This is a genomic window from Luteibacter sp. RCC_6_2 (genome assembly GCF_041360655.1).
Lineage (GTDB): Bacteria > Pseudomonadota > Gammaproteobacteria > Xanthomonadales > Rhodanobacteraceae > Luteibacter.
In genome coordinates this window covers 1-54,711 of the sequence record NZ_JBFUPQ010000020.1, presented here as the reverse complement: position 1 = coordinate 54,711, position 54,711 = coordinate 1, and the positions used below count along the sequence as shown (strand labels likewise).

At 66.4% G+C, this 54,711-nt stretch carries 57 protein-coding genes; 21 read left to right on the top strand and 36 right to left on the bottom strand.

Annotation, left to right across the window (positions count from 1 at the left end; all coding sequences use genetic code 11):
• Positions 1 to 43: 43 nt before the first annotated feature.
• The 7 genes from AB6730_RS17935 to AB6730_RS17905 all read right to left on the bottom strand — a co-directional run bounded on the left by AB6730_RS17935 (position 44) and on the right by AB6730_RS17905 (position 8,095).
• Positions 44 to 1,339 (bottom strand): argininosuccinate lyase, encoded by a 1,296-nt coding sequence (locus AB6730_RS17935; RefSeq protein ID WP_371024958.1) that lies wholly within the window; start codon positions 1,337 to 1,339, stop codon positions 44 to 46.
• A gap of 16 nt (positions 1,340 to 1,355) precedes the next feature.
• A complete protein-coding gene (argC, locus tag AB6730_RS17930; RefSeq protein WP_371024957.1) occupies positions 1,356 to 2,303 on the bottom strand; it encodes an N-acetyl-gamma-glutamyl-phosphate reductase in 948 nt (315 codons plus the stop codon).
• 6 nt (positions 2,304 to 2,309) lie between these two features.
• Positions 2,310 to 3,626, bottom strand: a complete 1,317-nt coding sequence (locus AB6730_RS17925) for an acetylglutamate kinase (protein ID WP_371024956.1) — start codon at positions 3,624 to 3,626, stop codon at positions 2,310 to 2,312.
• Positions 3,616 to 4,713: an acetylornithine deacetylase gene (locus AB6730_RS17920; RefSeq protein ID WP_371024955.1), complete on the bottom strand. Its 1,098-nt coding sequence runs from the start codon at positions 4,711 to 4,713 to the stop codon at positions 3,616 to 3,618. Before AB6730_RS17920 ends, AB6730_RS17925 begins: the two co-directional genes overlap by 11 nt.
• 9 nt (positions 4,714 to 4,722) lie before the next feature.
• The gene (locus AB6730_RS17915; RefSeq protein ID WP_371024954.1) at positions 4,723 to 5,928 is read right to left on the bottom strand and encodes an argininosuccinate synthase; all 1,206 of its coding nucleotides are present in this window, start codon (positions 5,926 to 5,928) and stop codon (positions 4,723 to 4,725) included.
• A 42-nt stretch (positions 5,929 to 5,970) separates the two neighbouring features.
• Positions 5,971 to 7,005 carry an N-acetylornithine carbamoyltransferase gene (locus AB6730_RS17910; RefSeq protein ID WP_371024953.1) on the bottom strand — a complete coding sequence of 345 codons (1,035 nt, stop codon included), beginning with the start codon at positions 7,003 to 7,005 and terminating at the stop codon, positions 5,971 to 5,973.
• 526 nt (positions 7,006 to 7,531) lie between these two features.
• Positions 7,532 to 8,095: a glycine zipper 2TM domain-containing protein gene (locus AB6730_RS17905; protein WP_306851298.1), complete on the bottom strand. Its 564-nt coding sequence runs from the start codon at positions 8,093 to 8,095 to the stop codon at positions 7,532 to 7,534.
• A 204-nt stretch (positions 8,096 to 8,299) separates the two neighbouring features.
• Between AB6730_RS17905 and cysS the strand changes: the two genes are divergently transcribed.
• Complete coding sequence (gene cysS, locus AB6730_RS17900) at positions 8,300 to 9,679, top strand: cysteine--tRNA ligase (RefSeq protein WP_371024952.1); 1,380 nt, start codon at positions 8,300 to 8,302, stop codon at positions 9,677 to 9,679.
• Positions 9,676 to 10,113, top strand: a complete 438-nt coding sequence (locus AB6730_RS17895) for a SufE family protein (RefSeq protein ID WP_371024951.1) — start codon at positions 9,676 to 9,678, stop codon at positions 10,111 to 10,113. The genes cysS and AB6730_RS17895 overlap by 4 nt, the downstream gene beginning before the upstream one ends.
• Positions 10,114 to 10,188: 75 nt before the next feature.
• On the opposite strand, the gene dksA is transcribed toward AB6730_RS17895, so the two are convergent.
• Positions 10,189 to 11,319 carry an RNA polymerase-binding protein DksA gene (dksA, locus tag AB6730_RS17890; RefSeq protein WP_371024950.1) on the bottom strand — a complete coding sequence of 377 codons (1,131 nt, stop codon included), beginning with the start codon at positions 11,317 to 11,319 and terminating at the stop codon, positions 10,189 to 10,191.
• 170 nt (positions 11,320 to 11,489) lie between these two features.
• On the opposite strand from dksA, the gene yidD reads away from it, so the two are divergent.
• Genes yidD through AB6730_RS17875 form a run of 3 tightly spaced genes read left to right on the top strand, consistent with a single transcriptional unit; the run spans position 11,490 to position 13,814 of the window.
• On the top strand, positions 11,490 to 11,696 hold the full coding sequence (yidD, locus tag AB6730_RS17885; RefSeq protein ID WP_371024960.1) for a membrane protein insertion efficiency factor YidD: 207 nt from the start codon (positions 11,490 to 11,492) through the stop codon (positions 11,694 to 11,696).
• Positions 11,689 to 13,026: a dihydroorotase gene (locus AB6730_RS17880; protein WP_371024949.1), complete on the top strand. Its 1,338-nt coding sequence runs from the start codon at positions 11,689 to 11,691 to the stop codon at positions 13,024 to 13,026. The genes yidD and AB6730_RS17880 overlap by 8 nt, the downstream gene beginning before the upstream one ends.
• A complete protein-coding gene (locus AB6730_RS17875; protein ID WP_371024948.1) occupies positions 13,023 to 13,814 on the top strand; it encodes a M23 family metallopeptidase in 792 nt (263 codons plus the stop codon). The genes AB6730_RS17880 and AB6730_RS17875 overlap by 4 nt, the downstream gene beginning before the upstream one ends.
• Before the next feature lie 9 nt (positions 13,815 to 13,823).
• On the opposite strand, the gene folE2 is transcribed toward AB6730_RS17875, so the two are convergent.
• The 7 genes from folE2 to efp form a co-directional block, all read right to left on the bottom strand.
• Positions 13,824 to 14,762 carry a GTP cyclohydrolase FolE2 gene (gene folE2 / locus AB6730_RS17870; RefSeq protein WP_371024947.1) on the bottom strand — a complete coding sequence of 313 codons (939 nt, stop codon included), beginning with the start codon at positions 14,760 to 14,762 and terminating at the stop codon, positions 13,824 to 13,826.
• Between the two features lie 98 nt (positions 14,763 to 14,860).
• Entirely contained in the window at positions 14,861 to 15,697 is an 837-nt protein-coding gene (locus AB6730_RS17865; RefSeq protein WP_371024946.1) for a squalene/phytoene synthase family protein, read from the bottom strand.
• Positions 15,694 to 16,374 (bottom strand): HAD family hydrolase, encoded by a 681-nt coding sequence (locus tag AB6730_RS17860; RefSeq protein ID WP_371024945.1) that lies wholly within the window; start codon positions 16,372 to 16,374, stop codon positions 15,694 to 15,696. The genes AB6730_RS17865 and AB6730_RS17860 overlap by 4 nt, the downstream gene beginning before the upstream one ends.
• Complete coding sequence (gene ubiG / locus AB6730_RS17855; protein ID WP_371024944.1) at positions 16,371 to 17,078, bottom strand: bifunctional 2-polyprenyl-6-hydroxyphenol methylase/3-demethylubiquinol 3-O-methyltransferase UbiG; 708 nt, start codon at positions 17,076 to 17,078, stop codon at positions 16,371 to 16,373. The genes AB6730_RS17860 and ubiG overlap by 4 nt, the downstream gene beginning before the upstream one ends.
• Before the next feature lie 3 nt (positions 17,079 to 17,081).
• Complete coding sequence (locus AB6730_RS17850; protein WP_371024943.1) at positions 17,082 to 17,366, bottom strand: YciI family protein; 285 nt, start codon at positions 17,364 to 17,366, stop codon at positions 17,082 to 17,084.
• The gene (locus AB6730_RS17845) at positions 17,363 to 18,700 is read right to left on the bottom strand and encodes a TRZ/ATZ family hydrolase (protein ID WP_371024942.1); all 1,338 of its coding nucleotides are present in this window, start codon (positions 18,698 to 18,700) and stop codon (positions 17,363 to 17,365) included. The genes AB6730_RS17850 and AB6730_RS17845 overlap by 4 nt, the downstream gene beginning before the upstream one ends.
• Positions 18,701 to 18,795: 95 nt before the next feature.
• Entirely contained in the window at positions 18,796 to 19,374 is a 579-nt protein-coding gene (efp, locus tag AB6730_RS17840) for an elongation factor P (RefSeq protein WP_371024941.1), read from the bottom strand.
• 88 nt (positions 19,375 to 19,462) lie between these two features.
• Here efp and epmB point away from each other — a divergent pair, with 88 nt between their 5' ends.
• Positions 19,463 to 20,488: an EF-P beta-lysylation protein EpmB gene (gene epmB / locus AB6730_RS17835; protein ID WP_371024940.1), complete on the top strand. Its 1,026-nt coding sequence runs from the start codon at positions 19,463 to 19,465 to the stop codon at positions 20,486 to 20,488.
• A 99-nt stretch (positions 20,489 to 20,587) separates the two neighbouring features.
• Positions 20,588 to 22,651, top strand: coding sequence for an EAL domain-containing protein (locus AB6730_RS17830; protein ID WP_371024939.1), 2,064 nt, complete (start codon positions 20,588 to 20,590; stop codon positions 22,649 to 22,651).
• A gap of 220 nt (positions 22,652 to 22,871) precedes the next feature.
• Here AB6730_RS17830 and rplS read toward each other — a convergent pair whose 3' ends face one another.
• The 5 genes from rplS to ffh all read right to left on the bottom strand — a co-directional run bounded on the left by rplS (position 22,872) and on the right by ffh (position 26,355).
• Complete coding sequence (gene rplS, locus AB6730_RS17825; protein ID WP_371024938.1) at positions 22,872 to 23,267, bottom strand: 50S ribosomal protein L19; 396 nt, start codon at positions 23,265 to 23,267, stop codon at positions 22,872 to 22,874.
• A gap of 34 nt (positions 23,268 to 23,301) precedes the next feature.
• A complete protein-coding gene (gene trmD, locus AB6730_RS17820) occupies positions 23,302 to 24,063 on the bottom strand; it encodes a tRNA (guanosine(37)-N1)-methyltransferase TrmD (RefSeq protein WP_371024937.1) in 762 nt (253 codons plus the stop codon).
• 19 nt (positions 24,064 to 24,082) lie between these two features.
• A complete protein-coding gene (rimM, locus tag AB6730_RS17815; RefSeq protein WP_371024936.1) occupies positions 24,083 to 24,598 on the bottom strand; it encodes a ribosome maturation factor RimM in 516 nt (171 codons plus the stop codon).
• Complete coding sequence (gene rpsP / locus AB6730_RS17810; RefSeq protein ID WP_029213716.1) at positions 24,598 to 24,849, bottom strand: 30S ribosomal protein S16; 252 nt, start codon at positions 24,847 to 24,849, stop codon at positions 24,598 to 24,600. Before rpsP ends, rimM begins: the two co-directional genes overlap by 1 nt.
• A gap of 126 nt (positions 24,850 to 24,975) precedes the next feature.
• Positions 24,976 to 26,355, bottom strand: a complete 1,380-nt coding sequence (gene ffh, locus AB6730_RS17805) for a signal recognition particle protein (RefSeq protein WP_371024935.1) — start codon at positions 26,353 to 26,355, stop codon at positions 24,976 to 24,978.
• Positions 26,356 to 26,476: 121 nt separating this feature from the next.
• On the opposite strand from ffh, the gene AB6730_RS17800 reads away from it, so the two are divergent.
• Positions 26,477 to 27,274: an inner membrane protein YpjD gene (locus AB6730_RS17800; RefSeq protein WP_371024934.1), complete on the top strand. Its 798-nt coding sequence runs from the start codon at positions 26,477 to 26,479 to the stop codon at positions 27,272 to 27,274.
• Positions 27,275 to 27,417: 143 nt separating this feature from the next.
• Here AB6730_RS17800 and radA read toward each other — a convergent pair whose 3' ends face one another.
• From radA to AB6730_RS17755, 9 genes are all read right to left on the bottom strand, one after another.
• Positions 27,418 to 28,806, bottom strand: a complete 1,389-nt coding sequence (gene radA / locus AB6730_RS17795) for a DNA repair protein RadA (RefSeq protein ID WP_371024933.1) — start codon at positions 28,804 to 28,806, stop codon at positions 27,418 to 27,420.
• A gap of 82 nt (positions 28,807 to 28,888) precedes the next feature.
• On the bottom strand, positions 28,889 to 29,977 hold the full coding sequence (gene alr / locus AB6730_RS17790) for an alanine racemase (RefSeq protein WP_371024932.1): 1,089 nt from the start codon (positions 29,975 to 29,977) through the stop codon (positions 28,889 to 28,891).
• Between the two features lie 108 nt (positions 29,978 to 30,085).
• Positions 30,086 to 31,054, bottom strand: a complete 969-nt coding sequence (locus AB6730_RS17785; RefSeq protein WP_371024931.1) for a CsgG/HfaB family protein — start codon at positions 31,052 to 31,054, stop codon at positions 30,086 to 30,088.
• A 103-nt stretch (positions 31,055 to 31,157) separates the two neighbouring features.
• Complete coding sequence (locus AB6730_RS17780) at positions 31,158 to 31,913, bottom strand: SGNH/GDSL hydrolase family protein (RefSeq protein ID WP_371024930.1); 756 nt, start codon at positions 31,911 to 31,913, stop codon at positions 31,158 to 31,160.
• Between the two features lie 177 nt (positions 31,914 to 32,090).
• A complete protein-coding gene (locus AB6730_RS17775) occupies positions 32,091 to 33,506 on the bottom strand; it encodes a replicative DNA helicase (protein ID WP_306851344.1) in 1,416 nt (471 codons plus the stop codon).
• 170 nt (positions 33,507 to 33,676) lie between these two features.
• Positions 33,677 to 34,123, bottom strand: coding sequence for a 50S ribosomal protein L9 (rplI, locus tag AB6730_RS17770; RefSeq protein WP_306851345.1), 447 nt, complete (start codon positions 34,121 to 34,123; stop codon positions 33,677 to 33,679).
• Positions 34,124 to 34,195: 72 nt separating this feature from the next.
• Positions 34,196 to 34,426, bottom strand: a complete 231-nt coding sequence (gene rpsR / locus AB6730_RS17765) for a 30S ribosomal protein S18 (protein ID WP_029214018.1) — start codon at positions 34,424 to 34,426, stop codon at positions 34,196 to 34,198.
• A gap of 15 nt (positions 34,427 to 34,441) precedes the next feature.
• Positions 34,442 to 34,864, bottom strand: a complete 423-nt coding sequence (gene rpsF / locus AB6730_RS17760) for a 30S ribosomal protein S6 (protein ID WP_306851350.1) — start codon at positions 34,862 to 34,864, stop codon at positions 34,442 to 34,444.
• Positions 34,865 to 35,046: 182 nt separating this feature from the next.
• The gene (locus AB6730_RS17755; protein ID WP_371024929.1) at positions 35,047 to 35,373 is read right to left on the bottom strand and encodes a HesB/IscA family protein; all 327 of its coding nucleotides are present in this window, start codon (positions 35,371 to 35,373) and stop codon (positions 35,047 to 35,049) included.
• 121 nt (positions 35,374 to 35,494) lie between these two features.
• Here AB6730_RS17755 and asnS point away from each other — a divergent pair, with 121 nt between their 5' ends.
• From asnS to AB6730_RS17725, 6 genes are read left to right on the top strand one after another with little or no spacing between them, the layout of a single operon-like run.
• Positions 35,495 to 36,898, top strand: coding sequence for an asparagine--tRNA ligase (gene asnS, locus AB6730_RS17750; protein WP_371024928.1), 1,404 nt, complete (start codon positions 35,495 to 35,497; stop codon positions 36,896 to 36,898).
• A 15-nt stretch (positions 36,899 to 36,913) separates the two neighbouring features.
• The gene (locus tag AB6730_RS17745; RefSeq protein WP_371024927.1) at positions 36,914 to 37,723 is read left to right on the top strand and encodes a MalM family protein; all 810 of its coding nucleotides are present in this window, start codon (positions 36,914 to 36,916) and stop codon (positions 37,721 to 37,723) included.
• Between the two features lie 5 nt (positions 37,724 to 37,728).
• A complete protein-coding gene (locus tag AB6730_RS17740) occupies positions 37,729 to 38,061 on the top strand; it encodes a hypothetical protein (RefSeq protein ID WP_371024926.1) in 333 nt (110 codons plus the stop codon).
• 32 nt (positions 38,062 to 38,093) lie between these two features.
• Entirely contained in the window at positions 38,094 to 38,882 is a 789-nt protein-coding gene (locus tag AB6730_RS17735) for an SDR family oxidoreductase (RefSeq protein ID WP_371024925.1), read from the top strand.
• Between the two features lie 8 nt (positions 38,883 to 38,890).
• Complete coding sequence (locus tag AB6730_RS17730) at positions 38,891 to 40,342, top strand: aldehyde dehydrogenase (RefSeq protein WP_371024924.1); 1,452 nt, start codon at positions 38,891 to 38,893, stop codon at positions 40,340 to 40,342.
• On the top strand, positions 40,332 to 40,754 hold the full coding sequence (locus tag AB6730_RS17725; protein WP_371024923.1) for a RidA family protein: 423 nt from the start codon (positions 40,332 to 40,334) through the stop codon (positions 40,752 to 40,754). Before AB6730_RS17730 ends, AB6730_RS17725 begins: the two co-directional genes overlap by 11 nt.
• A gap of 27 nt (positions 40,755 to 40,781) precedes the next feature.
• On the opposite strand, the gene hutG is transcribed toward AB6730_RS17725, so the two are convergent.
• From hutG to AB6730_RS17710, 3 genes are all read right to left on the bottom strand, one after another.
• Positions 40,782 to 41,579: an N-formylglutamate deformylase gene (gene hutG / locus AB6730_RS17720; RefSeq protein WP_371024922.1), complete on the bottom strand. Its 798-nt coding sequence runs from the start codon at positions 41,577 to 41,579 to the stop codon at positions 40,782 to 40,784.
• Between the two features lie 16 nt (positions 41,580 to 41,595).
• The gene (gene gorA / locus AB6730_RS17715) at positions 41,596 to 42,957 is read right to left on the bottom strand and encodes a glutathione-disulfide reductase (RefSeq protein ID WP_371024921.1); all 1,362 of its coding nucleotides are present in this window, start codon (positions 42,955 to 42,957) and stop codon (positions 41,596 to 41,598) included.
• Positions 42,958 to 43,019: 62 nt separating this feature from the next.
• Positions 43,020 to 44,279 carry an NAD(P)/FAD-dependent oxidoreductase gene (locus AB6730_RS17710; RefSeq protein WP_371024920.1) on the bottom strand — a complete coding sequence of 420 codons (1,260 nt, stop codon included), beginning with the start codon at positions 44,277 to 44,279 and terminating at the stop codon, positions 43,020 to 43,022.
• A 447-nt stretch (positions 44,280 to 44,726) separates the two neighbouring features.
• Here AB6730_RS17710 and AB6730_RS17705 point away from each other — a divergent pair, with 447 nt between their 5' ends.
• Together AB6730_RS17705 and AB6730_RS17700 are read left to right on the top strand one after the other, a co-directional pair.
• Positions 44,727 to 45,299 carry a C40 family peptidase gene (locus AB6730_RS17705; protein WP_371024919.1) on the top strand — a complete coding sequence of 191 codons (573 nt, stop codon included), beginning with the start codon at positions 44,727 to 44,729 and terminating at the stop codon, positions 45,297 to 45,299.
• A 125-nt stretch (positions 45,300 to 45,424) separates the two neighbouring features.
• A complete protein-coding gene (locus AB6730_RS17700; RefSeq protein WP_371024918.1) occupies positions 45,425 to 45,880 on the top strand; it encodes an organic hydroperoxide resistance protein in 456 nt (151 codons plus the stop codon).
• A gap of 91 nt (positions 45,881 to 45,971) precedes the next feature.
• Here the strand turns inward: AB6730_RS17700 and AB6730_RS17695 are convergent, their stop codons facing one another.
• Positions 45,972 to 46,460, bottom strand: a complete 489-nt coding sequence (locus AB6730_RS17695) for a peptidylprolyl isomerase (RefSeq protein ID WP_371024917.1) — start codon at positions 46,458 to 46,460, stop codon at positions 45,972 to 45,974.
• A 53-nt stretch (positions 46,461 to 46,513) separates the two neighbouring features.
• Positions 46,514 to 47,749 carry an MFS transporter gene (locus tag AB6730_RS17690; protein WP_371024916.1) on the bottom strand — a complete coding sequence of 412 codons (1,236 nt, stop codon included), beginning with the start codon at positions 47,747 to 47,749 and terminating at the stop codon, positions 46,514 to 46,516.
• A 122-nt stretch (positions 47,750 to 47,871) separates the two neighbouring features.
• Between AB6730_RS17690 and AB6730_RS17685 the strand changes: the two genes are divergently transcribed.
• The 4 genes from AB6730_RS17685 (at position 47,872) to AB6730_RS17670 (ending at position 51,022) form a co-directional block, all read left to right on the top strand.
• Entirely contained in the window at positions 47,872 to 48,162 is a 291-nt protein-coding gene (locus AB6730_RS17685) for a hypothetical protein (protein ID WP_371024915.1), read from the top strand.
• Positions 48,163 to 48,220: 58 nt separating this feature from the next.
• On the top strand, positions 48,221 to 48,883 hold the full coding sequence (locus AB6730_RS17680) for a class I SAM-dependent methyltransferase (protein ID WP_371024914.1): 663 nt from the start codon (positions 48,221 to 48,223) through the stop codon (positions 48,881 to 48,883).
• A gap of 229 nt (positions 48,884 to 49,112) precedes the next feature.
• A complete protein-coding gene (locus AB6730_RS17675; RefSeq protein ID WP_371024913.1) occupies positions 49,113 to 50,495 on the top strand; it encodes a DEAD/DEAH box helicase in 1,383 nt (460 codons plus the stop codon).
• Between the two features lie 86 nt (positions 50,496 to 50,581).
• The gene (locus AB6730_RS17670) at positions 50,582 to 51,022 is read left to right on the top strand and encodes a hypothetical protein (RefSeq protein ID WP_371024912.1); all 441 of its coding nucleotides are present in this window, start codon (positions 50,582 to 50,584) and stop codon (positions 51,020 to 51,022) included.
• Here AB6730_RS17670 and rimJ read toward each other — a convergent pair.
• The gene (rimJ, locus tag AB6730_RS17665) at positions 51,006 to 51,560 is read right to left on the bottom strand and encodes a ribosomal protein S5-alanine N-acetyltransferase (RefSeq protein ID WP_371024911.1); all 555 of its coding nucleotides are present in this window, start codon (positions 51,558 to 51,560) and stop codon (positions 51,006 to 51,008) included. The genes AB6730_RS17670 and rimJ overlap by 17 nt on opposite strands.
• Entirely contained in the window at positions 51,557 to 52,405 is an 849-nt protein-coding gene (gene fghA, locus AB6730_RS17660) for an S-formylglutathione hydrolase (RefSeq protein WP_371024910.1), read from the bottom strand. The genes rimJ and fghA overlap by 4 nt, the downstream gene beginning before the upstream one ends.
• Before the next feature lie 146 nt (positions 52,406 to 52,551).
• Between fghA and AB6730_RS17655 the strand changes: the two genes are divergently transcribed.
• On the top strand, positions 52,552 to 54,396 hold the full coding sequence (locus AB6730_RS17655; protein WP_371024909.1) for a DEAD/DEAH box helicase: 1,845 nt from the start codon (positions 52,552 to 52,554) through the stop codon (positions 54,394 to 54,396).
• The last annotated feature ends 315 nt before the right edge of the window (positions 54,397 to 54,711 follow it).

Here is a 54,711-nt window from a genome sequence, read left to right as displayed (position 1 = left end):
ACCGCGACCTGGTGGGAGCCGACCTTGTCGGCGATGGCCGGCGTCAGCCGGCCAAGGCATCCAACCGAGCCCGCAACGTATCCAGCATCAAACCGCGACCCGCCCCTGGCGAAGTCCTCGCCGCGAGACTCGATTCCGGCGTGCGCCCCTCCCCCGCCGAAGCCGCGGTTTCCGCCGCCGCCCGGTACGCGTCGCGGAAGGGCACGCCAGCCGCCGCCTGCTCGATCGCCACGTCGGTGGCATACATCGCCGGTTCGATGGCGGCACGCATCCTGTCCGCCTTCCATTCGAAGCGGGCAAGCATGTCCGGCAGCAGTTCGAGCGCACCCAGCCCCATGGAAAAACCATGGAACAGCGAGCCCTTCGAAAGTTGCAGGTCGCGCTGGTAACCGGAAGGCAACGACAAAAGCTGCTCGATCTCGGTGCGCGCCGCGGCCACGCTGGCATAGCTGGCGCGCAACAATTCGACGACATCGGGATTGCGCTTGTTCGGCATGATCGACGAACCGGTGGTGTACTCCGCCGGCAGCTTCACGAAATCGAATTCCGCGGTGGTGAAGAGCGAGAGATCCCACGCGAGGCGACGCGTATCGAGCAGCGCGGTACCGACGGCGTCGAGCGCGGCCATCTCGAATTTCCCGCGAGACAGCTGCGCATAGATCGGCGAGACCTGCATCCGTCCGAAGCCGAGAGCCGCGGTCGTATGCGCGCGGTCGAGGGCGATATTCACCCCATAACCCGCCGCCGTGCCGAGTGGATTGGCATCGATCAGCTCCAGCGCCTGGCGGGCCCGCAGCGTATTGTCGATGAAAGCCTCCGCGAACGCGGCGAACCACATTCCGGTGGACGACACCACGGCGCGTTGGATGTGCGTGTAGCCGGGCATCGGCAACGATTCCCCGGCCGCGCGCTCGAGGCAGACGTCGGCGACGCGGCGGCAAAGCGCCTCCAGCGTCGCCAGCTTCTCCTTGAGCCACAGGCGCGTGGCGACCAGGACCTGGTCGTTGCGGCTGCGTCCGGTGTGCACGCGCCGCCCCGCGTCGCCGAGGCGTTCGGTCAGGCGTGCCTCGATCGCCGAGTGGCCATCCTCGAAACGCTCGTCGAGGACGAAGGTGCCCGCCGAGAAGTCGGCCGCGAGGACGTCGAGCTCGCGCAGCAACGCGTCGCGCTCCTGCGTGGAGACCACGCCGATGTTGGCGAGGCCTTCCACGTGCGCCTTGCTCGCCGTGATGTCGTGCAGGAAGAATTCGCGGTCGAGCACGACGTCGTTACCGGCGAGGAAGCGCATGATGCGCGCGTCCACCTGGGTGTCGGATTTCTGCCAGAGCGGCTGGGTCATGAGGGGTTCCTTTGGCTCAGAGCGGAATGGCGGTCAGTTCGTCGAAACCGAGCGCACGGTTGACGTTCTGCATCGCCTGGGTGGCGGCACCCTTCAACAGGTTGTCCAGCGTGGCGACCACGACGACACGGCGACCGTCGTTGGAGACGGCGAAGCCACCCACGTCGAGGTGATGCCTGTTGGCCACCTGGCTCACCCACGGGGCCTCGTCCACGACGTGGATCAGCTTTTCTTTCTCGAAGCGTCCCTCGAAGCGGCGGACGATCTCCTCGCGCTTCGCCGGTTTGGCGAGATAGAGGTTGGTGGTGACCGTCAGCCCGCGAAAATGCGGCGCGACATGCGGCATGAACTCCACCGGCAAACCGAGGTGACGGCTGGCTTCCTTCTCGTGCATATGCCCGGTGAGCGAGTACGGCATGAGGTTGTCGCGCAGCTTCTCCGGATCGTTGCGATCGGACGGCGTCGTGCCCGCACCGGAATAGCCGGACACGCCGAACGAGACCGGCGGAGCGGCCAGCAGGTCCTTGATCGGAGCGATGGAGACCTGGATGGCCGTGGCGTAGCAACCCGGGTTGCTGATGCGCTTTTCCCCGCGCCAGCGGTCGCGATACAACTCCGGTAAACCGTAATACCAGCGTTCGTCGAAGCGATAGTCGGCGGAGAGGTCGACGATCACCGTCGCCACCGCGGCCTTGTCGATCGCTTCCACGTAAGGAGCGGCCTTGCCGTTGGGCAAGGCCAGGATCACCACGTCGGCCGCCGCCGTGGCGACGGCGGCGGGATCGAGGTTGCCATAGGTGAGTTCGCCCTCGTAGGCATCGCTATGATCGGCCAGGCGCTGGCCATCCAGTTCGCGCGAGGACACGAAAGCCAGCTCCAGGCCCGGATGGCTGGCGATGAGCTTGATCAGTTCCGCACCCGTATGACCGCGTGCGCCGACGATGCCGATGGTCTTCTTGGCCATGAGCGTTCAGTCCTGCAGGGTGGGTTCGCGCGTGGCGCAATGCGCGACGCAACGTTCGATGTCGGCGAAGTTGTCCAGCCCGTACCAGAACACCTTCCAACGGGCTTGCTTGAAGCAGCCGTCCGACTCCGCGTAGTAAAAATGATTGATCACGTTGCCGTGTCGCGAGCGCCAGAAAAGCTTGGGATTCTCGTCGCGCATCACCTGCCATACGGCGCGTCCGAGACCTTCGCCCTGGGCTTCGTCGAGCACCGCGAACTTGTCCAGGTAGGCGAACCCTTCTTCGGCCGTCAACACCATCGCCGCCCGGTAGTTCTCCGAGACATAGAGTCGATAGAGGTCGGTGCGCTCGAAGTAGTCGTCCACGAGGGTGCGACCGAAGCTGGACTCGATCAGCTGGCGCATGCGGGCCAGGTCGACGCCCTCCCACGACTCGAAGCGGAGCACGCGCTCGCCACGGCGCACGAGGGTGCCGGAACCCTTGTGCGTGAACAGCTCCTTGGCCAGTTCCGCCGGCCGCGTGATCGAGACCGACGAGGTCAGCGGCAGGTCGTCGAGGAGATCCTTGATCTGCTCGATCTTCAGGCGCATGCCCGAGTGCAGCCACGGCTGCTGGAGCAGCTGATCGTACTCGGTCGAGAGGTTGATCGAATCGATGACGTTGCCGTCACCGTCGAGCAAGCCGCCCGTGCCGGTCAGGAACACGATCTTGTACGGCTGCAGCACGCGGACCAGTTCGTTCGCGGCGAAGTCGGCATTGATGTTGAGGATCTGCCCCGAATCGGTCTCGCCCAGGCTGGCGATCACCGGGATCGAACCCGCACGCAGGCTGGCCTCGATCGGCGCGAGGTTGATGGTGCGCACGCGGCCGACGAGGCCGAAGGTTTCCTGGTCCATGAAGTCCGCCGCGAACACGCCCGATGGCACGGAGGTGGCGCGTGTGTCGGCCTCTTGCAAGGCTTCCACCAGGCGCAGGTTCTGCGCCTGGAACACGCGGCGCACGATTGCCAGCGCCTCCGGCGAGGTCACCCGCAGGCCGTTCACGGTTTTCTTTTCGATTCCAGCCGCCGAGAGTTCCTCGTCCAGTTGCGGACCGGCACCATGCAGCACGATGGGCGTGAGGCCCACCTGTTGCAGGAAGGACAGCGAGGACGTGAGATCCGGCAAGTCGTCGCGCAGCACCGCGCCGCCGACCTTCACCACGGCGAAGCGGGCGGCGTCCAGCTGCGAGAAGCGCTTCAGGTATTGCTGGATCTCGCGTGCGCTGCCCATGGAGGACAGCAGGCGCACGATGGTTCTGCGGGTATGTTTATTAGAGTCCACTGTCCACGATCCGATGGATGGTCTGGGCGTAATGAGCCAGCTGGTCGAGTGCGACCCATTCGTCGGCGCTGTGCGCCTGCGCGATGTCGCCGGGGCCATAGACGAAGGAGGTGTAGCCGGCCTTCGAGAACAGCGCGGATTCGGTCCAGAAATCGACCGCGTTGCCCACGGGGATACCCAGTTCGTCGGCGAGGTCGCGGGCGGCCAGGCGGCGCGTCTCGGCCGTGGCGGTATCGCCCGCCGGTAACGAATCGCCGCGGAACGTCTCGCCGTACTCGACCGGATGCGGCTCGACCAGGGTTCGGAAGGTTTCAAGCAGGCGATCGGCATCCATCGATGGCAACGGGCGGAAGCCGAAGCGGACGTCCGCCGTCGGCGCGATCACATTGGCCTTGATGCCACCTTCGACCTTGCCGATGTTGAAGCGAAGGCCGGTGAGTCCACCGAAGCGTTCGTGCGATTGCGCCTGCACGTGGTCGAGCGCCGCGGCTCCCCAGCGGATCGCCTGGTGCAGCGCGCTGTCCGAAGGCTTCTGCTCTCCCGAGGCATGGCCTGCCCTGCCCTGGAATCGCATCTGCACGGAATGGATGCCACGATGCGCCAGCACCGCCTCACCCTTGGTCGGCTCGGCGACGATGATCGCCTCGTAGTCGCGCGGTGTCTTCAGGAAGCCGTCGATGCAACGCGCGTCGTTGGCTTCCTCGTCGGTCGACAGTAGCAACGCCATGTCGCCCTTCGAGGCGTTGGCGACCGCGACCAGCGCGGCCGCGGCACCCTTGATGTCGCATGCACCGAGGCCGATGGCACGGTCTTCCGTCACCCGCAGCTCGAACGGGCTGGCCGTCCAGTGCGGGGAATCGGGCACGGTATCCAGGTGCACGTTGAACAGGTACCTGGGCGTGCCGCGCACGGCGTAGAGATTCACGGCACCGGCACCGAAATCCGTCACCTGCACGTCGAAGCCCGGAAGGTTCGCGCGCAGGTAATCGAAGATCCCGTCGGTGCCGATGGTTCGTGGCGGGTTGCGCGTGTCGAATCCGACCAGCGCGCGCAGATGGGTGAGCGTTTCCTCGAGGAGCGTATCCATGGGTTAGGATCAGTTCCCGTTGGCGCGGTCGACTTCCGCCCAGAGCGTGGAGCTCATGCCGTAGAGCTTGATGAAGCCCTCGGCCTCGGCCACGCCCCAGTCGGCGGCCTGGGCATAGGTCGCCCTGGCCGACTGCAGGATGTTCTTCGATTCCACCTTCACCGCGTAGACCGTTCCACCGCGGGTCTCGATGATTACCTTGCCATCGACCTTGCGCTGGGTGGAGACGAGGAAGGCTTCGAGATCGGCCTTGACCGGATCGTTGAAGAAGCCTTCGTAGGCCACTTCGGTCCACTTGCGGCCGATCTCGGGCTTGAAGCGGTTCTGCTGCTTGGACAGCACCGTTTCCTCCAGGGCGCGATGCGCGGTCAGCAGCGCCGTGAGCGCGGGCGCCTCGAACACGATGCGGCCCTTCAGGCCGATGTTGGTATCGCCGGTATACATGCTGCGGCCGACGCCATACTTCGCCAGTTCACGATTGAGGAAACCGAGGATCTCCGGACCGGAGGCCGCCTTGCCATCGAGGGACACCGCCGTGCCCTTCTCGAAGCCCAGTTCGATGCGCAGCGGTTCGGACGGCCATTCGGAACGCGGCGCGCACCAGCCCACGGCACCTTCGCCCGGGATCTCCCATGCGTCGATCTCGCCGCCGGAGATGGTCACGCCGAGCACGTTCTCGTTGATGGTGTAGTGCTTGGTCTTCGCACGCACTTCGAAGCCCCTGTCCTCCAGGTACTTCTGCTCGTACGCGCGCACCTGGGTGTGCTCGCGCTGGATCTCGCGGATGGGAGCGATGATGGTGTAGTCGCCCAACGCCTTCACGGTCAGGTCGAAGCGGACCTGGTCGTTACCCATGCCGGTGCAACCATGCGCGAAGAATTTCGTGCCCAGTTCATCGCAGCGCTCCAGCGAGGCCTTCACGATGAGGTAGCGATCCGAGACCAGCAACGGGTACTGGCCCTGGTAGAACTCGCCAGCCCAGATCAGCGGGGTGACGAAGCTGTCCCAGATCGCCTGGGCGGCGTCCACGGTGCGATGCGAGGCCGCACCCAGTTCATGGGCGCGCTGCTCGATGTACTCGCGTTCCTCGGACGAGACGCCACCGGTGTCGACGAACACGGTATGCACCGCATAGCCGCGCTCGGTCAGGTAAGGAACGCAAAAGCTGGTGTCGAGGCCGCCCGAGAAGGCGAGGACGATATCTTTGCTGGACATGCTGGCTCCGAAGGAAAACGATGGGCGATCGGGAAAGACGAATCAGAAACCGAGGCCGGACTTCACGCCCGACGAATGTGAAATGAGCGAGGCCATGACCGCCTTCTGCACGTGCAGGCGATTCTCGGCTTCGTCGATGGCGATGCAGGCCGGCGAGTCCATCACCGCATCGGTCGCCTTGATGTTCCGGCGGAGCGGCAGGCAATGGCTGAAGAGGCCGTTGTTGGTCAGCGCCATCTTGGCCTCGTCGACGATGAAATGCTTGTTGGCGTCGCGGATCGCCTTCTCCTCGTCCCAGCGGCCGAAGTAGGGAATGGCGCCCCAGCTCTTCGCGTAGATCACGTCCGCGCCGCGATACGCGGCCTCGATGTCGTGCGATACCTGTAGCGAACCACCGTTCTCGTGGGCATTGCTCCTGGCGAACTCCATGTAGCGCTCGTCGAGTACATATTCCGGCGTGGGGCACAGCAGGGTCACGTCCATGCCCATCTTCGTCGCGATCAACAGGGCCGAATTCGCTACCGCCGTGTTCAGCGGCTTCGGGTGGTAGGTCCAGGTGAGGACATACTTCTTGTTCTGCAGGTCGCCGAGGTGTTCCCTGAGCGCCAATGCATGGGCCAGTTCCTGGCAGGGGTGGGTAATCGTCTCGAGGTTGATCACCGGCACCGTCGCGTACCGCGCGAAGGCCGCCAGCACCTTGTCCTGGCGGTCCACCGACCAGTCGACGAACTTGGGGAAGGCGCGCACGCCGATGAGGTCCACGTAGCGCGAGAGCACGCGGGCCACCTCGGCGATATGTTCCTCGGTATCGCCATCCATCACCGAACCGACCTCGAACTCGATCGGCCACGCGTCCTTGCCCGGCGAAAGCACCACCGCATGGCCACCCAGCTGGAAGGCACCCAGTTCGAAGCTCGTTCGCGTGCGCATGGACGAGTTGAAGAACATCAGGGCGATCGACTTGCCGGCGAGCTGCTGGCCCTGTGGCGAACGCTTGAACTCCGCGGCCTGCTCGAGCAGGGCGTCGAGTTCGGCGCGGCTGTAGTCCTGGGTGGAAAGGAAGTGGCGAACGGTCATGGCAATCCAGTTCGGTCGGTGGCCACGGGGCCGTGGAGGAAAGAGGAATCGAAAACAAAAAAACCCGGCGCATGGCCGGGTTTTTTAGTCGGTACGAATGAAACGCGTGCGACAGCCTACCCGGCCAGTGATCCGATGTACGGTCGACGAGCACGCGAGGTCATTCCTGCGGCCATACGGGCGCTGGTAAGGACGATCGCGGTGTAGACGGCGTGGGTCACGGCAAGATCTGGAAAGGTGGAACCGCGATCATGCCGGGATTTGGTGCGGCGCGCAACAAGCCCGGTGACGGAACTCCGGTGGCAGGGACTCGGTGGCAGGGACTCGGTGGGAGCCGCTCAACCTGTGGGAGCCGCTTCAGCGGCGATGGGTGCTGGCCCGCTGCCGCGGGATCGCCGCTGAAGCGGCTCCCACAGGTTGAGCGGCTCCCACAGTCACAGTCGATCTCCCACCAGAGTGCCGCCTCCAGCGGAACGAAAAAGGCCGCGATCGCTCGCGGCCTTTTCTGGTGGAGGCGGTACGCAGGTCAGTCCGCCGGCGCCACGCTGACGCGAACGCGCAGGCGCTCGCCCGGGTCGTAGTTCAGACGCGAGACGTAGACCTCCCCGCGATAGCGGTATTCGACGTCGTAACCCGCTATGCGGCGCTGCTCGGACACGGAGCTGACGTCACGGCAGCGCGTTTCGGTGCTTTCGTAGGTGCGGTCGCCATTACGGGCTATGCCGTTGCCGACCGCGCCGCCGGCGACGGCGCCGACCACCGTGGCGGCCTTGCGGCCGTCACCCTTGCCGACCGTGTTGCCGAGCACGCCACCCACGACGGCGCCGAGAATGGTACCGGCCGTGCTGTTGCCGCTGGATTCGCGCCGAACGACGGGTTGGTCGTAGCACTCCTGGCGAGGGGTCTCGATTCGGGCCACGCCGTACACCGGGTCGACGCGCAGGACGTCCGCCCAGCCGTAATGGGTGTTGTCGTCCGGACCCGCGGAGGGGCCAGGGCCCGGAGGACCGGGAACGTAGCGACCGTCCTGGGCACTGACGCCGGTGGCGAACAGGGCGAGAATGAGCGCGGGGATGAGCAGGCGAGACATTTAGGAAAACCTCCAGCCAGACGCACGAATGGCGCCTACTGGCGAGCATTTCAGCAAGTTCACGCTGAATCCACGCTTAGAACCGGCGGGCGAAATCGTCACACCCCGTGTCAACCGATTCCGGTCCCGCGCGTGCGTCCCGTTCGGATGGGCTTGCTATCATCTGCGGATGGCCCGCACGCCGCGCCCGTCCACGGATTCCCGATGCCGATTTCGCTCTACAACACCTTGTCACGCCGCACGGAGGCGTTCACCCCCCTCGATCCGCAGCGGGTGACGATGTACGTGTGCGGGCCCACGGTCTACAACTACATCCACATCGGCAATGCCCGGCCGCCGGTCGTCTTCGACGTGCTCGCCCGCCTGATCCGCCGGCATTACCCGAACCTGGTCTACGCCCGGAACATCACCGACGTGGACGACAAGATCAATGCCGCCGCGGCCGCCGCCGGCGTGCCGATCGCGCAGATCACCGATCGTTACACCCAGGCCTACCGCGACGACATGGCCCGCCTCGGCGTCGCCCCGCCCGACGTCGAGCCGCACGCCACCGCGCACATCCCGCAGATCGTGGCGATGATCGAGCGCCTGATCGCCGGCGGCCATGCGTACGAGGCCGAAGGCCACGTGCTGTTCCACGTCGAGTCGTTTCCGGCCTATGGCGCCCTGTCGGGGCGCGATCCGGAAGAACTGCTCGCCGGCGCACGCGTCGAGGTGGCGCCGTACAAGAAGAGCCCGGGCGACTTCGTGCTGTGGAAACCCTCGGACGCGAGCCTGCCCGGCTGGGACAGTCCCTGGGGCCGGGGCCGCCCGGGTTGGCATATCGAATGCTCCGCCATGAGCGAGGCCCATCTCGGCGAGACGATCGATATTCATGCCGGTGGCGTGGACCTCACCTTCCCGCACCACGAGAACGAGATCGCCCAGAGCGTCTGCGCGCATGGCGGCAAGACCTTCGCCCGGTACTGGCTGCACAACGGCATGCTCACGTTCGAGGGCCGGAAGATGTCCAAGTCGCTGGGTAACGTGCTCCAGTTGCACGAGTTGCTCGGCAAGCACCCCGCGGAGGCGCTGCGCCTCATGCTCCTGCGAGGCCATTACCGCCAGCCGCTGGACTGGTCGGAGGCCGCGATGACCCAATCCGTACGCACGCTCGACGGCTGGTACGGTGTCCTGCGCGACATGGGCGACGTGGACGCGGGCGAGGCGGTGGTGCCCGAGTCCGTCGAAAGCACGCTCTGTGACGACCTGAATACGCCCCAGGCGCTGGCCGAGATATCGCAGCTGGCCGACGCCGCCCGCCGGGCCACCGGCGCGGCACGCGGCCCGGCCAAGGCCGCGCTATTGGGCGGCGGCGCCCTGCTCGGCCTGCTCCAGCAGGAACCGGAAGCCTGGTTCCGCCAGGGCAATCCGGGCGAGGCCGTCGACGCGGCCGCCATCGAGGCGCTGCTGGAGGAGCGCCGCGCGGCACGCGCGGCGAAGGACTTCGCCCGCTCGGACGCCATCCGCGACCAGCTCAAGGCGTGGGGTGTCGCGATCGAGGACGGCGCGCAAGGCACGCGCTGGAGCGTGGTGAAGGCATGAACGAGCCGATGGAAGCCACGGCCATCGAGGCACAGGCCGCGATCGCGGAGGAGTTCGCCTTCTTCGGTGACTGGACCGAGCGTTACCAGTACCTGATCGACCTCGGCCGCCAGCTACCGCCCTTCCCCGACGAGCGGAAGACCGAGGAAAACCGCGTGCACGGCTGCCAGTCGATGGTCTGGCTGATCCCCTCGGGCGACGCATCGAAGATGCACTTCGACGCCGCCAGCGACTCGGCCATCGTTTCCGGCCTGATCGCCCTGGTGCTGCGGGTCTACTCCGGTCGTTCCGCGCGCGAGATCGTCGACACCGATCCCACGTTCATCCAGGAGATCGGCCTCGGCAAGCACCTGTCGCCTACCCGGTCGAACGGGCTCGCGGCCATGCTCGCGAAGTTGAAGGCCTACGCGGCGGCATCGCTGGCCCAGGGCTGAGCGGAGCGGACGTCGGAAAGCAAGACGGCCCCGCGATGCGGGGCCGTCTCGTGTCGCAACCACGACGGGATGGAATCAGTCGCCCATCTGCTTCTGCAGGTGTTCGCGGCGCTCCTGTGCATCGAGCGACAGCGTGGCGATGGGGCGGGCGTCGAGACGGTCCACGCCGATTTCCTCGTCGGTTTCCTCGCAGAAACCATAGCGGCCTTCCTCGATCCGGCGAAGGGCCTTGTCGATCTTGGAGATCAGCTTGCGGTAACGGTCGCGCGTACGCAGCTCGAGCGAGTTCTCGGTCTCGCGCGTGGCGCGTTCGGCTTCGTCACCCACGTCACGGACTTCCTCACGGAGGTTGTCCATCGTCTGGCGCGATTCCTCGACCAGCTGTTCGCGCCAGTCCTTCAGCTTGTTGCGGAAATAGGCTAGCTGACGAGGATTCATGTACTCCTCGTCGTCGTTCGGCTTGTAACCCTTGGGCAGGTCGATGACGGTGGAAGCCGGCAGCGCATAGCGGCCGTCTTCGCGCGTGATGCCGTTGTCGGCGGTATTGGAGGCAGTGCTATTCATGCTGGATTGAGCGGACTTCTCGTTTCTGGATGAGGTGGAGCTGCCCACCGCGGACGCCGTCCGGGGTGTCGCAGCGGCAACGGCCGATGCCGTGCGCCCCTTCTCGGGCGCGGCGGCGAGGGTGGCCGTTGCGGTCTTCTTGGCTGCCGGCGTGGACACCGGAGCGGGTGCGGCCTTTACAGGCGCCGCGGATGTCTTCTTCGCGGGGGTCGCGGGCGTCTTCTTCGCCGGCGTCTTCTTCGCCGGCGCCTTGGTCACGGCGGGCGCCGCTTTCTTCGCCGGGGCGGCGGGAGCGGGCTTCGCCGCCGCCTTGGTGGCCACCTTCGCAGCCGGCTTCGGTGTCGCCTTGGGCGCCTCCGTCTTGGCCGTCTTCGCCGGCGCCGCCTTCAGCGGGGCTTTCGCGGGGACTTTCTTCGCCACCGGTTTCGGTGTCGTCTTCTTGGCAGGCGCCGCGGCCTTCTTCGGGGCGGCCTTGGCGGCCGTCTTCGTCGCGGACTTGACCGCGGCCTGGACGGCCTTCTTCGCCGGCGCCTTGGCCGCCTTCACCGCGGCCACGGTCTTCCTGGTCGCCTTCACATCACCGGCCCCGCCCTTCTTGGCGGCACCTTTGGCAGCTGTGGAACTACGAGCGTTTTTCGCCATTTCCTTCACCTCGGTGGCCGTGGCGGCGGGGTGTTATAGCCCAGATGCGTTACCCCAGCAACCTATCTTCTGGGATACTGTCGATTGGCCCTACGCCGGTCGACACCGGACCCACAGTGACCCGCCTCCTCTTATCCCTGCTCTCTGCGTACAAACGGTGGTTGAGCCCGATGCTGGGGGCCCGATGCCGGTTCCATCCATCCTGTTCCGATTATGCACGGGTTGCCATAGCGCGCTTCGGCCCGATGCGTGGCTCCATCCTGGGCGCGTGGCGCATCCTGCGCTGCCAGCCGCTGTGCGAAGGCGGCCACGACCCCGTTCCGGAACATTTCATCCTGCGCCGCTGCGGCGCCCAAGGAGCACATACCCATGACTGACGCCTGGCTCATCAAGAACGCCGAACTGGTCAACGAAGGCCGGCGTTTCACCGCCGACGTCCGCCTCCGCGACGGAAAAATCGCGACCATCGCGCAGAGTCTGGAAAAAGATCGTGACGAGGAGGTTATCGACGCCTCCGGCCTGTGGCTTCTGCCGGGGATGATCGACGACCAGGTCCACTTCCGCGAGCCCGGCCTCACCCAGAAGGCCGATATCGCCAGCGAATCCCGCGCCTGCGCCGCCGGTGGCATCACCAGCTTCATGGAAATGCCCAACACCAAGCCGCCCGCGCTGGACCGCGACTCGCTGGAAGCGAAATACGCCCGCGCCGCGGAAACCTCCGTGGTCAACTACGCGTTCTACCTCGGCGCCAGTAACGACAACCTGGAAGCTATCCGCGCGCTCGACCCGAAGAGCGCCCCCGGCATCAAGGTCTTCATGGGTGCCTCGACGGGCAACATGCTGGTCGACAACCCGGAAACCCTCGACCACATCTTCCGCGACGCACCCACGCCGATCATCACGCATTGCGAAGACACGCCGATGATCGACGCCAACCTGGCGAAGGCGCATGCGGTGTACGGCGAGGACATCCCCGCCCGCGAACACCCCCTGATCCGTTCGCGCGAAGCCTGCATCAAGTCCACCCGGCTGGCCATATCCCTGGCGAAGAAGCACGGCACCCGCCTGCACGTGCTGCACATCTCCACCGCTGACGAACTCGCCCTGTTCGAACCGGGTCCGATCGAAGGCAAGAAGATCACCGCCGAGACCTGCGTGCACTTCCTGCACTTCGCGGCGCCGGACTACGAGCGCCTCGGTTTCCTGATCAAGTGCAATCCGGCGGTCAAGGACGAAGCCGACCGCGAGGCCATCACGAAGGCGCTGGCCGAGGGCCGGCTCGATGTGCTCGCGACGGACCACGCGCCGCACCTGCTCGAGGAAAAGGCACAGAAGTACGACAAGGCGCCGTCGGGCCTTCCGCTGGTGCAGTTCGCCCTTCAGGCGGCACTGGAGCGGGTGTTCGAAGGCAAGCTCACCCTGGAGCGCGTCGTCGAGGCGGTCAGCCACGCGCCGGCCAAGCTGTTCGACGTCGACAAGCGCGGCTTTCTCCGCGAAGGCTACGCGGCCGACCTCGTGCTGGTGGACCCGAAGCGCCGGCACACGGTGACGCGCGAGGAAGTCCTGTCCAAGTGTGGCTGGTCGCCGTTCGAAGGCACGACGTTCAGCAGCAGCATCGCCGCCACCTTCGTCAATGGCCTGCGCGTGTGGGACGGCGAGAACGTGGACGGCAAGGTCCGCGGGCAGCGTCTCGCGTTCGATCGATGAGACGATTCGCAAGCGCATTCGCCGCGCTCGTGCTTCCCGCGCTCGCGATCGCGGCGGTCCCCGACCTTCCTGCCAGCGTCTCGCAAGGCGGTCTCGTCATCGGCCACGTGACGCCCGGTACGCGTGTCACCGTGGCCGGCAAGCCGGTGCATGTGGGCGACGACGGCCTCTTCGTCTTTGGCGCCGGGCGCGATGAACGCGGGCCCATCGTCGTCACCCTCGGAAATATGCGACGAAGCCTCACGGTCTCGCCGCGTGACTGGCCTGTCGAGCGCGTGAACGGCGTCCCGCCGAAAACGGTGAACCCGCCGCCGGAGATCGCCGCGCGGATCGAGCGCGAGCAGGCCGAGGTGGTCGCCGCGCGCGATCGCGACGATGCCCGCGAGGACTTCGTCCATGGCTTCATCTGGCCGGTGAACGGACGCATCAGCGGACGCTTCGGCAACCAGCGGATCTACAACGGCGATCCCAAGGCGCCGCATTCGGGCATGGACATCGCCGTGCCCGAAGGCACCCCGGTGAAAGCCCCGGCCGATGGCGTGATCACCTTCGCCAAGCCGGGCCTCTACCTCACCGGCGGCACGGTGCTGCTCGACCACGGCTTCGGCCTGTCGTCGAACTTCCTGCACCTGTCGCGTATCGACGTGAAGGTCGGCCAGTACGTGCGCCAGGGCCAGGTGATCGGCGCGGCGGGCAGGACCGGGCGAGCCACGGGTCCGCACCTGCACTGGGGCTTCAACTGGTTCGGCACGCGCCTCGATCCGCTGCTGCTGCCGGGCATCCACTGAGCGGCTGGGTCAACCCGGTGTTTTCGGGGGCACCTTCGAAGCGAACGCCACCGCGTCGTGCGGGTGCAGGCTCTCGTGATGGGCTACGCGGAGGTGGAAGTCGGCGATGTTCGGGTCGGCTTCCAGCGCTTTCTGGATACGCCGCGCGGCATCCTCGCAGAACATGAGGTTCTGTCCATTGGCAAGCGCAAAGGCCTGTTCGTCCGCGCGCTTCACCGCCGTTTGCACAGGCGTGCCCAGCGCCGATTCCACGTTGTCGATCATGCCGATCAGCGGGAACACGCCCTCGCCCACGGGACGCACGCGGATGGTGGCGGTGCTGCGCTGCGCATGCGGCGTGGCGACGATGCCCTGCTCCGTGCCCAGCCAGGCGAGTATCGTCTCGCGGTCCAGCGGTTCACCCGCCGAGAACGTCTTCGCGAAATTGTCCTGGATCAGCTGGCGCGACAACGCCGCCGAAGCCGGGCAGGTCGACGAATAGAGGACGTCCGTCGTGATCTCGATGCGGAAAGCGTCGCCGCTCAGCGTCGCGTCGATGGTGATCGGATAGGCGCGCCAGCCACTGTTCTCGCTGCGAAGCGACTTGCGACGCACCAGGTGCTCGAAACCGATGGTGATCCGTGCGTGGTCCGACAAGCCCTCGTGCGAGGCCAGGAACGATTCCAGGAGCGCGCGGATACCGCCGATCGTGAGCGGTCCGGCCGAAAGCGCATCCGAGACCAGCAGGTAAAGCCGCGACATGTGGATGCCACGCGCTTCCGGCTTGTTGAGGTTGACGAAGGCTCCCACCCTGGCGCCCGTGGAGCGTATGTCGCCATCCCCCGCGTCGAAGGCGACGGGCATCTCCATGCCGTCCATACCGACCCAGTCGAGCGTGCCGATGGCCAGGGCATGCTCCTGCGACGCCACGTCGGGCAGCAGGCGGGTCGGGGAATCGTGGATGTACATCGGGGAATATCCTTGGGACGTGCCGGTATCCGGCTTACCGTGCCCGAGATGGGGGCCAGGAGGATGGGCTCAATGGTGCTTTCGGGGAAACGAAGCGTTCAGGTAAATCGTGCGGCATGACGCGCCGCAAGCCAGGCGCGGAGGGCGGTGGCCGGACCGGAGCGCGATTGGCGGCGGTGCAGTTCGGCCAGCGGTTCGCCTGCGCGCGCGGCGCCACGGGCCGTGGAAAGCGCCGTACGGCCCTCCAGGCCGCGGAAGGTGCTGAGGGGCTCGCCCAACGCCAGCGCCTCGCGTAGCCCGCCGGCGAGTTCACCCAGCTGCGCACGCAACGCCTCGCGCCGCGCCGGGGAATCGGCCTTCAGGTGCGCCCGCGCGAGACCGTGGCGGGCCAGCCGCGTCATCGGCAGGGGCAAGCGTTCACGTTCGGCGTCCAGTTCCAGCCGCGACAACGCGAAGACGAGGTGCGACAGCGTGGCGATCCGCGAGGCCGATTCCACGGGCGCGCCGGGGCCGAACCACCAAGCGTTTTCCAGCGCCGCCAGCGCGCCGTGCAGGCCACGGGACGCGGCGACCTGGGCGCTGAAATCCGACGGCGTGCCTTGCTCCAGCTGCGCCATGGCCGCAAGCACGGGGGCCAGCCACAGGTTCGCGGGGATGGCGCGTGCGCGGTCGCTGCCGAACAGCAGCTTGGTGAGCGGGTGGCGGCCACCGCTGGCGGCGGCGCCGGAGAGTTCTTCCGCCCACCATTGGAGCTTGGCCGCGGCCACCTGCGGCTCACGGATGCCATAGGCCGAGGAGACCAGTTCCTGTTCGAGCGCGGCCAGCGCGATGCGCTCGTCTCGCGTGCGCTCGTCCACGAAGCCGAGTGCGACCCGCTGTTGCGGCTGCACCGCGAGCCACTTGTCGACGAAGCTCCCGGTCGCACCGTCGATCACGCGGCAACCTCCCCCACCCCGAGCAGGACGGCCAGTTCATCGGCATGATCCAGCACGGCATCGGCACCCCAGGCATCCGGATCGCCACCATCGAGGTAGCCCCAGCGCACGGCCACCGTGAAGAGCCCGGCGGCGTGGCCCGCAAGGACGTCGCGGCGATCGTCGCCCACGTACACCGAGCGGGTGGGATCGCAGCCCGCCAGCGCGCAGGCGTGCAGCACGGGGGCGGGATCGGGCTTCTTCACCGGCAACGTATCGCCGGAGACGACGGCGGCCGGCTTCCAGTGCGGAACGGCCCGCGGCAGCAAGGCGTCGGTAAGGAAGCCTGGCTTGTTGGTGACGATGCCCCAGCGGATGCCCGCCGCGTCGAGCGCGGCAAGCAAGGGCTCGACGCCGTCGAAGACCACGGTGTGGCTGGCCATGCACGCCTCGTACAGTTCGAGGTAGCGCGGAACGAGCTTCAGCAGGTCGTCCGGGGCGATGCCCGGGAAACCGGCGCCGATGATGGCGCGCGATCCTCGCGAGACCACCGGACGCACGCGTTCGTACGGCGGCGGTGCGATGCCCTGCTCCTCGCACAGTTCGAGCAAGGCCGCGTACAACTCGTGGGCGCTATCGAGCAGGGTACCGTCGAGATCGAAGAACACGCCCTCGGGCTTGAACGGAAGCGGGCTCATGCCGTCTTCCTGGCCGCCAGCACATAGTTCACCGCCGTGTTGGACGACAGGCTGGCGTTGCGCGTGAGCGGGTTGTAGGCCAGGCCCTTGATGTCCTCCAGCTCGAGGTCGAAGCGGCGCAGCATCGTGGCGACTTCCGAAGGCTTGAGGAATTGCGCGTAGTGATGCGTGCCACGCGGCAGCAGGCGCATGAGGTATTCGGCGCCCACGATCGCCGCGCCGAACGCGGCCGGCGTGCGGTTGAGCGTGGACAGGAACAACTGGCCACCGGGCTTGAGCATCGCCGCGAGATCGCGGACCAGTTCGGCCGGATCGGGCACGTGCTCGATCAGTTCCATGCAGCAAACCACGTCGAACGACGCCGGCTCGGCTTCCGCCAGCTCCGTGGACGACTGCACGCGGTAATCGACCTTCACGTTCGACTCGAACAAGTGCAGCTTCGCGATCTCGATGAGCTTTTCACCGAGGTCGATCGCCGTGACGTTCGCGCCGGCGCGCGCCAGCGCTTCGCTGAGCAGGCCGCCGCCGCAGCCGATGTCCGCCACCTTCGCGCCACGCAGGTTGGCGCGGCCGGCGACATAGGCGGCGCGTACGGGGTTGAGGTCATGCAAGGGACGCGATTCGCCATCCGGGTCCCACCAGCGCGCGGCGAGCTTTTCGAAGCGCGAGATTTCTTCCGCATTGACGTTGGTGTTGTTCTGCATGGTTCAGTCCTTCGGCACGAAGCGCCGCGCACGCCATTCATGCACGGTGAGCGTCGATGAGCCGGTGATGTGCAGCGGGTCGGAGTGCGTGATCTGCACCGCGGTGGCGAGGTCGGTCGCGCGCAGGATGTATGCGCCGCCGCTGCCATCGGTGAACGGGCCGGTGAGTTCGAGCAGGTCCTGCTCGATCAGGTCGGCGAGGAAGGCCTGGTGCGCTTCGCCCGCTTCCGGCTTGAAGCCTGGATTGCGCATGGCGAGCACGAGGTAGAGGTGCAAGGGGTCGTTCATGCTGGATCCTCCGCGGCGATGCGTTCGCGCCAGGCACGCGCCTTGGCGCGGATGGCGGCGGTGTCGATGCCCACGAGTTCGCCCGTGGCGAGCTTGCGGACTCCATCGATCCACACGTCGCTGACCTGGTGGCGGCCGGTGGCATAGACCAGCTGCGACGCCACATGGTAGAGCGGCTGGGTTTCCAGGGCGTCGAGACGCACGGCCACGAGGTCGGCGCGCTTGCCCGGCTCGATCGAACCCACCCGGTCGCCCAGGCCGATCGCCTTCGCGCCGTTGAGCGTCGCGGCACGCAATGCATAGGCGGCGTCGAAGGCCGCGGCGTCGCCCGCCACGGCCTTGGCCAGGAGCGCGGCGGTACGCATCTCGCCGAACATGTCCAGGTCGTTGTTCGAGGCGCAGCCATCGGTGCCGATGCAGACGTTCACGCCGGCGGCACGCAGTTTTTCGGCGGGGCAGAAGCCCGAGGCCAGCTTCAGGTTGGATTCGGGGCAATGCACCACGGAAACCCCGGCGACGGCACAAGCGGCGATCTCGCCATCCGTGAGCTGGGTCATGTGCACCGCCACCAGGCGCTCGTTGACGATGCCGAGCTTCTGCAAGCGCGCGAACGGACGGATGCCGTCCTTCGCCACGGCCTCTTCCACTTCGTGCGCCGTCTCGTGCGTGTGCAGGTGGACGGGGATGTCGAGCTGGTCGGCCAGGATGCGGATACGCTCGAAGTTCTCGTCCGAGACCGTGTACGGTGCATGCGGCACGAAGGCCGTCGTGAGCAGGGGCTCGCCGCGCAAGGCGTCGTGTACCTCGACGGCGCGACTGAAGTATTCGTCGGACGTGGTCGCCCAGGCCGTGGGGAAATCGATCACCGGCAAGCCGATGACCGCACGAAAACCCATGCGGCGGTAGGTGGCCGCGATCACGTCGGGAAAGAAGTAGTTCTCGTTGGCGCAGGTGGTGCCGCCGCGGATCATTTCGGCCACGGCGAGTTCGACGCCGTCGCGAATGAATTCCGGGCCCATCACGCGGCCTTCCGCCGGCCAGATGTGTTCCTGCAACCAGGTCATCAACGGCAGGTCGTCGGCCAGGCCGCGCAACAGGGTCATCGGGTTGTGCGTGTGCGCGTTGATCAGTCCGGGGATGAGCGCGTGCTCGGGCAGCTCGATCCGTTCGCGCGGCGCATAGGCCGCGCGCGCGGCGGCGATCGGCAGCACCGCCAGGATCTCGCCGCCGTGCACGGCGACCGCATGGTCGTCGAGGACCACGGCGTGCGGCTCGACGGGGACGACCCAGCGGGCCTCGATGAGGAGGTCGATGTCGGTAGGGCTGGCGGTCATTCGGGGCCTCGGTGGGGAAACGGGAGCCTCATACAAGAACGGCACGGCGCCCTTGGGGCCGCCGTGCCGCGATACCAGGCAAAACGCTGGTGGCCTTACTTGACGCGGCTGTCGTACTCGCCGGTGCGGGTATCGACCTTGATCAGTTCGTCCTGGTTGACGAAGAGCGGTACGCGGACGACGGCGCCGGTCTCGAGCGTGGCCGGCTTGCCGCCACCGCCGGAGGTGTCGCCACGGACGCCCGGATCGGTCTCGACGATCTTCAGCTCGACGAACTTGGGCGGCGTCACGGCGATGATATTGCCGTTGAACAGCGTCACCACGCATTCCTCGTCGCCCTTGAGCCACTTCCAGGCATCGCCCATCGCGGCGAGGTTCGCACGGTACTGCTCGAAGGTTTCCGAGTGCATGAACACCCACTCGCGCTCGCTGCCGGAGCCCTCGACGTACGAGAACTGGGCATCGGTGTCGACGGCATCGGCTTCCTCGAACGAATCGCTGGACTTCAGCGTCTGCTCGGTGGTGCGGCCATCCTTGAGGTTGCGGATGCGGATGCGGGTGAAGGCCTGGCCCTTGCCCGGCTTGATGAAGTCGGCTTCGGTGATGATCCACGGATCGCCGTTGTGAAGGATCTTCTTGCCCGTTTTGACATCATTGAGGCCAAGGGTCGCCATGCGCTTTCTGCTCCAGGGTTAAATCCGCCCCGCTGGGCGGCTAAAATGGGGTCTGTCACGGGCTCCTGGGCCCGATCCAAGGTCCGTAATGATAACCGCAAGCCCCACTTCCCGCCTATCGCCGCCCCTTCCTGGCTGGCGCGAGCTGTGGCGGGATGCCATCACCGATGCCGGGGAACTGCTGGCCGCCGTGGGCCTGGGCCACCGGTCCGACCTGCTTCCCCCGGACGACGCGGGCTTCCCGCTCCGCGTGCCGCGGGGCTTCGTGGCGCGCATGCGCCACGGCGATCCTTCCGATCCGCTGCTCCTGCAAGTGCTGCCCCGGGCGGCCGAGCACGATGTGGCGGAAGGATTCGCCATCGACGCGGTCGGCGACATGGCGGCGCGCGCCGGGCAAGGCCTGCTGCACAAATACGACGGGCGGGCGCTGCTGATCGCCAGCGGCAGCTGTGCCGTGAACTGCCGCTACTGCTTTCGCCGGCACTTCCCCTACGGCGAGGAAATCGCCGCGGCGGCCCAATGGCGCGAGGCGCTGGCGCACGTGCGGGCGGACACGTCCATCCGCGAATTGATCCTGTCCGGCGGCGACCCGCTGTCGCTGTCCACGCACAAGCTCCAGGAACTCACGCGCGGGCTCGCCGACCTGCCCCACGTGATCCGGCTGCGCATCCATACCCGGCTACCCGTGGTCCTGCCCGAGCGGGTCGACGAGGCCTTCACGGAGTGGCTGGCCGCGTTGCCCCTGCAGAAAGTGGTCGTGCTGCACGCCAATCATGCGAACGAGTTCGACGACGCCGTGGACGCCGCCTGCGTCCGCCTGCGCGCCGCGGGAGCCACCTTGCTGAACCAGTCGGTCCTGCTGCGTGGGATCAACGACGATGCGGACGCCCTGGCGAGCCTCTGCGAGCGCACTTTCGCCGCCGGCGTGCTGCCTTATTACCTGCACCAGCTCGACAAGGTCCAGGGCGCCGCCCACTTCGAGGTGGACGATGTCCGGGCCCTCGCCCTCGTGGACGAGTTGCGCGCCCGCCTGCCGGGTTTCCTCGTGCCCAAGCTGGTACGCGAACTGCCGGGCGATGCCTCCAAGCGACCTATTGCCGATTTCGCGCGTTAGTATGGGCGGCATCCGGTCAGCATGACCTGACCGGACGCGCTGGGGGGAGCGGGCCGGCAAGCCGGTTCGCGGGGTGGGCAAGCGGTCATTCGGAACGGCATGAAACACGACAACGTCATCAGGATCCTCTTCATCGAGAACTCGGTGGAAGACGCCGAACTCTTGATCAACGTATTGCGCAACGGCGGTATCGCCGTTCGCCCCGCCCGCGCGACGAACGCGGACGAAATCCGGACTGCGCTCGACGATATCGGGCCGGACCTCGTCCTCATGAATCCCGGCGTGCCGGGCATCGACGCCGGCGCGGTGATGCGCCAGCTCGACGCCAGCGGCCGCGACCTCGCCCTGATCGCCGTGGTGGACAGCCTGCACGACGACGCCATCGCCGACCTCTTCGCCAATGGCTCCCGTGGCGTGGCCTTGCGCAAGCGTCCGGACCAGGTGCTGGCCGTGGTCCGTCGTGAATTCGACGCCTTGTCCACCCGCCGCCAGGTGCGCCGGCTGGAAACCTCGCTGCGCGAGACCGAGCGCCGCTGCGACGCGCTGCTCGATTCGTCGCGCGACGCCATCGCCTATGTCCACGAAGGCATGCACGTGCGCGTGAACCAGGCCTACCTGGAAGCCTTCGGGCTCGCCGAGTTCGACGACATCATCGGCCTGCCCATCCTCGACCTGGTGGCCGGCACGCACGCCGATGAGTTCAAGGCCGTCCTGCGCGGCCTTTCCAAGGGCGACAAGACACCGCCGCCGATGGAATTGCTCGCGCGCCGCGACGATGGCGGCACCTTCAAGGCCATGGTCGAGTTCGCCCATGCCACCTTCGAAGGCGAGTCCTGCCTGCAGATCGTGTTCCGCCAGCAGACCGTCGATGCGGCCCTGGTGGCCCAGCTGCAACGCGACCCCGTTACCGGCCTGTTCAATCGCGCGCACACGCTCGCGCACATCGACGAGGCGGTGGCCGCTGCCGCGGCGGGACGTGCCGGGCAGGCCGTGGTCCTGCTCGAACCGGACAACTGGAAGGACATCGTGGCCAGCACGGGCATCGGCAACGCCGACCACCTGCTCGCCGCGATCGCCGCCAAGGTCAATGAATCGATCGACGACGAGGACGTGGCCGGCGTACTCGGCGATCACACGCTGGGACTGGTGCTCCATTCACGTGGCGACCTCGAACATGCCGCGCTCACGGAACGCCTGCGCCACGCCGTTGCCGAAAGCATCTTCGACGCCGGCTCACGCTCGCTGACGGTCACCATCACGCTCGGCGGAACGTTGCTGGCCGAAAAGAACGCGAATACGGAAACCGTACTCGACCAGGCCAGTACGGCCTTGCGGGCCGCGCAGAACCAGGGCGGCAACCGCGTGGAACTGCACGACCCCAGCGCGCGCGAGAAGGCCGACGCGGAACGCGAGCAATACTGGCTGGACCTCGTTCGCCAGGCGCTCGCCGAGGACGGCCTGCGCCTGTACCACCAGCAGATCATCAGCCTGCAGGACGCCGCGGGTGAATTCTACGAGATCCTGGTCCGCATGCGGGGGCCGAAGGGCGACGTACTGCCGTCGTATTTCTTCCCGGTGGCGGAACGCAACGGCCTGCTGCCCGCGATCGATCGCTGGGTGCTCGGCCATGCGATCGACGCCCTCGCCCACCGCGAGAACGACGGCCTGACCACGACCTATTTCGTGAAGATGACCCTGCAGTCGCTGGAAGATCCCGACCTGCTGCCCTGGCTCGTCCGCCGCCTCGAATCGGCGAACCTGCGCCGGAGCAAGCTGGTGATCGAGATGCCGGAATCGAAGGTGCTCACGAGCCTGCGCCCCACCCAGGAATTCGTGAGCGGCTGGCGCAAGGCGGGTGGCGGTTTCGCCATCGAGCAGTTCGGCTCCGGCCTGAACTCCTTCCAGATGCTCAACCACGTCGAGGCCGACTTCCTGAAGATCGACCGCAGCTTCATGACCGACCTGCCGCAGCACCCGGAAAACCAGAAGAAGATCGCGGAGATCTGCAAGGAAGGCCATGCCTCCGGTAAGCAGACCGTGGCCGAGTGGGTAGAGGACGCCGTCAGCACGTCGCTGCTGTTCGCCTGCGGCGTGGACTTCATCCAGGGCAACTTCCTGCAGGAGCCCGCGAAAGTCCTGGCCGAGGAATACATGCCGGTTTAACGGCGACTGGTGGGAACCGACCTTCGTGACTGGTGGGAGCCGACCTTGTCGGCGATCCCGCGGCAGCGGGCCAGTTCGAGGCAAGCACCCATCGCCGGCATAGCCGGCTCCCACCGAGCAGGTGCCACCGCATAGCGCCCGAGCGACGCCCACCAAGTTGCCACAACAAAAAAAGCCCGCGATCGCTCGCGGGCTTTTTCTTTCGCCTTGCGGCAACCGATTACTCGGCGACGGCGGCGGCCTTCTTCGCGGCCTTGGCGGCAGCGGCGGCGGCGACGTCTTCCTTGATGCGGGCAGCCTTGCCTTCCAGGCCACGCAGGTAGTACAGCTTCGCGCCGCGGACCTTGCCCTTGCGCTTCACTTCGACCGAGTCGATCGCACGGCTGTGCGACTGGAACACGCGCTCGACACCGGTGCCGTGCGAGATCTTGCGCACGGTGAAGGCGGAGTGCAGGCCGCGGCTGCGCTTGGCGATGACGATACCTTCGAACGCCTGGACGCGCTCGCGGTTACCTTCCTTCACCTTGACGTTGACGATCACGGTGTCGCCAGGACCGAAATCCGGCAGCTGGCGGGTGATCTGCTCGGCTTCGAACTGTTGGAGAAGTTTGTTCATGGCACACCTGTCGCAATTGTTTACGGCGACCGAGTTATTCGGCCGCACCGTTTGGCCGTGCGTAGTCACGGCGGAATTCATCCAGCAATGCCCTCGACTCATCGTCGAGCGCACACTGCGTTAACAGATCCGGCCGGCGTAGCCAGGTACGACCCAGCGACTGCTTGCGACGCCAGCGGCGGATGGCCGCGTGATCGCCGGAAAGCAGCACCTCCGGCACGCCACCCCATGCGTCGTGCTGCACGGGACGGGTGTAATGCGGGCAATCCAGCAAGCCATCCGAGAAGGAGTCCTGCTGGGCGGATTGCGCGTCGTTCAACGCGCCTTCCTGTAGACGACCCACCGCATCGATGATCACCGCTGCGCCGAGTTCACCGCCAGACAGCACATAATCGCCGATTGAGAGCTCCTCGTCGACCTCGTGCTCGAGCAGGCGTTCGTCCACACCCTCGTAACGTCCGCAGATCAGGGCGATTCGCGGCATCTCGGCCAGCGCTTCCACCCGTTTCTGCGTCAGCCGCGCACCTTGCGGACTGAGGTAAATCACGTGCACCGGCTCCGGTGCCGCCTCGCGAATCGCCGCGAGCGCCGCCCGCAACGGTTCGATCAGCATCACCATGCCCGGTCCACCCCCGAAGGGCCGGCCGTCCACGGTGCGGTAGTTGTCGGTGGCGAAGTCGCGAGGGTTCCAGGCTTCCACCTGTAACAGTTCGCGCTGCTGCGCCCTGCCGACCACCCCGATCGCGGCCGACTGGCGGACGAAATCGGGAAACAGCGAAACCACGTCGATGCGCATGATCTTCAGGTATCGCTGTTCAGAACTCGGGGTCCCAGTCCACCACGATGCGCCCGGCGTCGAAATCGACCGAATGCACGTAGGGGCCCTGGACGAACGGAATCAATCGTTCCCTGTCGCCGTCCTTCACCACCATGACGTCGTTGGCGCCGGTGGCGAAAAGATGACTCACCCGCCCCAGGTTCGTGTTCTCCGTGGTGACGACCTCGAGACCCTCGAGATCGGTCCAGTAGAACTCGCCTGGCGAGGGCGGCGGCAGCGTGTCGCGCGAGACCGTGATCTCGCAGCCGACCAGCGCAGCCGCCTGGTCGCGATCCTCGATACCCGGCAGGCTGGCGACGATGCCCTTGCCCTGCGCGTGTCCTCGGACTCCGTCCATCTTCCGTTCCACGCCCGGCGCGGTCAGCAGCCAGGGCTGGTAACGAAAAATCTGGATGCGGGGCTCGGTCCAACTTTCGAGCTTGACCTGACCCTGCACGCCGTGGAGCCCGACAATGCGTCCGACACGGACGCGCTTCCCGGACTCCGTCGACATCAAGCAGCCAGCTTGCCGGCTTCCTTCACGAGGGCACGGACCTTGTCGGTCAGCTGCGCACCCTTCGCCACCCAGGCCTGGACCTTGGCGACGTCGAGTTCGAGGCGCTTGTCGGCGCCCGAAGCAACCGGGTTGTAGTAGCCGACACGCTCGATGTTACGACCGTCGCGCGGGCTGCGCTGGTCGGTCACAACGACGTGATAAAACGGACGGCCCTTGGCGCCACCGCGCGAAAGACGAATCTTGACCATAAGTTACGAGCTCCAGAATGCCGCAGACCGGCAAGGCGCGCGCGAGAAGCGGGCGCGGTAAAGCCGGACATTTTAGCGAAAGTTTCCAAAAATGGAAGGGGGTTCAGCCCCTTCCGCAAATAGCGCTCAGCGCGGCGGCATCATCCCGCCCATGCCGCCCATGCCCTTCATGGCGCCGCGCATCTGGCGAAGAAGACCCTTGCTGCCACCCTTGGACAGCTTGGACATCATCTTTTCCATCTGCATGAACTGCTTGAGCAGGCGGTTCACGTCCGCCGGCTGGGTACCCGAGCCCCGCGCGACGCGGGCCTTGCGCGATCCATTGAGGAGATCCGGGTGACGGCGCTCCTTTTTGGTCATGGAACCGATGATGGCGACCATGCGCTTGAGTTCGTTGTCGTTGACCTTGGACTTCACGCTGTCCGGAATGCTGGACATGCCCGGCAATTTGTCCATGAGACCGGCGAGGCCGCCCATGTTGCTCATCTGCTCGAGCTGGTCGCGCATATCGTTGAGATCGAAGCGCTTGCCCTTGATGACCTTCTCGGCGAGCTTCTGCGCCTTTTCCTGGTCGACCTTGCGCTCGACTTCCTCGACCAGCGACAGGACGTCGCCCATGCCGAGGATGCGCTGTGCCACGCGATCCGGGTGGAAGGGTTCCAGGGCGTCGCTCTTCTCGCCCGCACCGAGGAACTTGATCGGACGGCCGGTGATGTAACGCACGGACAGGGCGGCACCACCGCGGGCGTCGCCATCGGTCTTGGTCAGCACGACGCCGGTGAGCGGCAGCGCGTCGGCGAAGGCCTTGGCCACGTTGGCGGCATCCTGGCCCGTCATCGAATCGACGACGAACAGGGTTTCGATGGGATCGAGGGCGCCGTGGAGGGCCTTGATCTCGCCCATCATCGCTTCGTCGACGTGCAGGCGGCCGGCGGTATCGACCAGCAGCACGTCGATCACCTCGCGGCGGGCGGCGGCGACGGCCGCCTTCGCGATGGCGACGGGGTCCTGGCCGGCTTCCGAGGGGAAGAACGAGACGTCGACCTGGGTGGCCAGGGTGCGCAGCTGTTCGATGGCGGCCGGACGATAGACGTCGCAGCTGACGACCATCACGCGCTTCTTCTTGCGCTCCTTGAGGAACCGGGCGAGCTTGCCCACCGTGGTGGTCTTGCCGGCGCCCTGCAGGCCCGCCATCAGGACGATCGCCGGCGGTTGTGCCGCCAGGTTCAGTTCCGTGTTGGCGGCACCCATGAGGGTGGTCAGTTCGTCGCTGACGACCTTGACCAGGGCCTGGCCGGGCGAAAGGCTTTTCAGCACTTCCTGGCCGACCGCGCGTACCTTCACGCGCTCGATGAGCGCCTTCACCACCGGCAGGGCCACGTCGGCCTCGAGCAGGGCGATGCGCACCTCGCGCAGGGTCTCGCGGATGTTTTCCTCGGTCAGCCGGCCGCGACCACGCAGGCGGTTGACGGTTTCGGAAAGGCGTTGGCTGAGCGATTCGAACATGGGGATTCGGGTCGGAATGCTGTAAACGACGGATTATAGCGGACTCCCGCCATGCCGCGCCGCTTCGAATGCCAACGTGTCGCATTCACGCTGCCGGGTGGCTATGCCACACTGCGCGTCCATGATCGTCACCATCCTCTCGCTGGCCGCCGTCGCCTTCTACCTGTCCGCCGCGGGCGTGCTCGCGCGGCCGCTGGCGACAGGCGGACAACCGTTGGCCCGCGTCGGCATGGCGCTGGCGACGGTTGCCGCGCTGGCGCATGCCGCGCTGCTGCTCACGGCCCATCGCGGCACCCTGGACCTGCATTTCTTCGCCGCCCTGTCGCTCGTCGCCTGGATCGCCTCGGCCCTGACCCTGGTGGTGAACCTGTCGCGGCCCGTCGCCGGGCTGGGCATCCTGATCTTCCCGCTGTCCGCCGCGTTCCTCGCCGTGGATGCCTTCCTGGCACCGCGCACGGCGCCGGAGTCGATGAGCTGGCAGATCGAATTGCACGTGACGATCGCCGTGTTCGCCTTTGGCATCCTCTCGATCGCCGCGGCGCTGGCGATCCTGCTCGCGATCCAGGAGCGGGCCCTGCGGCGCAGCCGTTTCGGCCACTGGCTGCGCGCCCTGCCCCCGCTCACGCTCACCGAGGTGCTGCTGTTCCGCCTGATCGCGGTGGGTTTCGTGCTGCTGACGCTCACGCTGATCACCGGCGCGCTCTTCGTCGGCGACCTGTTCGGCCAGCACCTGGTGCACAAGACGGTGCTGTCGATCATCGCCTGGATCGTCTTCGGGGTACTGCTGTGGGGCCGCTGGAAGTACGGCTGGCGTGGCATCCGTGCGGTGTACCTCACGCTGATCGGAATGGGCATCCTGTTGCTTGCCTTCTTCGGCACGAAGGCGGTGCTGGAGTTGATCCTGCACCGCACGGCGTAGTCGCCCCCCGGAGTGCACGTCCGCTTTGGCGGGACCGATGCTGTTGTGGGAGCCGCTTCAGCGGCGATTGGGGACTTGCCGCAACCGGGCCCGCTGCCGCGGGATCGCCGACAAGTCGGCTCCCACAGGGTTGATTCACGCTGTCAATCGCGGCTGGCGTCGATCGCTTGTGAGAGGCGTTCCACGCCGATGACTTCCATCTCGCCCACGCGGCCACGCTTGGGCGCGTTCGCCGCGGGGACCACGGCGCGGCGGAAGCCATGCGTCGCCGCTTCTTTCAGACGTTCTTCGCCATTCGGCACCGGCCGTATCTCGCCCGACAGTCCGACTTCGCCGAACGCGATGGTTTTCTCCGGCAGGGGCCGGTCGCGCAAGCTCGACAGGACCGCCATCAGCACAGGGACATCCGAAGCGGTTTCCTGCACGCGGATACCGCCGACCACGTTGACGAAGACGTCCTGGTCGTAGGCGGCCACGCCGCCGTGACGGTGCAACACGGCGAGCAGCATCGCCAGGCGATTCTGCTCCAGGCCCAGGACGACGCGGCGTGGGTTGCCCAGCGACGATTGGTCGACCAGCGCCTGCACTTCCACGAGCAAGGGACGGGTGCCCTCGCGGGTGACCATCACCGCGCTGCCGGCCGTAGGCCCCGAGTGCGCGGAAAGGAAGATCGCCGACGGATTGGGGACCTCGCGCAAGCCCTTCTCGGACATCGCGAACACGCCGAGTTCGTTGACGGCGCCGAAGCGGTTCTTGAAGGCGCGCAGCACCCGGAACCGGCTACCGGATTCACCCTCGAAATACAGCACCGCGTCGACCATGTGCTCCAACACGCGCGGACCGGCGATACCACCCTCCTTGGTCACATGGCCCACCAGGAAGACCGAGGTACCTGTCTCCTTGGCGAAACGCGTGAGCTTTGCCGCCGATTCGCGCACCTGGCTCACCGAGCCCGGGGCCGCGGTGAGCAGTTCCGTCCAGATCGTCTGGATCGAGTCGATCACCAGTACGCGCGGCCGCGCCGAAGCCGCCTGCTCCAGGATGCGCTCGATGCACGTCTCCGCCAACGCGTGCAGCGGAGCGAGCGGAAGATCCAGCCGCTGGGCGCGTCCGGCGACCTGTGCCAGCGATTCCTCGCCGGTGACGTACAGGCTCGGCAGAACCGCGCCCAACGTGCCGAGCATCTGCAGGAGCAGGGTCGACTTGCCGATCCCGGGGTCGCCGCCGATCAGCACCACCGATCCATCGACCAGGCCGCCACCCAGGACGCGGTCCAGCTCACCGATGCCCGTGTTCGTGCGCGCCTCGGCGGTAAGCAACACCTCGGTGAGTGGCGTGATCCTGGGCGCGCCCGCCGCTTCGCCGGCATAGCCGCCACGGCGCGCGCCGGTCGACACCGCGTTCGGCTTCGCCGCCTGCACGACGAACTCGGACAGGACGTTCCACTCGTTGCACTCGGCACACTGGCCCTGCCACTTGCTGTGTTCGGCGCCGCACTGGGTGCAAACGTAGGCGGTCTTGGCCTTGGCCATCGTTCGGGATATCCGTGGAAAAGTAGACGCTATATAGCGCGTGGCCGTCGCAAGGGACGATACGCTAAGAAATCGGCCGCGGTCATGCCTCGTCTTCGACGAAGAGTACGCGCCGGGTCATGCCACAGGTGAGATCGTAGGAGATCGTGCCGGCCGACGCCGCCACCGTTTCCACCGGCAGGCCATCGCCCCACAGCGTCACCCTGTCGCCGACACGCGCATCCGGGACCAGGCGCAGGTCCAGCGTGATCAGGTCCATCGACACCCTTCCGACCAGCGGTGCGATCCGCCCGTTGACCAGCACCGGCGTACCGGCTGCCGCGCTGCGTGGGTAGCCGTCGCCATAGCCGATCGCGGCGACGCCCACCGCCATGTCCTCGGGGCAGACGTAGGTGCCGTTGTAGCCCACGCGCTCGCCTTTCGCGAGGTGGCTGATCGCCACGAGGCGCGTTGTCAGAGACATGGCGGGACGGAAACCGAAATCGGCGCCCGAACGTCCTTCCACGACCGATAACCCGTACAACAGGCCACCGGTGCGTACCCAGTCGCCACGCGCGTCCGGCCAGCCGAGTACGGCCGCCGAGTTGGACAGCGCCCGCGGGCCCTGGAGACCTTCGGTGGCCTCCCTGAAGCGGGCGATCTGCAACGCCGTGTCCCGCCCTTCGAACTCCTCCGACGAGGCGAAGTGGGTCATGAGGCCGACGTCGCGGTCGATCGCGGGCATCGCGAGCACGGCGGCATGGACCTCGCGAGCGCGCTCCGGTGGAAAGCCCAGCCGGTGCATGCCGGTATCCACCTTGATCCAGACCCGCAGCGGCCCACGGGCTGGATCGGCCCTGGCCAGCCAGGGTAACTGTGCGTCGTGATGGATCAACGCCTCCAGGCGCAGGCGCTGCATCTCGGCGATGTCGGAAGGCGTATCCGGCCCTGAAAGCACCACGATCCGCTGTCGATGCCCCGCCGCACGTAAACGCAAGCCATCGGCGATGGCCGCCACGGCGAACGCCTCGGACTCACCATCGAGCGCGCGGGCCACACGTTCCAACCCATGGCCGTAGGCATCCGCCTTGACCACCGCCATGACCCTGGCGCGGCCCGCGAGCTCGCGGACGCGGGCGAGGTTGTGGCGCAGTGCACCGAGATGGATGGTCGCGACGGTGGTACGGCTCATGGCTATCGAAGCAACGCGGTAGTGATCGGTCGCCCAGTCTAGCCGTAACGATTGGGCGACCGTATGGCGCAAAGATGGCGCGTCACGGCGGATAGCGCGTCACCTGGGTTACCGCGCGAGGTCGAAATCAGCCGACGATACCCAGCCGCGATTGCCGTGCTCGTCCTCCACTTCCCACATGAGCCCGATCCGATCGCCCGTCGGATACACGAGCATGCCGGGTTCGAGCGAACGGACCGTCTTGCCCTTCCCGTCCGCCTTGGCGGACATGCGGCTGGCGACACGCATCGTGCCGGACTGCCGGCTATTCGCCGCCGACGCATCGGACGGCAGGCCGCCCAGCTCGGAAACGAGCTTGGTGTACGCGTCGAGGTAAGCCATGGTGATGACCTGTCCCTGGGTGGTGTTCGTATACCCACCGAGGCCTGCGGACCCCAGGCTCTGGCTACCCCACATATTGCCCTGGCCTCCGAGTCCGATATCGTTCTTTTCGCCGTGCCCTTCCACCATCGCCACCTGTTCGGAAGAACGCACGTCCGTGACCGTGAGGGTCACGTCGGCGGTCTTGGAACTGAGCTTGACCGAACCGGCGATACGTCCCGCCGTTCCGCCAAGCACGCTCTGCGCGAGGCCGGAAATGCCACCGCCACCGGCATCGCGGTTGCTATCGACCAGGTCGGGCACGAGAACGTAGTCGGCCGCCTTCACCTGGCCCTTCCCGATGTTCGAGCCACCACGCAATTCCCCACCCGAGGCCAGCGCTCGTTCACGCATGGCGGCATCCATGCCACTGCTGCGATCGACGAGGGTGAAACAACCGGACTTCGAGACGAACACCTTGATGAGCTTCGTCGGCGCCGGCAGTTGCTGCCCCGTCCACCACTTCAATGCCGCCTCGGGCTCGATGACCGAGATGGAACCCAGCTTTTTCGTGCAATGGGGAATCTGCGCCACCTTCGCATCGTGTTCCTTGTTCTTCTTGTTGAAGAACGGCAGTCCCGCGTGGGCAGGCGAGGCCAGCGAGGCGCAGAACGCCGCGGCCGCGACGATCGCGGCCGGCCTGATGAGAAATTCCATGGTCGATCCTTTGCTGAGGGCGATGGAAATGCTAAATAAGCGCAACCCAAAGGTCAGTAGGATGTCGTCCTAAAAGTGGCAAGCGATAGCCCGCCACGATTCATCAGTTTTCGCCGTCAAGCGCACCGTCGATCGCCTTTTGAGTCAGCGGCGCCATCACCTTGTATCCCGCCGCGTTCGGATGAAGGCCATCGTCGCTGAGTTCCTTCCTCAAGGCGTCGTCGGCGTCGACCATCGCGGCGTGGTAATCGATGAAGCCAAGCTGCTCGCGCGCCGCATATTCACGAATCCACGCATTGAGCGCACGGATCGTCGCTGGCGGCCGGCGCGATGTCTGGTCCTTCACCACGTAATCGCTGACGGGCAACAAGGAAGCCAGCACGACGTGGACGCCGTGCGCGCGCGCCAGCTCCGTCATGGAAGCGAGATTGTCCTCGATCATTTCCAGCGACGAGGCGCCGGTATTACCGGCGATATCATTGGTTCCCGCCAGGATCACCACCACCGCCGGCTTCAACGCGATCACATCGGCGCGGAACCGCACGAGCATCTGCGGTGTCGTTTGCCCGCTGATGCCCCGGTTGATGTATCCGCGTCCGGGAAAGAACTCGCCGATGGGGCGCCCCCAGAAATCCGTGATCGAGTCGCCCATGAACACCACGCGTTTCTCGCCGGGCTTCGGTGGCGGATAGGTGGCGTTGTCCCTGGCATAGCGCGCGAGCAAGGGCCAGTCGTTGAGCCGTTGCTCGATGTCCGCTCGCTGGTCGGGCGTGGGGTGCTCCGGCAGGACGATGCGGTTCGCGGCCGAGGCGGTCGTTGCAAGGAGCGAGACGGCCAGCCAGAAAACGATGCGCTTCATCCCGGGCCCCCTAGAGTTCGTATCGTACGGTGTGGTGCGGTGTGGTGTGGGAGCCGCTTCAGCGGCGATGGGTGCTTGCCCCGACCTGGCCCGCTGCCGCGGGATCGCCGCTGAAGCGGCTCCCACAGAATCAAGTGGCTCCTACAGACTAGCGGCACCCTGTCGAGCTAGCGGTACTTAGTCGAACGAGCCCACGTAGGAATCGGGTGCCCAGTTCTCGAACTTCGTGTAGTGACCGAGGAAGGCCAGTTTCACGGTGTCGGTGGGTCCGTTTCGCTGCTTGCCGATGATGATCTCGGCCAGGCCCTTATCGGGCGATTCCTTGTTGTAGTACTCGTCGCGGTAGATGAACATGATCACGTCGGCGTCCTGCTCGATAGCGCCGGACTCGCGCAGGTCGGACATCATCGGGCGCTTGTCGGCACGCTGCTCCAGCGAGCGGTTCAACTGCGACAGCGCGATCACGGGCACGTTGAGCTCCTTCGCCAGAGCCTTGAGCCCACGCGAGATCTCGGAGATTTCCGTCGCGCGATTCTCGGAGTTGCCGGGCACCTGCATGAGCTGCAGGTAGTCGATGACGATCAGGCCCAGGCCGTGCTCGCGCTGCAGGCGGCGCGCCCGCGAGCGCATTTCCACCGGCGACATCGCCGGCGTGTCGTCGATGAAGATCTTCGCGTCGGAAAGCATGGTGATCGCGGAGGTGACGCGCGGCCAGTCTTCTTCGGCGAGGTCGCCGTTACGCAGGTGCTGCGCGTGGACGCGGCCCAGCGAGGAGATCAGGCGGAAGGCCAGCTGCGAGGCCGACATTTCCATCGAGAACACCGCCACCGCCTTCTTTCCGCGCATGGCGGCCGCCTCGGCGAGGTTCAGCGCGAACGCGGTCTTACCCATCGACGGACGCGCCGCGATGATGACCAGGTCGGACGGCTGCAAGCCGGAGGTCAGTTCGTCCAGGTCGGTGAAGCCCGTGGACAGGCCGGTGAGCTGGCCGCGCTTCTCGTAGCGCTCGGTGAGCATGCGGAAGGCTTCACCCACGGCCTCACGCACCGACACGATGTCCTTCTTGCCGCGGGCGCCGGACTCGGCGATGCGGAAGACGCGCTGCTCGGCGAGTTCCATCACTTCCTGGACGCTCTTGCCCTCGGGGCGAAAGCCATCCTCGGTAATCGAGGTACCCGCGTCGATCAGCTGGCGCAACACGGACTTCTCGCGAACGATGTCGCCATACGCGCCGATGTTCGCCGCGCTGGGCGTCGAGTTCGCCAGTTCCATCAGGTAGGTGGCGCCACCGACCATCTCGGCGGTTTCGTTGGCGACGAACCAGTCGCCGAGCGTGATGGCGTCGCAGGGCATGCCCTTGTTCGCCAGTTCGTTGATCGCACGCCAGATGAGGCGATGATCCCTCCGGTAGAAGTCTTCTTCCGAGAGTTTGTCGGCGACCTTGTCCAGGGAATCCGGCGAAAGCATCAGGCCACCCAGCACGGCCTGCTCGGCCTCGATGGAATGCGGCGGAATGCGCAGTGAATCGATGGCGGAAGGCTCACGACGGCGCTTGCGGTCGCCGCGCTCGCCTCGCTCGGGATTGAAGGACATGGATTACCTCGTGTTGCAGACGGCGCCCACACCGGAACGGCTGGCCGCGACGTCGATCATACGCGGGCTGGTCTCACCCGTTGAGAGGATAAGTCTGTGGATAACTTGTGAGTGGAAACGAAAACGGGCGCCTTTCGGCGCCCGTCTCGGGATCGCGGGTGGTACGGAGCTTACGCGCCGACGACCTTGACCTTGACCGTCTGCTGCACGTCGGCGTGGAGGACGATGACGACCTCGTACTCGCCCACGACGCGGAAGGGGCCTTCGGCCTGGATCACTTCGCTCTTGTCGACTTCCAGACCCTTGGCGGTGAGCGCCTCGGCGACGTCACGCGGGGTGACCGAGCCGAACAGCTTGCCTTCCGGCGACGCGTTCACTTCGATCGTGACTTCGGCGCCGTCGAGCTTGGCGGCACGACCCTCGGCACCGGAGAGCTGCTCCTTGGCCTTGGCTTCGTACTCGGCGCGACGGGCTTCGAACGCTTCGAGGTTGGCGGCGGTCGCACGGGCGGCCTTGCCGGTCGGGAGGAGGAAGTTACGGCCGTAGCCCGGCTTGACAGTGACCTTGTCGCCGAGGTTGCCGAGGTTCTTCACCTTCTCGAGGAGGATGAGTTCCATGGGGTATTCCTTATCGTTAGCACGGGATGGGCCCCGTGCAGCCAATGATGGTTGTCCGAGGGTTTACGACGATCAGACGTCGTGGTTGTCGGTGTACGGCAGCAGCGAGAGGAAGCGAGCGCGCTTGATCGCGGTCGCCAGCTGGCGCTGGTAACGGGCCTTCGTACCGGTGATGCGGCTCGGGACGATCTTGCCGTTCTCGGTGACGTACTGGCGGAGGGTGTTGAGATCCTTGTAATCGATCTCCTTCACGCCCTCGGCGGTGAAGCGGCAGAATTTGCGGCGGCGGAAAAACTTGGACATGGCTGTAATCCCCGATTAGTCGTCGCTGTCGCGATCGTTGTCGTTGTCGCGACCACCACGGCGGTCGTCGCCGTCGCTGTCGTCGTCACGGCGACGCGAACCCTTCTGCTCGTCCTTTTCCTTGCTCTTGAGGATGAAGGACTGCTCGACGTCGGCTTCGTCGCGACGGATCACGAGGTGGCGAAGGACGGCGTCGTTGAAACGGAAACCCGTCTCGAGCTCGTTCAGGACGCTCTGCGAAACCTCGATGTTCAGCATCACGTAGTGAGCCTTGGCGAGGTTCTCGATCGGGTAGGCCAGCTGGCGGCGGCCCCAGTCTTCGAGACGGTGGATCTTGCCGTTGTCGCCTTCGATCAGCGTCTTGTAACGCTCGATCATGGCGGGCACCTGTTCGCTCTGGTCCGGATGGACCAGGAACACGACTTCATAATGACGCATGGTGGCTCCTTGTGGATGCACCCCTTGCGGGGATGGCAGCCTCCCGCGCGTTGCGGTGAGGCAAGAAGACCCTCCTGTGGGAGGGCCAGCCGCGCATTGTAAGGAGAAACGGGGGGTTACGGCAAGCCTTTATCGCCGACCGGGTCGGCTCCCACCAGGAAGGCAGGACCTCGAGGACAGGCTCAGGAGACGGTGAAGCTCTCGCCGCAGCCGCATTCGCCGGTGGCGTTGGGGTTGTGGAAGACGAAGGACGCGTTGAGGCCCTGGCGCTGGAAGTCGATCAGGGTGCCGTCGACCAGCGGCATGCTCTTCGGGTCGACGACGACGCGGATGCCGTCGATGTCCAGCACCTTGTCGTCCTCGCCGACCGCGTCGGCGAGATCGACCACGTAGCCGAAGCCCGAGCAGCCCATCCGCTTGACGGCGAAGCGCACGCCGGCGGCATCGGGCGCCTTGGCGAGGAACGCGCGCATGCGGTCGGAGGCGGCGGGGGTGATCTGGATGCTCATGAAAACGTTTTCTGCCCGTGGTATATCGATGAACGGTGCCGTTCACGCGACCCTTACATTATCATGCGAGGTCGCGTCCTACGCGCCCTTAGATGCGGCGCCTCTTCTGGAGTTTCAATCGATGACGGTGGTAAGCGTCAAGCAGGCCCTCGCCGGCGGCACGGCCGCGGGGGAACACGAAGTCACGGTCCGCGGCTGGGTACGCACCCTGCGCGAATCCAAGGGCGGCCTCTCGTTCGTCAACGTGAGCGATGGCTCCTGCTTCGCCCCGATCCAGATCGTGGCCACGTCGGATCTCGACAATTATGAGACGGACGTCAAGCGCCTGTCGGCCGGCGCGGCCGTGATCGCCACCGGCAAGCTCGTCCCTTCGCAGGGCAAGGGCCAGGCCTATGAGATCCAGGCCACCCGTATCGAGGTCACGGGTTTCGTCGAGAACCCCCTCACCTACCCGATCCAGCCCAAGCAGCATTCGATGGAGTTCCTCCGCGAGGTCGCCCACCTGCGCCCGCGCACGAACCTCTTCGGCGCGGTGACCCGCGTCCGCCACACGATGATGACGGCGATCCACCGGATCCTGACCGAGCAGGGCTTCTTCTGGATCAATACCCCGATCATCACCACGTCCGATGCCGAGGGCGCGGGCGACATGTTCCGCCTGTCCACGCTCGACCTGGCCAACCTGCCGCGCGACGACAAGGGCGGGATCGATTTCCGCAAGGATTTCTTTGGCCGCGAAGCGTTCCTCACCGTGTCCGGCCAGCTCAACGTCGAGGGCTATGCCCTGGCGATGAGCAAGGTCTACACCTTCGGTCCCACGTTCCGCGCCGAAAACTCGAACACCACGCGCCACCTGGCCGAGTTCTGGATGGTCGAGCCCGAGGTGGCCTTCGCCAACCTCGACGACAACGCCGATCTCGCCGAACTATTCCTCAAGGGCATCTTCAAGGCCGTGCTCGACGAGCGTCCCGACGACATGGCGTTCTTCGCCGAGCGCGTGCAGCCGGATGCCATCACACGGCTGGAAGCCTTCATCGCCAAGCCGTTCGAGCGTATCGACTACACCGAGGCCGTCTCGATCCTGCAGAAGTCCGGCAAGAAGTTCGAGCACCCCGTCGCCTGGGGCATCGACCTGCAGACCGAGCACGAGCGCTTCCTCGCCGAGGAACATATCGGCCGTCCCGTGGTCGTCATGAACTACCCCGAACAGATCAAGGCGTTCTACATGCGCCTCAACGACGACGGCAAGACGGTCGCGGCCATGGACGTCCTGGCGCCCGGCATCGGCGAGATCATCGGCGGCGCCCAGCGCGAGGAACGCCTCGACTACCTCGACCGGCGCATGGACCAGTTCCACCTCGACAAGGCCACCTACGACTGGTATCGCGACCTGCGCCGCTACGGCACCGTGCCCCATGCCGGCTTCGGCCTTGGCTTCGAGCGCCTGCTGGTCTATGTCTGCGGCCTGTCCAACATTCGAGACGCCATCCCCTATCCCCGCGCGGCAGGGAGTGCCGAGTTCTGACCCACTGAGACGATCATGCCCCCTTCCGTCCCCCGTCTCCTGCTGCTTGCCCTGGCGCTCACCGCGCTGGGCGCTTGCCGCACGATCGTGCCGCCGAACTTCCGTCCGCCGGAAAACCCGACGAACACGATCGACATCGCACGCAAGACACTCGACGACGCGTCGCCCTGCTGCGGCAGTTTCGCCGACCTGTCCTACCAGGACATGCTGCCCTGGCAACCGCAGCGATTCGAGTTGAGCAAGGACAGCCCGGTCGCCAACCTCAACGGCGACCGCAGCTATTTCCTCGCCTTCCGCCTGCCACAGGGCGCGCACCTGCCCTACACCATCGCGATGAAGTCCGAGCTCAACGGCCGCTGGCTCAGTTCGAGCTATCTCTTCGCGCCGACGGTGGTCTTACTGGACGACGCCTTCCAGCCGCTGCATTCGGAAGACATCCAGCTGTGCGAATACATCGGCTGGACGAGCGAGACGACCGGGGCGTTCGGCAAGTTCAAGGTCGTCGACGACAAGGCCCGCTATCTGGTGGTGTATTCGTCGGCCAAGCAGCAGAAGAGCCAGACCTATTGGGAGCAGTCGCCCACCACGTTCTCGGCCGAGGCGCCCGTGAAGATGAACCCCGCTGGCAGCTTCAAGATCGCGCACGGTCCCGATGGCGTCCTCTACGTCGGCATGCAGAACGACACCTACAAGAAGGCGATCAACAACGCCGTCTGCTCGAAGGCCCAGCAAGGCAACGGCGTGATCTCGACGATCCGCGAGGTGGTGACCACCGACCTGCTCCGTACCGATGACACGAAGAAAGACAAAGAGAAAGGCAGCTGACCGATATGCAGACCGCGGTCTATCTTTACTTGCTGCTCCTGCTCGGCGCGGTCGCCTTCTTCGTCCTGCACTTCGTCGCGCAGTGGCGTTTCACCGCGTTGCTGCGCAAGCGTTATCCCGACCAGTGGAAGACCATCGTGGAGGCCGACACCGGCCGTCCCAACGGCATGGCCAACTGGCTGCGCGTGCGCCGGGTGCTGCGCTCTGACGCGCCGGCGCTGTTCGACGACGACGCCCTCAGCCGCTGGCAGGCCTGGTGGAAACGTTCGCCGTGGTTCGCCTGGCCGTGCTGGTTCGCCGCAATGGCGATACAGTGGTGGGCAATGAAACAGGGCTGACCGCCCACCACCCTCATTCCAGGGAGCGCCGCATGGATCTTCGTCTCACCGGTCGTCACGCGCTGGTATGCGGCGCTTCGCAAGGGCTCGGACGCGCCACCGCCTTCGAACTGGCGGAACTCGGGGCCAGCGTCACCCTGCTCTCCCGCTCCGCCGACGCGCTCGTCGCGCTCGCCGCCGAGTTGCCGGCCACGCAACCCGGGCAGACCCATAGCCACGTCGCCGTCGACATGCTCGACACCGCCGCCCTGGCCCAGGCCATCGGCGAAGTGGTCAAGAACCATGCCGTACACGTGCTGGTGAACAACAGCGGCGGGCCGCCGCCCGGCCCGGTATGGAGCGCGGAGCCGGAGGCCTTCCTCACGGCCTACCGTCAGCATGTGATCGCCGCGCAGGTGATCACCCATGCCTGCCTGCCCGGCATGCGCGAGGCGCGTTACGGACGGATCGTGAACATCATCTCCACATCGGTGAAGGAACCGATTCCCAACCTGGGCGTTTCCAACACCACGCGAGCGGCCATGGCCGGCTGGGCCAAGACCCTGGCCGCCGAGGTCGCACCCGACGGCATCACGGTGAACAACATCCTTCCCGGCTACACCCGTACGCCGCGGCTTGAAGCACTGGTGAAAGCCAGCGTGGATGCAGGCCGCACCCGCGAAGAGGTGGAGCGGGGCCTGCTCGCCAGCGTGCCCGCCGCCCGTTTCGGCGAACCGGCGGAAATCGCCGCCATGATCGCCTTCCTCGCCAGTCCGGCCGCGGGATACGTCAACGGCACCAGCATTTCCGTCGATGGCGGCCGCACCCGCGGCCTGAACTAAGGCGGGCCATGATCGTCCTCGCCAACCTGATCGACGGCCATTCGCGCGCGCCGCGGGGTGGCCGTTATCTGGACGTCGTCGATCCCGCGACCGGGCACGTCTTCGCGCGCTGCCCGGATTCCGATGCCGTCGACGTCGCCGACGCGGTGGCTGCCGCATCGCGCGCAGCGCCGGGCTGGGCCATGACGCCGGCGGAACGCCGTGCCCGCTGCATGCAGCGCCTGGCCGATGCGATCGAGGCGCGACTGGAATCCTTTGCCGAGGCCGAATCGCAAGACAGCGGCAAGCCCCTGGCGCTCGCACGCACGCTCGACATCCCGCGAGCCGTGGCGAACCTGCGTTTCTTCGCGGCGGCGGCAAGCCAATGGAGCGCTGAATCGCATGCCATGGAGCAAGGGGCCATCAACTACACGCTGCGCCTGCCCTTGGGCGTGGTCGGCTGCATCAGCCCGTGGAACCTGCCGCTCTACCTGTTCACCTGGAAGATCGCCCCTGCCCTGGCCGCCGGCAACACGGTGGTGGCCAAGCCATCCGAAGTCACTCCGTACACCGCATGGCTGCTGGGCACGCTCGCGGAGGAGGCCGGTTTCCCGCCCGGCGTGCTGAACATCGTCCATGGCAGCGGTCCGGCGGTCGGCGAAGCCATCGTCGTCCATGACACGGTGAAGGCGGTCTCCTTCACGGGCAGCACGCGCACCGGCGTGGCCATCGCCGCGGCGGCCGCGCCGCGCCTGAAGAAGGTCTCGCTGGAGTTGGGCGGGAAGAACCCGACCATCGTCTTCGACGACTTCGACTTCGCCGATGCATCGATGGCGACGATCGTTCGCTCCGGCTTCGCCAACCAGGGCGAGATCTGTCTGTGTGGATCGAGGCTGCTGGTGCAGCGCCCGATCTACGAACGCTTCCGTCGCGAATACCTGGAGCGGGTGCGGGCGTTGCGGGTGGGCGATCCACTCGACGAGCGCAACCAGCTCGGGGCGCTCGTCTCCCAGGCACATTTCGACAAGGTCAGCGGCTGTATCGAACGCGCCCGCGCGGAAGGCGGCAGCATCCTCACCGGGGGCGACCGGGTGGATGTGGGAGGACGTTGCGCCGATGGCTGGTTCATCGCGCCGACGGTGATCGAGGGTCTTGCGCCCGACACGGCCACCAACCAGGAAGAAATTTTCGGCCCGGTCGTCACGCTGATCCCGTTCGACACGGAGGACGAGGCGCTGGCGATCGCCAACGGCACGCCCTACGGACTTGCCGCCTCGGTGTGGACTCGCGATGTCTCGCGTGCGCATCGTTTCTCGTCACGCCTGGAGTTCGGCATCGTCTGGGTGAACTGCTGGATGCTGCGCGACCTGCGCACGCCGTTCGGCGGCACGAAGCAATCCGGCGTCGGCCGCGAAGGCGGTTTCGAAGCCATGCGTTTCTTCACCGAAGCCAGGAACATCTGCATCGACCATGGGCAATGACGTCATCCGCGCCGAGGGCGCACCCGCGCCGGTCGGCGCTTATCCGCACGCACGGCGTGTCGGTCCCTTGCTGTTCCTTTCGGGTATCGGCCCGCGAGTGCCGGCTACCGATGCCATTCCCGGCAACGTCGTCGACGATACGGGAAAGCTCGTGTCGTACGACATCGAGGCCCAGTGCCGGCAGGTGTTCGCCAATGTGCGCGCCGTGCTCGACGCCAGTGGGGCGCGCTTCGAAGACCTGGTGGATGTCACGGTGTACCTGACCGACATGGAGCGCGACTTCGCCGCGTATAACCGGCTTTATGCGGAAGCGTTCCGGGGCGTGGATGCATGCCGGACCACGGTGGGGATCACTGCGTTGCCTACGCCGATAGCGATCGAGCTGAAATGCGTGGCGGCGCTGGCTTCGTAGGCATCGCCGACAAAGTCGGCGATTGGCCTACGGAGTGACTGTCCGCGCGCTGTCGAGACAGACCTTCAGCATCTCCCCGATCAGCACCTGCACGCTCGCCGCGCTCTTCGGCAGGTACTCGAAGGAATCCTCGTCCATGTAGTTCAGTTGGGCGAGCTCGAGTTGCACGGCGTCGATCCCATGTGCGGGCTTGCCGTAATGACGGGTGATGTAGCCGCCCTTGAAACGGCCGTTCACCGCGAAGGAATACTCATCCTGCCTCTCCAGCACGGCGGCGAGTTTCGCCTGCAGGCCGGGCGAGCAACTCGCGCCATCGGCCGTGCCGAGGTTGAGGTCGGGCAGACGTCCCTCGAACAGCATCGGCACATGGCTGCGGATGGAATGTCCTTCCCACAGCACCACATGCCCGAACTCCGCTTTCAGGCGTGCCAGTTCGTCGGCGAGCGCGCGGTGATAAGGCTTCCACCACCGTTTCACGCGGTCGGCGATTTCCGCCGCATCCGGCTCGGCGCCGGCGCGGTAGATCGGTTCGCCATTGAACAGCACGGTGGGCACGAGGCCGGTCTCGCTCTGCCCCGGGTAGAGGGCGTGGCCGTCGGCGGGACGGTTCAGGTCCACGACATAGCGTGAGGCGAACGGCTTGATCACGCTCGCGCCCATGCCGCGGGCGAAATCGTACAGCTCGGCCACATGCCAGTCGGTGTCCGGGGATCGCCGCGCCGGACGCTTCATGCGCGCGGCGAGATCATCGGGAATGGCGCTGCCGTTGTGCGGCAGGCTGATCAGGAGCGGCGCGGTGCCGCGGTGAAGGGTGTACGGGCTCATGGCAAGAGTGTACCGCTCATCCGGGCACCCGATCGCCCATCAGCACCATTTCCTCGGACGAGGTCGGATGGATGGCCAGGGTGGCGTCGAGGTCGGCCTTGGTGGCGCCCATCTTGATCGCCACGGCGAAGCCCTGGAGGATCTCGTCCACCCCAGGACCGAGCATCTGCATACCGACGATGCGGGAATCCTCCCCCACGCAGATCAGCTTGAAACGCGTGGTGATCGGCCGGTGCGCCAGCGCCAGCTGCATCGGTACGAACGACTGTTTGTAGAGGTGCACGTCGGCGCCGTATCGCTCGCGCGCCTGCTGCTCCGACATGCCGATGGTGCCCAGCGGCGGATGCGAGAACACCACGCTGGGGATGTTCTGGTAATCGAGCTTCGCCTCCGGCTTGCCGCCGAACAGGCGGTCGGCGAGCTTGCGGCCCGCCGCGACGGCCACGGGCGTCAGCGCCATGCGCTGGGTCACGTCGCCCACCGCGTAGACACCCGGCACGTTGGTGTTCTGGTAATCGTCGATCTCCACGTGCCCGTCGTCGCCGGTGACGAGGCCGATGCGGCCGATGTCGAGCGAGGCGGTATCGGCGTGCCGGCCCACGGCCCAGATCAAGGCGTCGTAGGGCGCCGGATGGTCGCCACGGTCGCAGTCCAGAAGGAGCACGCCGTCCTTCTCGTGCACCGCGTCGATCTGGCATTCGTAGTGGACACGGATGCCATGCTGGCGCATCTCGTCGCCGAGGCCGTAAGCCATTTCCTCGTCGAAGCCGCTCATCAGGCGGCCACGCACGTACATGTCCACGTCACTGCCCAGGGCGCGCAGCACGCCCGCCAGTTCCACCGCGATGTAGCCGCCGCCCACGATGGCCGTGCGGCGCGGGCACGCACGGAGGTCGAAGAAGCCATCGGACGTCATGCCGAGGTCGAAGCCCGGCTTGTCCAGCCGGTTGGGCGTCGAACCGGTGGCGATGAGCACATGCGGAGCGGTCAGTTCGCGCGTGCCCGCCTGGACGCGACCGCGGGCGAGGAAGCGCCCGTATTCACGCATGACGGTGATGTGGCCCGTGTCGAGCGCCTGCTGGTACTTCACCCGGATGCGCTCGACATACTCTTGGCGCCGCTCGATGAAACGGGGCCAGTCGAGGCTGCCGGGTTTGTCGTGAAAACCGTAATCCACCGCGATGTACTGCGCCTCGGCCATCTGCGCCGCGTACCACATCGCCTTCTTCGGTACGCAGCCGGAATTGACGCACGTGCCACCCAGTTCCTTCGGTTCCAGCAGCGCGACCTTGGCGCCGTGCTTCGACGCCCTGATCGCCGCGGCGAGTCCGCCCGAGCCGCCGCCGATCACGATCAGGTCGAAAGCTTCCGAAGTCATGCCATGTTCCTTGGGGTGGGGAGGTGACACCGTAGCAAATGCGATGACGAAGGTCCTTGCATCTACAACCCGAATCGCGCGGGTGAATAAGGCGCCGGGTCCAGCGTCGGCGCCGGGCCCGCCAGGAGACTGGCCACCAGCTCCCCCGTCGCCGCCGACATGCTGATGCCGAGCATGCCGTGCGCCGTCGCGTACATCAGGTTCGACCAGCGCGCGCTCGGGCCGATGATCGGCACCTCGTCCACGCTCATCGGCCGCCAACCCCACCAGGGCACGACCTCGCCGCGTCCTTCCGGCTCGTGAAGATAGGTGGCCGCGCCACGCCGCAACGCGTCGATGCGCAACGGGTTGAGGCCCTCGTCGAAGCCCGAAAATTCCATCGTGCTGCCAAGACGGAACCCCGAGGCCCAGGGCGTGACGCACACGGCGGCTTCCCGCAGCACCAGCGAATGACGTGGCGCATGCTCGGGTGGCCGTTCCCAGGTCAGCGAATAGCCTTTGCCCGGCTGCATCGGCAAACGGATGTCGAGCAGCTTGCCGATCAACGGCGACCACGCGCCCAGCGCCATGACCACGCGGTCGCCCTGGAAGACGCCGCGAGTGGTACGCACGTGGGAGACGCGCGCACCGTCGAGGACGAATGAATCCACCCGCGCACCGGTCTCGATCGCTCCGCCGAGTTCACGCACCCGTCGCGCCAGTTCCGCGACGTACCAGTCCGGTCTCAGCCGCGCATCGCCGGGATGCAGCAAGGCGCCCACCACGCCATCGCGCAAGCCCGGTTCCAGCGCCATGGCCTGGTCGGCATCCAGTTCCCGCACGTCCATGCCGAGCCGGCGCAGCAAGTCCACGTGCGGCTGGTCGTTCCGCAGCGTGCGCGCTTGGCGGTAGACGTAGAGTTCACCCACTTCCTCGAATTCGCAGGCCATGCCTTCGCTGGCGACCAGGTCGCCCAGCAAGACCCGCGAGCGGGCCAGGATCGCCCCTCGCGCCTCACCCGCTTGCCGGTACCGCGCCCAGGTGCAGTTCCGGGCGAAACCGAGCAGCCAGCGTGCCCGGGCCGCATCGGGACGCGGATTCACGTAGAGCGGCGCATCGCGTCGCAACAGCGAACCCAGGGCCGTTCCGACCATGCCCGGCATGGTCAGCGGCCCTGCGTGGCTGGGCGTGATCGTGCCGCAGTTGCCGTGGGAGCTTCCGCTACCGGGCTGGGCCTGTTCGAGCACCCGCACCCTCGCCCCCGCCTTCAACAGATACAACGCGCACGCCAACCCGATCACGCCGCCACCCATGATCAGAACGTCGCTTCGGGATTTATCCATCGGGGCATTTTAGGGTTCTTTGCCGTTGGGCGGGCGTTGGGTGGTGGGGCAAAGCCGACGCCGGGATGGACACCGCACGTGCAAGCCACCTCCCGTGAGGCTCCCTCACCCGGGTGGGAAGCGGGCTGGCCCGCGATTCGCCACCCTATGTCGAGCGAGTGAGGCTGTGCACTGCAACCGAGCGAGCGCTGACAAGCCTCGCCCGATCACCGCAAGGCCTCCTTCGCCAGCAGACAGATTGAGGACTCGCGGGCCAGCCCGCTTCCCACCCGGGTGCGGCACGTGGCGCCCGGCAGCTCCCCCGCCACGCACACGGCGAACGCGAGGGCGAAACCGAGCCCTAACACCCAACACAGCCGGCATGAATTCGCGCTCTTTAACAGGTATTCCACGCAACTCATTGATTTGATAACCTCACCCAGCCGATCCTGACAGGGGAAACGCCCGATGTCGCCAGCCACCCGCCCTTTTCACCCACGAGCATGGCTCCGCCCCCTCGCGGTGGCGGCCGTGCTGATGCTGCTCGCCGCCTGTGGCAGCGCCCCGCACAAACCATCGTCCTCGCAGCGCCGCAATCCCGCATCGGCCGTACCCATCGCGAAAAACCTGGGCTGGTCCACCAAGCCGGCCGACGCGCCACCGGCCGATGCCGCCAACGATGTGCTCTTTCGCGCCATCGGCCTGGTCGGCACACCCTACCGCTGGGGCGGCAATACCCCGCAGGGCGGTTTCGACTGCAGCGGGCTCATCAACTACATCTACCTGACGTCGACCGGACTGCGCCTGCCCCGGACCTCGGCTGAGATGGCCGCCCTCGACAAGCCGAAGGTCGACGAGACCGAGCTTTCCAGCGGCGACCTCGTCTTCTTCGGCCGCGGCCACATCACTCATGTAGGGGTTTACGTCGGCAAGGGTCGTTTCGTACACGCGCCGAACTCGGGTGGCACGGTACGTTTGGACGATCTGGATGGCGCCTACTGGAAAGAGAACTTCGCCTATGGGCGCCGCGTCCTGAACTGAACGGACGGCAACGCGCCGATCGATGGTTCATGAATTGAATTGCACGCGATTAAATTGCGTGCTTTACTATTTCTCGTGAACGGCCAACCAGCCCTTTCCCTCCCAGACGACAAAGGACAAAACCCATGAGCAATATCTCCAAGTTCGACGGCGACGCCCTCTACACCGCACATGCCAAGGTCGCAGGCGGCCGCAATGGTCACGTCAAGAGCGACGACGGCCGCATCGACATGGACCTGCGCCTGCCGAAGTCCATGGGTGGTACCGGTGAGGGCAGCAATCCCGAACAGCTGTTCGCCGCCGGCTACGCGGCCTGCTTCGAAGGCGCCGTGCGTTTCGTCGCCGGCCAGAAGAAGGTCAAGGCCGACGATGCCTCCGTCGCCAGCAGCGTCAGCATCGGCAAGCGCCAGGAAAACGGGTTCGCCATCCGCGCGAAGCTCGAGGTGAGCCTGCCGGGTGTCGACGATGCGACCGCGAAGGAAATCGTCGCCTTCGCCCACGAAAACGTCTGCCCGTACTCGCACGCCACGCGCGGAAATATCGACGTCGAGATTTCGGTGAACGGCCAGTCGGTGGTTTAAGACCCTTCTGGTTGAAACAAAGACGGCGCCCTGGGGCGCCGTCTTTGTTTACGAAGTCATCGCGAATCGCCGACAGGGTCGGCGATGATCCTCAGTGCGCGGCGTCGCCGTTCGGGTGGGCATGCCCGTGCGCGATTTCCTCTTCCGTCGCGTCACGCACCGTCTGCACGTCCACATGGAAGTTGAGCGTCTTGCCCGCCATGGGATGGTTGAGGTCGACGTCGACGACGCTCGAACCGATCTTCTGCACCACGACCACGCGGCTGCCGCCTTCCTTCAACGAAAGCACGGTGCTGTCGCCGGCCTTCAGGCCCTTGCCCTGCTGCGGGAAGTACTTCTTCGGCACGCGCTGCGTCAGGCCTTCCTGGCGAGGACCGTAGCCTTGCTCCGGGGCGATCTCGACATCGAAGGTGTCGCCGACCGACTTGCCTTCGAGGCCGGCCTCGAGGCCGGGGATCAGCTGGCCGTGGCCGAGCAGGATCCACAACGGCTCGCCGCCCTCGATCGAGCTTTCGACCTTCTCGCCATCGACGGTGAGGGTGTAATGGAACGAGATGACCTTGCCCTTGCCAGCCTGCATGTTGGTTTCTACCGGAGGAAAACGGGGGATTTTAGCCGCGCCCGGTCGTGGCGTCACGTCGGACCACGGTGGCGGCCGAAGCCGACGCCACGAGCCTCCGGCCCGAGCCAGGTCAGTAGGGCCAGAACCAGGGCCACCCCCGCTATCCAGGTCGACATGGCGAAGGCGAAATCGCCGCCCCGCTGCCCCGCCAGCCAGGTCTGCGCGGTGGCGGTGATCGCCGCGAGCAGGTTGCCCATCTGGTAGGCGAAGCCCGGCAAGGTGCCACGGACGGCATCGGGCGACAGTTCATTGAGATGGGTGGGCACCACGCCCCACGCGCCCTGCACCATCACCTGGATGAAGAAGGCGCCCAGGCCGAGCAGGAGCAACGAGCCTCCGTACATCCACAGCGGAACCACCGGGATCGCCAGCAGCGCCGCGATGATGATCGCCTTGCGCCGGCCGATGCGCTCGGAGAGCGAGCCGAAGGTCAGGCCACCGGCCAGCGCACCGAGGTTGAGCAGCGCCGTGAGCAGGAACGCGGTGCCCGAGCCGGCGGGAATTCCCAGGGTCTCCTGCACGAAGGTCGGATACATGTCCTGCGATCCGTGGCTGAACATGTTGAACGCCGCCATCAGGAGCATGAGGTAGACGAACAGTTTCCAGTGCCCGCGCATGGAGACGAAGACGCTCTCGCGCGCATGCGTGCGGCGGCTCTCCCACACCGGCGACTCCGGCACTTTGCGCCGGATGTACAGCACGAGCAGCGCAGGCAACGCGCCGACCACGAAGAGGCCGCGCCAGCCGATGTGGTCCACCAGCAACCAGTTGGCGAGCGCCGCGAGGAAGAAGCCACACGGGTATCCGCTTTGCAGCAAGCCGGAAACGAAGCCCCGCGAACTGGCTGGAATCGATTCCATCGCCAGCGACGCCCCGATGCCCCACTCGCCTCCCATCGCGATGCCGAAGAGGAAGCGCAGGCCGAGCAGCACGCCCAGCGATGGCGAGAACGCGCAGGCCACCTCCAGCAGTGAGAACAGGACGATGTCGAACATGAGCACCGGCCGGCGCCCGTAGCGGTCGGCCAGGCGACCGAAGATCAGCGCGCCGATCGGTCGTGCGGCGAGGGTGAGGAACAAGCCATAGGTCACCTCCTGCTTTGGCACGTGGAACTCGTTGGCCACGGCGAGGATGACGAAGGTCAGCAAGAAATAATCGAAGGCGTCGAGGGTCCAACCCAGGAAGCTGGCTATCACGGTGTGCCGCTGCGTATGGTCGAGATCGCGCAGCGCGGCGGGAAGCGACATGAGAATTTCCTCAACGATCGGGCGGCGCCGAGGCTAGCACAGCGTTAAGATCCGACGTGCGCCTCACGGCGCAATGACGGCATGCCACTACACTGGCGGCCACCACGACAGACGGAGGACTCATGAAGTACTCGCGATCGATCGTTTCACTCGCACTCCTTGCCGGCCTGGGTATCGGCGTGGTCCACGCCCAGGCGCAGGGCGGCTCCGACAGCGGTGGCGCCCCCGCGTTTTCCGAGATCAGCAAGGACGGCAAGGGCATCAAGCGCAGCGACATTCCCAAGGATGTCGACGCACTCAAGCAACTGCGCGCGCACTTCCCCGAAGCCGATCTCAACCACGACGGCAAGGTCGACAAGGGCGAGTACGACGCCTATGTCAACAAGAGCAACCAGCCGCAGCAACAGCGCTAGTATCCAAGGCCGCGTGCGGTCTTCGTACGCGGCCCTTTCTAAGGATGGACCACCACGCATGATCCCCGACAGCCGGACGAGGCAGCGCATCGCCTCCCGATTCAGTCGCCGCGGCGACCGGATCTACATCCACGGCAAGCTGGCCACCGATCCCGTGTACGCCGCCGCCGCACGAGCCATCGCCGGAAAACGCCTGCCCCTGCTCGACATCGGCTGCGGCCTGGGCCTGCTCGGCCATTACCTGCACGCGTGCGATGCGCTCGACGGCTACGTCGGCCTCGATCACGACGCCCGCAAGATCGCCATGGGCCGCGTCGCCGCGGAACGGGCCGGGCTGGGCGGCGAGATCGCCCTGTGCGAGGGCGACGCGGCCACGCCGCAAGCCTTGCGTGGCCACGTCGCCATGCTCGATGTCCTGCATTACCTGCCGCAGGAGCGCCAGGGCGAACTGCTGGCCTTCGCCGTGGACCACCTGGCCGACGACGGCGTGCTGATCCTGCGCAACGTCATCCGCGACGGCTCCTGGCGCTACCGGGCCACGGTATGGGAAGAGAAATTCATCAAGGCGGTCGGCTGGATTCCGGGTGGCGCGCAATATTTTCCGACCGAGGACGACATCCGCGGGGTGCTCGAACCGCGCGGGATACGCGTCGACTTCCGGCCGCTGTTCGGGCGGACGCCGTACAACAGCTACCTGATGACGGCGTCCCGGCGAGCCTGAACCGGCCATCCACCCATTGTGCGCCGCAATAAGGTATACTCGGCGGGTCGTGCTTGCGCTCCGACTCCCTTGCGGACCCCCGGCGTGGAGCTTTTCCCGCCCGTTCCCCCACCTCCGGAAGCGCGCACGACACCGGCCAGCCTGCTGTCTTCGTCATGGTTCGCGGCCGCCAAATCCATAACTCGCAGCGCGGTTCCAGGGAACGCTCGGGTCACGCAGGAGTTTCTCCATGTCTTTCGATTCGCTGGGCCTTGCGCCCGCGTTGCTGCGCGCGTTGTCCGAGGCAGGCTATGAAAAGCCCACGCCCATCCAGGCCGCCGCCATCCCCGAAGTCCTCGCCGGCCACGACCTCATGGCCGCCGCGCAGACCGGCACCGGCAAGACCGCCGCGTTCGCCCTGCCCGTGTTGCAGCGCCTCGCCCGCGATGAACGCAACGAAGGCCGCCGTCCGATCCGCGCGCTCATCCTCACGCCCACCCGCGAACTCGCCGCCCAGGTGCAGGAAAACCTGCGCGACTACGGCAAGTACGTGCGTCTCTCCAGCACCGTGATCTTCGGCGGCGTCGGCATGGGCAACCAGTTGCAGGCCCTGCGCCGCGGCGTCGACATCGTCGTCGCCACGCCGGGCCGTCTGCTCGACCACATGCAGCAGCGCTCGGTCGACCTGTCCAAGGTCGACGTGCTCGTCCTCGACGAGGCCGACCGCATGCTCGACATGGGCTTCCTGCCGGCGCTCAAGCGCATCCTCGCCGCCGTGCCGCGCCAACGCCAGACACTGCTGTTCTCGGCCACGTTCGCACCCGAGATCAAGGCCCTCGCCCAGCAGTTCATGCGCGAGCCGCGCGAGATATCGACCACGCCGGCGAACACCGTCGCCAATACCGTGACGCACGTGGTGCATCCGGTGGACGCAGCCGCCAAGCGCGACCTGCTGCTGCACATCCTGTCGCAGGACAGCCGTCGCCAGACGCTGGTCTTCGGCCGTACCAAGCACGGCGCGGACAAGCTCGTCCGTCACCTCGAACAGTCCGGCGTCAAGGCCGCGGCGATCCACGGCAACAAGAGCCAGAACGCGCGCACGCGTGCGCTGTCCGACTTCAAGTCGGGCCGTGTCACCGTCCTGGTCGCGACCGATATCGCCGCACGCGGCATCGACATCGACCAGTTGCCGGTGGTGATCAACTTCGACCTGCCGATGGTCGCCGAGGACTACGTGCACCGTATCGGCCGTACCGGCCGCGCCGGTGCCGAAGGCCAGGCCATCTCGCTGGTCAGCCACGACGAATCGGGCCTGTTGCGCGACATCGGCCGTCTGCTGAAGACCGACCTCTCGATCAGCAACGTGCCCGGCTACGAGCCGAGCACGCCGCTGCGCCTGGATGCGGGCGCACCGCGCCCGAAGCAGCAGCAGCGCCAGCCGCGCTCGCAGAGCGGTGGTGGCCAGGGCCGTCCCGGCGGCAGTGGCGGCCAGTCGCGCCAGGGCGGCGGCAACGGCGGCGGACGTCCCCCGGCACACCGTCCGCACGGCCACTCGGCCGCGGGCACGGGCGAGAACACCGGCAGCCACAAGCGCCGTCGCCAGCGTCGTGGCCCGGCCACGAACAAGGCCTGATGGCCTAGCCGCATGGGCGATGGTTCGCCCATGCGGCAATCCGGATCATGGGTGCTGGCAGGTTTTCCCCACCCAGGTAGTTCCGCATGACCCGATTCCACCGTTACAGCGTCGCCGTGCTGCGCACGGCGTTCGGCGCCCTGTTCACCTTTTCCGGTCTCAACCACATCTTCGCTTTCTGGCAACCTCCGGCCCCGCATACCAGCGCCGGCCGCGCGTTCATGGCGGGATTGGAAGCCAGCGGCTTCGTGGTGCCCCTGCTCGGCGTCGTCTTCGTCTACGCCGGCGTGGCCTTGATGGCGGCGCGACTGGTGCCGCTCGCCCTGCTCCTGCTGGCCGCCCCGGTCGTCGCGATCTTCGGTTATCACTTCGTCACCGAAGGCCATACGCTGGGCCCGCACGTGCTCGTGCTGGCCGTCTATCTGCTGCTCGCCTGGCAGGAACGCGGTGCATGGCGCGCATTGTTCAGCGCGGAACACGATACGCCCGCGTCCGGTGAATCCTCGCCGCTCAGCCCTGCGTTCTGATCTTCGCCGTGAGGACGTGGTCCTCCCACAGGCCGTCGATCTTCAGGTAACGCTTCGCATAACCCTCCCTCTCGAAGCCGAGGCGTTCGAGAAGGCGCCCACTGCGGTCGTTGCGCGGCATGTAGTTCGCCATCACCCGATGGAAATCCAGCGGACCGAAGGCATAGCGGATGCCGGCATCGATGGCCTCGTACATCAGTCCCTGGCCTTCATGCCGCCGTGCGATGCCGTAGCCGAGGTGACAGGCCTGGAACACGCCGCGCACCACGTTCGCGAAGGTGAAGCTGGCGATCATCTCGCCACCATCGGGCGACAACACCGCGAAGGGATAGCCGCGGTCGGCACGCGCCGCCTCGAGGCCCGCCTCGATCGCCTGACGGCACCCTTCCAGCGAATAATGCGATGTCGTGCGCAGGGGTTCCCAGGGCGCGAGATGGTCACGGTTCTCCGTGCGATAGCGTTGCAGGAGTTCCGCTTCCTCCACGTCGAGCAGCCGGATCACCGTGCGCGACGTGCGCATCCTTATCGGTTCGCTCATGGGATCAACGCTTTCGCGTGGTGACGCAGGTGATCCTCGATGAAGGTCTGGATGAAGTAGTAACCGTGGTCGTAGCCCGGTCGCATGCGCAGGTCGAGCGCCTGCCCGGCCTCTTCACAGGCGGCCTCGAAACGCTGCGGCTGCAACTGGTCGAGCAGGAATCCATCGGCCTCGCCCTGGTCCACCAGGATCGTGCCGTCGAAACGGGCGCCTTCCTCCACCAGACGGGTGGCGTCATACCTCGCCCAGCTGGAGCGATCCGTGCCGAGGTAGCGCGGAAAGGCTTTCTGGCCCCACGGGACACTGGCGGGAGCGACGATCGGTGCGAAGGCGGACAACGAGCGGTAACGGCCGGGATTGCGCAGGGCGACCACCAAGGCGCCATGGCCACCCATGGAATGGCCGAATATGCCCTGTCGCCCCGTATCCAGCGGAAACCGCCCGGATACGAGGCGCGGCAATTCGTCCACCACGTAGCTGTACATGCGGAAGCGCTCGTTCCACGGCGCTTCGGTGGCGTCGAGATAGAACCCTGCGCCCTCGCCGAACTCCCAATCGCCCGTGGCACCGGCCCATCCGGTATCGCGGGGGCTCGTGTCGGGCATCACCAGGGCCAGCCCCAGTTCCGCCGCCATGCGCTGCGCACCGGCCTTGATCGTGAAGGTCTCGGCGGTGCAGGTGAGGCCGGCGAGGAACCAGAGCACCGGGACGGGGCCCTTTTCCGCGGCCGGCGGCAAGTAGACGGCGAAGCGCATGGTTCCCCCGCAAGCGTCCGAAACATGCGAATAAAAGCCTTGAACGCCGCCGAAGCAACGCTGTTCCGACACGGTCTCGATCGCCGTCATGTGCCCGTCCCTTACTGAAGCTGACCAAAGAGTGTAACGCCGTCACGCCGGACGGCCACGACCCACGGCGAACCACGCATATCGCTGCTACAATACGTTTACTGCCCGGCGCCGAATGTCGCCGCCGCGCCCCTTTCGAGGTCGCCATGTCATCCCCCGATACAAATAACGCTCCGGCCCTGCCCGGTTTCAGCGCGCTCGCGCTCGACGCCAACGTCGTGCGTGCGCTGACCGAAGTCGGCTACGAGACCCCCTCTCCCATCCAGGCCGCCACCATCCCGGCCCTGCTCGAAGGCCGCGATGTCATCGGCCAGGCGCAGACCGGTACCGGCAAGACAGCGGCCTTCGCCCTGCCCGTGCTGTCGCGCATCGACCTGAAGGCCGGCAACAAGCCGCAGGCACTGGTGCTCGCGCCCACGCGCGAACTGGCCATCCAGGTGGCCGAGGCGTTCCAGAAGTACGCCACCTACCTGCCCGGCTTCCAGGTACTGCCGATCTACGGCGGCCAGAGCTATGGCCCGCAGTTGCAGGGCCTCAAGCGCGGCGCCCAGGTCATCGTCGGCACGCCCGGCCGCGTCATCGACCATCTCGACAAGGGCACGCTGGATCTCTCCGGCCTGCGCTTCATGGTGCTCGACGAGGCCGACGAGATGCTCCGCATGGGCTTCATCGACGATGTCGAAAAGCTGCTCCAGGCCACGCCCGCCAGTCGCCAGGTGGCGCTGTTCTCCGCGACCATGCCGGCGCCGATCCGCCGCATCGCGCAGACCTACCTGAAAGAGCCGGTCGAGGTCACGATCAAGAACAAGACCACCACCGCGGCGAATATCCGCCAGCGTTACTGGTGGGTCAGTGGCGTGCACAAGCTCGACGCGCTCACGCGCATCCTCGAGGCCGAAAGCTTCGACGCGATGATCGTCTTCGCGCGCACCAAGTCCGCCACCGAGGAACTCGCCAGCAAGTTGCAGGCGCGCGGTTTCGCCGCCGCGGCGATCAACGGCGACATCGCACAGGCCCAGCGCGAACGCGTCATCGACCAGCTGAAGACGGGCAAGCTCGACATCCTGATCGCCACCGACGTCGCCGCGCGCGGCCTCGACGTGGAACGCATCAGCCATGTGCTGAACTACGACATCCCGCACGACACCGAGTCGTACGTGCACCGCATCGGCCGCACCGGCCGCGCGGGCCGCAGCGGCGAGGCGATCCTCTTCGTCACGCCGCGCGAGAAGAACCTGCTCCGCCAGATCGAGCGCGCGACGCGCCAGCCGATCGAGCAGATGCAGCTGCCCACGATCGAGGCGGTGAACGACACCCGCGTCAACAAGTTCAACCAGCGCATCACGGATACGCTGGCCACCGGCGACCTCGGCCTCTTCCAGCAGTTGGTGGAAAAGTACGAGCAGGAACACGACGTGCCGGCGATCGAGATCGCCGCCGCGCTGGCGCGCATCGCCCAGGGCGACCAGCCGCTGCTGCTCGAACCGCCGGCCAAGCGCGAATACACCGAACGGCCGCCTCGCGAGTACGAGCGTGAGCGTCCGTCGCGCGATGGCGGCGACTTCAACGACCGCCGCCCGGTGCGCGAAGGCATGCGCCAGCCCCGTCCGCACGTGACCGAGGCCGGCAAGCGCACCTATCGCATCGAGGTCGGCCACGAGCACGGCGTGAAGCCGGGCAACATCGTCGGCGCGATCGCCAACGAAGGCGGTGTCGAGGCGAAGTTCATCGGCCGCGTCAGTATCCGCGACGATTACAGCCTGATCGACCTGCCCGACGGCATGCCGGCCGAGACCTTCAACCACCTGAAGAAGGTGTGGGTCGCCCAGCAGCAGTTGAAGATCGCCGAGTGGGACGGCAAGGAAGCGCCGCAAAGCGGCGGTGGCGGCGGTGCCTCGCGTCCGCCCCAGCGCAGCGGCTTCCGCCCCTCCGGCGCCCGCCCGGGCGCCAGCGGCGGCGGCAAGCCCCCACGCAAGAAGCGCGACTACTGATCGAAAAGGCCTCGGAAACGAGGCCTTTTTCTTTGGTAGGAGCCGACCCTCTTGAGAGCCGATCCTCGTGGGAGCCGCTTCAGCGGCGATCCCGCGGCAGCGGGCCAGTACTTCGCGCTTCGGAAGGGCTCGGCTTTCGCCCTCGCATTCGCCGTGTGCGTGGCGGGGAGCTGCCGGGCGCCACCCTCGGCGCGACAGGCGGTGCCGTCCCTTGGGAAGGGATGCCGCTGCGCGGCCCTGTCTGATGGCTGGCGCCCCTTCGGGCTCGGACGGTCGGGCGGGGGTTTCCGATTCGCCCTCCTGGCTCAGCGGAAA

Excerpts from the sequence above, each read along its gene's own strand:
- AB6730_RS17935 (WP_371024958.1), bottom strand. The coding sequence starts at position 1,339 with ATGACCCAGCCGCTCTGGCAGAAATCCGACACCCAGGTGGACGCGCGC.
- argC (WP_371024957.1), bottom strand. The coding sequence starts at position 2,303 with ATGGCCAAGAAGACCATCGGCATCGTCGGCGCACGCGGTCATACGGGT.
- AB6730_RS17920 (WP_371024955.1), bottom strand. The coding sequence starts at position 4,713 with ATGGATACGCTCCTCGAGGAAACGCTCACCCATCTGCGCGCGCTGGTC.
- AB6730_RS17915 (WP_371024954.1), bottom strand. The coding sequence starts at position 5,928 with ATGTCCAGCAAAGATATCGTCCTCGCCTTCTCGGGCGGCCTCGACACC.
- AB6730_RS17910 (WP_371024953.1), bottom strand. The coding sequence starts at position 7,005 with ATGACCGTTCGCCACTTCCTTTCCACCCAGGACTACAGCCGCGCCGAA.
- AB6730_RS17905 (WP_306851298.1), bottom strand. The coding sequence starts at position 8,095 with ATGTCTCGCCTGCTCATCCCCGCGCTCATTCTCGCCCTGTTCGCCACC.
- cysS (WP_371024952.1), top strand. The coding sequence starts at position 8,300 with ATGCCGATTTCGCTCTACAACACCTTGTCACGCCGCACGGAGGCGTTC.
- AB6730_RS17895 (WP_371024951.1), top strand. The coding sequence starts at position 9,676 with ATGAACGAGCCGATGGAAGCCACGGCCATCGAGGCACAGGCCGCGATC.
- dksA (WP_371024950.1), bottom strand. The coding sequence starts at position 11,319 with ATGGCGAAAAACGCTCGTAGTTCCACAGCTGCCAAAGGTGCCGCCAAG.
- yidD (WP_371024960.1), top strand. The coding sequence starts at position 11,490 with ATGCTGGGGGCCCGATGCCGGTTCCATCCATCCTGTTCCGATTATGCA.
- AB6730_RS17880 (WP_371024949.1), top strand. The coding sequence starts at position 11,689 with ATGACTGACGCCTGGCTCATCAAGAACGCCGAACTGGTCAACGAAGGC.
- AB6730_RS17875 (WP_371024948.1), top strand. The coding sequence starts at position 13,023 with ATGAGACGATTCGCAAGCGCATTCGCCGCGCTCGTGCTTCCCGCGCTC.
- folE2 (WP_371024947.1), bottom strand. The coding sequence starts at position 14,762 with ATGTACATCCACGATTCCCCGACCCGCCTGCTGCCCGACGTGGCGTCG.
- AB6730_RS17860 (WP_371024945.1), bottom strand. The coding sequence starts at position 16,374 with ATGAGCCCGCTTCCGTTCAAGCCCGAGGGCGTGTTCTTCGATCTCGAC.
- ubiG (WP_371024944.1), bottom strand. The coding sequence starts at position 17,078 with ATGCAGAACAACACCAACGTCAATGCGGAAGAAATCTCGCGCTTCGAA.
- AB6730_RS17850 (WP_371024943.1), bottom strand. The coding sequence starts at position 17,366 with ATGAACGACCCCTTGCACCTCTACCTCGTGCTCGCCATGCGCAATCCA.
- AB6730_RS17845 (WP_371024942.1), bottom strand. The coding sequence starts at position 18,700 with ATGACCGCCAGCCCTACCGACATCGACCTCCTCATCGAGGCCCGCTGG.
- efp (WP_371024941.1), bottom strand. The coding sequence starts at position 19,374 with ATGGCGACCCTTGGCCTCAATGATGTCAAAACGGGCAAGAAGATCCTT.
- epmB (WP_371024940.1), top strand. The coding sequence starts at position 19,463 with ATGATAACCGCAAGCCCCACTTCCCGCCTATCGCCGCCCCTTCCTGGC.
- AB6730_RS17830 (WP_371024939.1), top strand. The coding sequence starts at position 20,588 with ATGAAACACGACAACGTCATCAGGATCCTCTTCATCGAGAACTCGGTG.
- rplS (WP_371024938.1), bottom strand. The coding sequence starts at position 23,267 with ATGAACAAACTTCTCCAACAGTTCGAAGCCGAGCAGATCACCCGCCAG.
- trmD (WP_371024937.1), bottom strand. The coding sequence starts at position 24,063 with ATGCGCATCGACGTGGTTTCGCTGTTTCCCGATTTCGTCCGCCAGTCG.
- rimM (WP_371024936.1), bottom strand. The coding sequence starts at position 24,598 with ATGTCGACGGAGTCCGGGAAGCGCGTCCGTGTCGGACGCATTGTCGGG.
- rpsP (WP_029213716.1), bottom strand. The coding sequence starts at position 24,849 with ATGGTCAAGATTCGTCTTTCGCGCGGTGGCGCCAAGGGCCGTCCGTTT.
- ffh (WP_371024935.1), bottom strand. The coding sequence starts at position 26,355 with ATGTTCGAATCGCTCAGCCAACGCCTTTCCGAAACCGTCAACCGCCTG.
- AB6730_RS17800 (WP_371024934.1), top strand. The coding sequence starts at position 26,477 with ATGATCGTCACCATCCTCTCGCTGGCCGCCGTCGCCTTCTACCTGTCC.
- radA (WP_371024933.1), bottom strand. The coding sequence starts at position 28,806 with ATGGCCAAGGCCAAGACCGCCTACGTTTGCACCCAGTGCGGCGCCGAA.
- alr (WP_371024932.1), bottom strand. The coding sequence starts at position 29,977 with ATGAGCCGTACCACCGTCGCGACCATCCATCTCGGTGCACTGCGCCAC.
- AB6730_RS17785 (WP_371024931.1), bottom strand. The coding sequence starts at position 31,054 with ATGGAATTTCTCATCAGGCCGGCCGCGATCGTCGCGGCCGCGGCGTTC.
- AB6730_RS17780 (WP_371024930.1), bottom strand. The coding sequence starts at position 31,913 with ATGAAGCGCATCGTTTTCTGGCTGGCCGTCTCGCTCCTTGCAACGACC.
- AB6730_RS17775 (WP_306851344.1), bottom strand. The coding sequence starts at position 33,506 with ATGTCCTTCAATCCCGAGCGAGGCGAGCGCGGCGACCGCAAGCGCCGT.
- rplI (WP_306851345.1), bottom strand. The coding sequence starts at position 34,123 with ATGGAACTCATCCTCCTCGAGAAGGTGAAGAACCTCGGCAACCTCGGC.
- rpsR (WP_029214018.1), bottom strand. The coding sequence starts at position 34,426 with ATGTCCAAGTTTTTCCGCCGCCGCAAATTCTGCCGCTTCACCGCCGAG.
- rpsF (WP_306851350.1), bottom strand. The coding sequence starts at position 34,864 with ATGCGTCATTATGAAGTCGTGTTCCTGGTCCATCCGGACCAGAGCGAA.
- AB6730_RS17755 (WP_371024929.1), bottom strand. The coding sequence starts at position 35,373 with ATGAGCATCCAGATCACCCCCGCCGCCTCCGACCGCATGCGCGCGTTC.
- asnS (WP_371024928.1), top strand. The coding sequence starts at position 35,495 with ATGACGGTGGTAAGCGTCAAGCAGGCCCTCGCCGGCGGCACGGCCGCG.
- AB6730_RS17745 (WP_371024927.1), top strand. The coding sequence starts at position 36,914 with ATGCCCCCTTCCGTCCCCCGTCTCCTGCTGCTTGCCCTGGCGCTCACC.
- AB6730_RS17740 (WP_371024926.1), top strand. The coding sequence starts at position 37,729 with ATGCAGACCGCGGTCTATCTTTACTTGCTGCTCCTGCTCGGCGCGGTC.
- AB6730_RS17735 (WP_371024925.1), top strand. The coding sequence starts at position 38,094 with ATGGATCTTCGTCTCACCGGTCGTCACGCGCTGGTATGCGGCGCTTCG.
- AB6730_RS17730 (WP_371024924.1), top strand. The coding sequence starts at position 38,891 with ATGATCGTCCTCGCCAACCTGATCGACGGCCATTCGCGCGCGCCGCGG.
- AB6730_RS17725 (WP_371024923.1), top strand. The coding sequence starts at position 40,332 with ATGGGCAATGACGTCATCCGCGCCGAGGGCGCACCCGCGCCGGTCGGC.
- hutG (WP_371024922.1), bottom strand. The coding sequence starts at position 41,579 with ATGAGCCCGTACACCCTTCACCGCGGCACCGCGCCGCTCCTGATCAGC.
- gorA (WP_371024921.1), bottom strand. The coding sequence starts at position 42,957 with ATGACTTCGGAAGCTTTCGACCTGATCGTGATCGGCGGCGGCTCGGGC.
- AB6730_RS17710 (WP_371024920.1), bottom strand. The coding sequence starts at position 44,279 with ATGGATAAATCCCGAAGCGACGTTCTGATCATGGGTGGCGGCGTGATC.
- AB6730_RS17705 (WP_371024919.1), top strand. The coding sequence starts at position 44,727 with ATGTCGCCAGCCACCCGCCCTTTTCACCCACGAGCATGGCTCCGCCCC.
- AB6730_RS17700 (WP_371024918.1), top strand. The coding sequence starts at position 45,425 with ATGAGCAATATCTCCAAGTTCGACGGCGACGCCCTCTACACCGCACAT.
- AB6730_RS17695 (WP_371024917.1), bottom strand. The coding sequence starts at position 46,460 with ATGCAGGCTGGCAAGGGCAAGGTCATCTCGTTCCATTACACCCTCACC.
- AB6730_RS17690 (WP_371024916.1), bottom strand. The coding sequence starts at position 47,749 with ATGTCGCTTCCCGCCGCGCTGCGCGATCTCGACCATACGCAGCGGCAC.
- AB6730_RS17685 (WP_371024915.1), top strand. The coding sequence starts at position 47,872 with ATGAAGTACTCGCGATCGATCGTTTCACTCGCACTCCTTGCCGGCCTG.
- AB6730_RS17680 (WP_371024914.1), top strand. The coding sequence starts at position 48,221 with ATGATCCCCGACAGCCGGACGAGGCAGCGCATCGCCTCCCGATTCAGT.
- AB6730_RS17675 (WP_371024913.1), top strand. The coding sequence starts at position 49,113 with ATGTCTTTCGATTCGCTGGGCCTTGCGCCCGCGTTGCTGCGCGCGTTG.
- AB6730_RS17670 (WP_371024912.1), top strand. The coding sequence starts at position 50,582 with ATGACCCGATTCCACCGTTACAGCGTCGCCGTGCTGCGCACGGCGTTC.
- rimJ (WP_371024911.1), bottom strand. The coding sequence starts at position 51,560 with ATGAGCGAACCGATAAGGATGCGCACGTCGCGCACGGTGATCCGGCTG.
- fghA (WP_371024910.1), bottom strand. The coding sequence starts at position 52,405 with ATGACGGCGATCGAGACCGTGTCGGAACAGCGTTGCTTCGGCGGCGTT.
- AB6730_RS17655 (WP_371024909.1), top strand. The coding sequence starts at position 52,552 with ATGTCATCCCCCGATACAAATAACGCTCCGGCCCTGCCCGGTTTCAGC.